This is a genomic window from Acinetobacter sp. YH01019, from assembly GCF_013420285.1.
Classification (GTDB): domain Bacteria; phylum Pseudomonadota; class Gammaproteobacteria; order Pseudomonadales; family Moraxellaceae; genus Acinetobacter; species Acinetobacter gandensis.
Window position 1 is genome coordinate 1 of sequence record NZ_VOYM01000008.1, and the last position, 57,671, is coordinate 57,671.

58 protein-coding genes, 2 rRNA genes and 1 pseudogene (1 of these 61 running past the window's edge) are annotated in these 57,671 nt (G+C 42.2%); 40 read left to right on the plus strand and 21 right to left on the minus strand.

The features are described 5' to 3' along the window. Together FTT84_RS03405 and rrf are read left to right on the plus strand one after the other, a co-directional pair. Positions 1–98 (plus strand): 23S ribosomal RNA (locus FTT84_RS03405); the annotation flags it as partial. A 213-nt stretch (positions 99–311) separates the two neighbouring features. After that, a 5S ribosomal RNA gene (gene rrf / locus FTT84_RS03410) occupies positions 312–426 on the plus strand. A 109-nt stretch (positions 427–535) separates the two neighbouring features. Here rrf and FTT84_RS03415 read toward each other — a convergent pair. After that, complete coding sequence (locus FTT84_RS03415) at positions 536–1,912, minus strand: dihydrolipoyl dehydrogenase (protein ID WP_180056469.1); 1,377 nt, start codon at positions 1,910–1,912, stop codon at positions 536–538. 141 nt (positions 1,913–2,053) lie between these two features. Here FTT84_RS03415 and FTT84_RS03420 point away from each other — a divergent pair. Then, positions 2,054–4,049: pseudogene (locus FTT84_RS03420) on the plus strand (hypothetical protein). A 53-nt stretch (positions 4,050–4,102) separates the two neighbouring features. Here FTT84_RS03420 and FTT84_RS03425 read toward each other — a convergent pair. Genes FTT84_RS03425 through FTT84_RS03435 form a run of 3 tightly spaced genes read right to left on the minus strand, consistent with a single transcriptional unit; the run spans position 4,103 to position 4,950 of the window. Next, positions 4,103–4,210 (minus strand): colicin release lysis protein, encoded by a 108-nt coding sequence (locus tag FTT84_RS03425; RefSeq protein WP_180056466.1) that lies wholly within the window; start codon positions 4,208–4,210, stop codon positions 4,103–4,105. Continuing rightward, positions 4,203–4,622: a beta-lactamase hydrolase domain-containing protein gene (locus FTT84_RS03430; protein ID WP_180056464.1), complete on the minus strand. Its 420-nt coding sequence runs from the start codon at positions 4,620–4,622 to the stop codon at positions 4,203–4,205. The genes FTT84_RS03425 and FTT84_RS03430 overlap by 8 nt, the downstream gene beginning before the upstream one ends. Continuing rightward, on the minus strand, positions 4,615–4,950 hold the full coding sequence (locus tag FTT84_RS03435) for a TIGR01244 family sulfur transferase (RefSeq protein WP_067767963.1): 336 nt from the start codon (positions 4,948–4,950) through the stop codon (positions 4,615–4,617). The genes FTT84_RS03430 and FTT84_RS03435 overlap by 8 nt, the downstream gene beginning before the upstream one ends. 123 nt (positions 4,951–5,073) lie before the next feature. Between FTT84_RS03435 and FTT84_RS03440 the strand changes: the two genes are divergently transcribed. Genes FTT84_RS03440 through FTT84_RS03450 form a run of 3 tightly spaced genes read left to right on the plus strand, consistent with a single transcriptional unit; the run spans position 5,074 to position 6,843 of the window. After that, on the plus strand, positions 5,074–5,970 hold the full coding sequence (locus FTT84_RS03440) for an alpha/beta hydrolase (RefSeq protein ID WP_180080050.1): 897 nt from the start codon (positions 5,074–5,076) through the stop codon (positions 5,968–5,970). Continuing rightward, entirely contained in the window at positions 5,971–6,393 is a 423-nt protein-coding gene (trxC, locus tag FTT84_RS03445) for a thioredoxin TrxC (protein ID WP_180056460.1), read from the plus strand. Between the two features lie 30 nt (positions 6,394–6,423). Next, on the plus strand, positions 6,424–6,843 hold the full coding sequence (locus tag FTT84_RS03450; RefSeq protein ID WP_067767954.1) for an acyl-CoA thioesterase: 420 nt from the start codon (positions 6,424–6,426) through the stop codon (positions 6,841–6,843). Positions 6,844–6,918: 75 nt separating this feature from the next. Here the strand turns inward: FTT84_RS03450 and FTT84_RS03455 are convergent, their stop codons facing one another. The 3 genes from FTT84_RS03455 to FTT84_RS03465 form a co-directional block, all read right to left on the minus strand. Then, on the minus strand, positions 6,919–7,416 hold the full coding sequence (locus FTT84_RS03455) for an ester cyclase (protein ID WP_067767951.1): 498 nt from the start codon (positions 7,414–7,416) through the stop codon (positions 6,919–6,921). Between the two features lie 133 nt (positions 7,417–7,549). Next, positions 7,550–8,053 carry a DUF4442 domain-containing protein gene (locus tag FTT84_RS03460; RefSeq protein ID WP_067767948.1) on the minus strand — a complete coding sequence of 168 codons (504 nt, stop codon included), beginning with the start codon at positions 8,051–8,053 and terminating at the stop codon, positions 7,550–7,552. Positions 8,054–8,079: 26 nt separating this feature from the next. Next, positions 8,080–8,568: a YajQ family cyclic di-GMP-binding protein gene (locus FTT84_RS03465; RefSeq protein ID WP_067767945.1), complete on the minus strand. Its 489-nt coding sequence runs from the start codon at positions 8,566–8,568 to the stop codon at positions 8,080–8,082. Between the two features lie 92 nt (positions 8,569–8,660). Here FTT84_RS03465 and FTT84_RS03470 point away from each other — a divergent pair, with 92 nt between their 5' ends. Next, positions 8,661–8,975, plus strand: a complete 315-nt coding sequence (locus FTT84_RS03470) for a rhodanese-like domain-containing protein (protein ID WP_067767942.1) — start codon at positions 8,661–8,663, stop codon at positions 8,973–8,975. 56 nt (positions 8,976–9,031) lie between these two features. Here FTT84_RS03470 and mnmC read toward each other — a convergent pair whose 3' ends face one another. The 4 genes from mnmC to FTT84_RS03490 are packed head-to-tail and all read right to left on the minus strand — an operon-like array spanning position 9,032 to position 12,467. Then, a complete protein-coding gene (mnmC, locus tag FTT84_RS03475; protein ID WP_180056458.1) occupies positions 9,032–10,960 on the minus strand; it encodes an FAD-dependent 5-carboxymethylaminomethyl-2-thiouridine(34) oxidoreductase MnmC in 1,929 nt (642 codons plus the stop codon). A 49-nt stretch (positions 10,961–11,009) separates the two neighbouring features. After that, positions 11,010–11,519: a hypothetical protein gene (locus FTT84_RS03480; RefSeq protein ID WP_067767936.1), complete on the minus strand. Its 510-nt coding sequence runs from the start codon at positions 11,517–11,519 to the stop codon at positions 11,010–11,012. A 5-nt stretch (positions 11,520–11,524) separates the two neighbouring features. Further along, on the minus strand, positions 11,525–11,827 hold the full coding sequence (locus FTT84_RS03485) for a YciI family protein (RefSeq protein WP_067767933.1): 303 nt from the start codon (positions 11,825–11,827) through the stop codon (positions 11,525–11,527). 28 nt (positions 11,828–11,855) lie between these two features. Further along, positions 11,856–12,467 (minus strand): septation protein IspZ, encoded by a 612-nt coding sequence (locus FTT84_RS03490; RefSeq protein WP_067767930.1) that lies wholly within the window; start codon positions 12,465–12,467, stop codon positions 11,856–11,858. 44 nt (positions 12,468–12,511) lie between these two features. Between FTT84_RS03490 and FTT84_RS03495 the strand changes: the two genes are divergently transcribed. Then, a complete protein-coding gene (locus FTT84_RS03495; protein WP_180056455.1) occupies positions 12,512–13,363 on the plus strand; it encodes a PHP domain-containing protein in 852 nt (283 codons plus the stop codon). Between the two features lie 93 nt (positions 13,364–13,456). Here the strand turns inward: FTT84_RS03495 and FTT84_RS03500 are convergent, their stop codons facing one another. Together FTT84_RS03500 and radC are read right to left on the minus strand one after the other, a co-directional pair. Next, positions 13,457–14,368 (minus strand): bestrophin family protein, encoded by a 912-nt coding sequence (locus FTT84_RS03500; protein WP_067767924.1) that lies wholly within the window; start codon positions 14,366–14,368, stop codon positions 13,457–13,459. A gap of 75 nt (positions 14,369–14,443) precedes the next feature. Further along, on the minus strand, positions 14,444–15,145 hold the full coding sequence (gene radC, locus FTT84_RS03505; RefSeq protein ID WP_180056453.1) for a DNA repair protein RadC: 702 nt from the start codon (positions 15,143–15,145) through the stop codon (positions 14,444–14,446). Positions 15,146–15,257: 112 nt separating this feature from the next. Here radC and coaBC point away from each other — a divergent pair, with 112 nt between their 5' ends. Continuing rightward, positions 15,258–16,529: a bifunctional phosphopantothenoylcysteine decarboxylase/phosphopantothenate--cysteine ligase CoaBC gene (gene coaBC, locus FTT84_RS03510; RefSeq protein ID WP_067767901.1), complete on the plus strand. Its 1,272-nt coding sequence runs from the start codon at positions 15,258–15,260 to the stop codon at positions 16,527–16,529. Between the two features lie 360 nt (positions 16,530–16,889). Then, positions 16,890–17,408, plus strand: coding sequence for a hypothetical protein (locus FTT84_RS03515; protein ID WP_180056452.1), 519 nt, complete (start codon positions 16,890–16,892; stop codon positions 17,406–17,408). A gap of 71 nt (positions 17,409–17,479) precedes the next feature. Here FTT84_RS03515 and dusA read toward each other — a convergent pair whose 3' ends face one another. Then, on the minus strand, positions 17,480–18,511 hold the full coding sequence (gene dusA, locus FTT84_RS03520) for a tRNA dihydrouridine(20/20a) synthase DusA (protein WP_067767884.1): 1,032 nt from the start codon (positions 18,509–18,511) through the stop codon (positions 17,480–17,482). Between the two features lie 363 nt (positions 18,512–18,874). Here dusA and FTT84_RS03525 point away from each other — a divergent pair, with 363 nt between their 5' ends. Then, entirely contained in the window at positions 18,875–20,284 is a 1,410-nt protein-coding gene (locus tag FTT84_RS03525; protein WP_180080047.1) for a methylenetetrahydrofolate reductase C-terminal domain-containing protein, read from the plus strand. Between the two features lie 234 nt (positions 20,285–20,518). Here the strand turns inward: FTT84_RS03525 and FTT84_RS03530 are convergent, their stop codons facing one another. Together FTT84_RS03530 and FTT84_RS03535 are read right to left on the minus strand one after the other, a co-directional pair. Continuing rightward, the gene (locus FTT84_RS03530) at positions 20,519–21,721 is read right to left on the minus strand and encodes an MFS transporter (protein WP_180080044.1); all 1,203 of its coding nucleotides are present in this window, start codon (positions 21,719–21,721) and stop codon (positions 20,519–20,521) included. A 140-nt stretch (positions 21,722–21,861) separates the two neighbouring features. Then, entirely contained in the window at positions 21,862–22,779 is a 918-nt protein-coding gene (locus FTT84_RS03535; RefSeq protein ID WP_373684990.1) for a DMT family transporter, read from the minus strand. A gap of 945 nt (positions 22,780–23,724) precedes the next feature. On the opposite strand from FTT84_RS03535, the gene FTT84_RS03540 reads away from it, so the two are divergent. From FTT84_RS03540 to FTT84_RS03560, 5 genes are all read left to right on the plus strand, one after another. Beyond that, a complete protein-coding gene (locus FTT84_RS03540) occupies positions 23,725–24,852 on the plus strand; it encodes an NAD(P) transhydrogenase subunit alpha (RefSeq protein ID WP_067767868.1) in 1,128 nt (375 codons plus the stop codon). Between the two features lie 11 nt (positions 24,853–24,863). After that, complete coding sequence (locus FTT84_RS03545) at positions 24,864–25,184, plus strand: proton-translocating transhydrogenase family protein (RefSeq protein WP_067767865.1); 321 nt, start codon at positions 24,864–24,866, stop codon at positions 25,182–25,184. 3 nt (positions 25,185–25,187) lie between these two features. Next, complete coding sequence (locus FTT84_RS03550) at positions 25,188–26,642, plus strand: NAD(P)(+) transhydrogenase (Re/Si-specific) subunit beta (RefSeq protein WP_180080038.1); 1,455 nt, start codon at positions 25,188–25,190, stop codon at positions 26,640–26,642. A gap of 416 nt (positions 26,643–27,058) precedes the next feature. Further along, complete coding sequence (locus tag FTT84_RS03555; RefSeq protein WP_373684989.1) at positions 27,059–28,363, plus strand: ammonium transporter; 1,305 nt, start codon at positions 27,059–27,061, stop codon at positions 28,361–28,363. A 15-nt stretch (positions 28,364–28,378) separates the two neighbouring features. Beyond that, positions 28,379–28,996, plus strand: a complete 618-nt coding sequence (locus tag FTT84_RS03560) for a hypothetical protein (RefSeq protein WP_180080034.1) — start codon at positions 28,379–28,381, stop codon at positions 28,994–28,996. A gap of 88 nt (positions 28,997–29,084) precedes the next feature. On the opposite strand, the gene rsfS is transcribed toward FTT84_RS03560, so the two are convergent. The 5 genes from rsfS to FTT84_RS03585 form a co-directional block, all read right to left on the minus strand. Beyond that, positions 29,085–29,483 carry a ribosome silencing factor gene (gene rsfS / locus FTT84_RS03565; RefSeq protein WP_067767854.1) on the minus strand — a complete coding sequence of 133 codons (399 nt, stop codon included), beginning with the start codon at positions 29,481–29,483 and terminating at the stop codon, positions 29,085–29,087. 88 nt (positions 29,484–29,571) lie between these two features. Beyond that, on the minus strand, positions 29,572–30,354 hold the full coding sequence (locus FTT84_RS03570) for a hydroxypyruvate isomerase family protein (RefSeq protein ID WP_180080032.1): 783 nt from the start codon (positions 30,352–30,354) through the stop codon (positions 29,572–29,574). A gap of 37 nt (positions 30,355–30,391) precedes the next feature. Further along, on the minus strand, positions 30,392–31,267 hold the full coding sequence (locus tag FTT84_RS03575) for an NAD(P)-dependent oxidoreductase (protein WP_180056436.1): 876 nt from the start codon (positions 31,265–31,267) through the stop codon (positions 30,392–30,394). Positions 31,268–31,299: 32 nt separating this feature from the next. Further along, on the minus strand, positions 31,300–32,088 hold the full coding sequence (locus FTT84_RS03580; protein WP_180080030.1) for a crotonase/enoyl-CoA hydratase family protein: 789 nt from the start codon (positions 32,086–32,088) through the stop codon (positions 31,300–31,302). Positions 32,089–32,198: 110 nt separating this feature from the next. Then, positions 32,199–35,006 carry an ATP-binding protein gene (locus tag FTT84_RS03585; protein ID WP_180080028.1) on the minus strand — a complete coding sequence of 936 codons (2,808 nt, stop codon included), beginning with the start codon at positions 35,004–35,006 and terminating at the stop codon, positions 32,199–32,201. A 153-nt stretch (positions 35,007–35,159) separates the two neighbouring features. Between FTT84_RS03585 and cysM the strand changes: the two genes are divergently transcribed. The 24 genes from cysM to FTT84_RS03705 all read left to right on the plus strand — a co-directional run. After that, the gene (gene cysM, locus FTT84_RS03590) at positions 35,160–36,080 is read left to right on the plus strand and encodes a cysteine synthase CysM (protein WP_067767837.1); all 921 of its coding nucleotides are present in this window, start codon (positions 35,160–35,162) and stop codon (positions 36,078–36,080) included. Between the two features lie 30 nt (positions 36,081–36,110). Then, the gene (locus FTT84_RS03595; protein WP_180056430.1) at positions 36,111–36,929 is read left to right on the plus strand and encodes a 3'-5' exonuclease; all 819 of its coding nucleotides are present in this window, start codon (positions 36,111–36,113) and stop codon (positions 36,927–36,929) included. Positions 36,930–36,935: 6 nt separating this feature from the next. Then, the gene (gene rlmD / locus FTT84_RS03600; RefSeq protein WP_180056429.1) at positions 36,936–38,324 is read left to right on the plus strand and encodes a 23S rRNA (uracil(1939)-C(5))-methyltransferase RlmD; all 1,389 of its coding nucleotides are present in this window, start codon (positions 36,936–36,938) and stop codon (positions 38,322–38,324) included. A 32-nt stretch (positions 38,325–38,356) separates the two neighbouring features. Continuing rightward, on the plus strand, positions 38,357–40,663 hold the full coding sequence (locus FTT84_RS03605) for a bifunctional (p)ppGpp synthetase/guanosine-3',5'-bis(diphosphate) 3'-pyrophosphohydrolase (protein WP_067767831.1): 2,307 nt from the start codon (positions 38,357–38,359) through the stop codon (positions 40,661–40,663). A 205-nt stretch (positions 40,664–40,868) separates the two neighbouring features. Continuing rightward, positions 40,869–41,492: a beta-ketoacyl synthase chain length factor gene (locus tag FTT84_RS03610; RefSeq protein ID WP_180056420.1), complete on the plus strand. Its 624-nt coding sequence runs from the start codon at positions 40,869–40,871 to the stop codon at positions 41,490–41,492. Beyond that, positions 41,477–42,298, plus strand: coding sequence for a 1-acyl-sn-glycerol-3-phosphate acyltransferase (locus tag FTT84_RS03615; protein WP_171263606.1), 822 nt, complete (start codon positions 41,477–41,479; stop codon positions 42,296–42,298). Before FTT84_RS03610 ends, FTT84_RS03615 begins: the two co-directional genes overlap by 16 nt. Further along, on the plus strand, positions 42,282–42,542 hold the full coding sequence (locus FTT84_RS03620) for a phosphopantetheine-binding protein (RefSeq protein WP_086178413.1): 261 nt from the start codon (positions 42,282–42,284) through the stop codon (positions 42,540–42,542). The genes FTT84_RS03615 and FTT84_RS03620 overlap by 17 nt, the downstream gene beginning before the upstream one ends. Positions 42,543–42,551: 9 nt before the next feature. Next, entirely contained in the window at positions 42,552–42,800 is a 249-nt protein-coding gene (locus tag FTT84_RS03625; RefSeq protein ID WP_086178412.1) for an acyl carrier protein, read from the plus strand. Beyond that, on the plus strand, positions 42,797–43,351 hold the full coding sequence (locus FTT84_RS03630; RefSeq protein ID WP_180056418.1) for a septation protein IspZ: 555 nt from the start codon (positions 42,797–42,799) through the stop codon (positions 43,349–43,351). The genes FTT84_RS03625 and FTT84_RS03630 overlap by 4 nt, the downstream gene beginning before the upstream one ends. 54 nt (positions 43,352–43,405) lie before the next feature. After that, positions 43,406–45,073: an AMP-binding protein gene (locus tag FTT84_RS03635; RefSeq protein WP_180080026.1), complete on the plus strand. Its 1,668-nt coding sequence runs from the start codon at positions 43,406–43,408 to the stop codon at positions 45,071–45,073. 15 nt (positions 45,074–45,088) lie between these two features. Continuing rightward, positions 45,089–45,823 (plus strand): glycosyltransferase family 2 protein, encoded by a 735-nt coding sequence (locus FTT84_RS03640; RefSeq protein ID WP_180056414.1) that lies wholly within the window; start codon positions 45,089–45,091, stop codon positions 45,821–45,823. Positions 45,824–45,891: 68 nt separating this feature from the next. Further along, a complete protein-coding gene (locus FTT84_RS03645) occupies positions 45,892–46,770 on the plus strand; it encodes an acyltransferase (protein ID WP_180056475.1) in 879 nt (292 codons plus the stop codon). A 5-nt stretch (positions 46,771–46,775) separates the two neighbouring features. Continuing rightward, on the plus strand, positions 46,776–48,299 hold the full coding sequence (gene hutH, locus FTT84_RS03650; protein ID WP_180056412.1) for an aromatic amino acid ammonia-lyase: 1,524 nt from the start codon (positions 46,776–46,778) through the stop codon (positions 48,297–48,299). A gap of 15 nt (positions 48,300–48,314) precedes the next feature. Beyond that, positions 48,315–48,734 (plus strand): thioesterase family protein, encoded by a 420-nt coding sequence (locus FTT84_RS03655; RefSeq protein WP_086178407.1) that lies wholly within the window; start codon positions 48,315–48,317, stop codon positions 48,732–48,734. Between the two features lie 70 nt (positions 48,735–48,804). Further along, positions 48,805–49,383, plus strand: coding sequence for an outer membrane lipoprotein carrier protein LolA (locus FTT84_RS03660; RefSeq protein WP_257222756.1), 579 nt, complete (start codon positions 48,805–48,807; stop codon positions 49,381–49,383). Further along, complete coding sequence (locus FTT84_RS03665; RefSeq protein ID WP_180080024.1) at positions 49,358–51,682, plus strand: MMPL family transporter; 2,325 nt, start codon at positions 49,358–49,360, stop codon at positions 51,680–51,682. The genes FTT84_RS03660 and FTT84_RS03665 overlap by 26 nt, the downstream gene beginning before the upstream one ends. Positions 51,683–51,701: 19 nt before the next feature. Next, positions 51,702–53,000 (plus strand): NAD(P)/FAD-dependent oxidoreductase, encoded by a 1,299-nt coding sequence (locus FTT84_RS03670; RefSeq protein WP_180080022.1) that lies wholly within the window; start codon positions 51,702–51,704, stop codon positions 52,998–53,000. After that, on the plus strand, positions 52,990–53,559 hold the full coding sequence (locus FTT84_RS03675; RefSeq protein WP_180080021.1) for a DUF3261 domain-containing protein: 570 nt from the start codon (positions 52,990–52,992) through the stop codon (positions 53,557–53,559). Before FTT84_RS03670 ends, FTT84_RS03675 begins: the two co-directional genes overlap by 11 nt. Positions 53,560–53,566: 7 nt before the next feature. Beyond that, on the plus strand, positions 53,567–54,748 hold the full coding sequence (locus tag FTT84_RS03680) for a beta-ketoacyl-[acyl-carrier-protein] synthase family protein (protein ID WP_373684988.1): 1,182 nt from the start codon (positions 53,567–53,569) through the stop codon (positions 54,746–54,748). After that, complete coding sequence (locus FTT84_RS03685; protein ID WP_180056399.1) at positions 54,745–55,176, plus strand: 3-hydroxylacyl-ACP dehydratase; 432 nt, start codon at positions 54,745–54,747, stop codon at positions 55,174–55,176. Before FTT84_RS03680 ends, FTT84_RS03685 begins: the two co-directional genes overlap by 4 nt. A gap of 2 nt (positions 55,177–55,178) precedes the next feature. Next, on the plus strand, positions 55,179–55,904 hold the full coding sequence (locus FTT84_RS03690) for a 3-ketoacyl-ACP reductase FabG2 (RefSeq protein ID WP_086178483.1): 726 nt from the start codon (positions 55,179–55,181) through the stop codon (positions 55,902–55,904). Further along, on the plus strand, positions 55,904–57,136 hold the full coding sequence (locus tag FTT84_RS03695; RefSeq protein WP_180056397.1) for a beta-ketoacyl-ACP synthase: 1,233 nt from the start codon (positions 55,904–55,906) through the stop codon (positions 57,134–57,136). The genes FTT84_RS03690 and FTT84_RS03695 overlap by 1 nt, the downstream gene beginning before the upstream one ends. A gap of 15 nt (positions 57,137–57,151) precedes the next feature. Then, the gene (locus tag FTT84_RS03700) at positions 57,152–57,556 is read left to right on the plus strand and encodes a hypothetical protein (RefSeq protein ID WP_180056395.1); all 405 of its coding nucleotides are present in this window, start codon (positions 57,152–57,154) and stop codon (positions 57,554–57,556) included. 17 nt (positions 57,557–57,573) lie between these two features. Continuing rightward, positions 57,574–57,671 carry the 5' portion of an excinuclease gene (locus FTT84_RS03705; protein WP_180056393.1) on the plus strand. 337 nt of this gene lie beyond the right edge of the window, so 98 of the gene's 435 nt are visible here — the first part of the coding sequence; its start codon is at positions 57,574–57,576; its stop codon lies off the right edge, out of view.

Sequence of the window (57,671 nt, forward strand, 5' to 3'; positions counted from 1 at the left end):
TAAAGAGCCGTTGAAGACTACGACGTTGATAGGTTGGATGTGGAAGTGCGGTGACGCATGAAGCTGACCAATACTAATTGCTCGTGAGGCTTGACTATACAACACCCAAACAGTTGTTGTACGAACTGCGTAAGCAGTGAGCAGAGATTGATTCATTAAAGACCAAACGGTCTTGAAATACTTGATTCAGAATACGCTAGAACATAAAATGCAACTCAAATAATCTGTTAATGTACTCTATTTGGTTGAAAGCTAAGGCACGAAGAGCACTGCTCTGAGAGAAGACCTCAGTAAGTATCCATAACAGTTGTGCTGGCGACAATAGCAAGAGTGAACCACCTGATCCCTTCCCGAACTCAGAAGTGAAACCTCTTAGCGCTGATGGTAGTGTGGGGTTACCCATGTGAGAGTAAGTCATCGCCAGCTCATTATTCAAAATCCCCCTAACTCTTATGAGATAGGGGGATTTTTTTATGCAATAAAAATGATAAAAATCAAAAGGAAAAACCAAAAAAAGCCTTATTTCACCTAGGAATCAGGAACTCAGCTGCCTTCTTGCATGTTTCAAAGCCGTTCTTAAACCTTCTTCGAGTGTAGGGTGATAAAAAGGTTTCTCTAAAATTTGGTGTATTGTTATATCTTCATTAAGGATCCAAGCGAGTAAATGGGCCAAATGTTCTGCTTCAGGACAGAATAGTTCAGCACCTAATAGTTTATGCGTATGAACATCAATATAAACTTCAGCCGCGCCTTGATTTTTAGCAGCGACAATTGCCCGTCCTTGTTTTTCATATGAAACGAAACCCGTTACAAATTCTATATTTAGATCTTTAAGTTGTTTATAACTTTTACCTATTGTAGCCATTTGTGGTGATGAAAAAAGGATACCAAGCGGACCGAGTGTTTTAATCGGCTTAATAATCGGATAGTTGAGACAATTATTTACAGACTGTTTTCCTTCATGTGCTGCCTCATGTTGAATAGGTGTGCTTGTGTGCGCATCACCTACAACAAAAATTGGATATTCCCCTAATTGCTTGCTGATAGGATCGATGGGTAGCTTTTTAAAGTCATTAAATAATTCATCGATATTTTCTAAATTTAATGAATTAAGTAAGGTACTACGCCCCGTTGCAGCCAAAACATAATCTACATTCATTTTTTGTTGTTTATTTGAGTCTGTAAAACTTAAGTGAACCTGATCATTTTGAACTTCATAAGATTCGGGTAATACTTCGAATTTAATATCTAATTCATTGCTGAGTACTTCTTGTGCCAAATTTTGAAGTGTTGGACTTGTTAATGAGCCAATTCTACGGCTTCGTGCAAAAATAGTGGTTTTAACCCCGCAACGATGTAAGGCTTGTGCGAGTTCTAATGCTATTACACCACTGCCAATCACAGCAATAGATTCGGGTAGGTGATTAAGTTCAAAAATTTGATCAGAGGTAAGTAGTTTGGAACCTAGAATATGTTTTTGAGTAGTGTCAATAGTGGGAGTTGTTCCTACAGCAAGAATAAATGATTTTGCTTGATAGCTTTGGTTATTTACTTGGACTGTATTTGCATTAATAAATTCAGCTTTTCCAGTAATCTTATGAGACTCTGGCCAGCTTTCAACATCTTTTAACGTAGCTCGTGTAAATCGATCTCTGAGTTGTTGTACATGTTGCATGACATGCTCTGTATTAATTGTTGCTTTTACATCGAGACCTAGAGCGCTCACATGTGAAATATCATGGATTCTATTTGCTGTAGAGATAAGAATTTTACTCGGCATACATCCTACGCGAGCACAGGTTGTGTCCCAAGGCCCATCATTTATTATGAGAATATTTTGTGTTTTTTTTATCGCTTCTTTATAAGCTGATATACCTGCAGTTCCAGCGCCAATAATGATGATGTCGTACATATAGACTCCTTATTTATAGAGAATTTACCACAACAAACATTTATCTTCCTTTTATTTACATAAAGCTATAACTATGGTTACATAGCAGCCAATAAATATTTATAACAACTCTATATATATTGAGGGTTCTAGGGGAATTTCATGTTTAATAAACAAGCACCTTTAAAGTTGTCTGCTATTGCTATTTCTATTTTACTTGCAAGCTGTGGTGGCGGTGGTAGTGACGGGTATTTTAACCAAAATGAAAATACTACTGGTGGAGGTTCGGGTACTGATAACGGTATTGAAAACACCAGTAGTTGCTAAATTAAATATCACTAATGTTGAAGTTTTTGACAACAATAATCAAAAAACTACAGCTTTAACAATTCTTGGTGCAAGTGTAAAAGTAACTGACCAAAATGGTCAGCCAGTAAGTGGTGCATTAGTAACATTCACGGGCGAAAATATTAGTTTTGAAACTTCAAATGCTACAGTGCTCTCAAATGCTGATGGAATTGCAAAAATTGGAATTAAGCCTGTAGATGAAACTAAAACTGGTATTTTTAAAATTGCAGCAAATGCAGAAATTGGTGGTAATACTGCCAATACAAGCGATACCTTTGTATCTGTTGAAGCTCTGAAAACTAAGTTTGATAATCTTGTATTTGATAATTCAACTATTGATGCAGGTGGTTCTGTTAAAATTAGTCTAAAAACTGTCGATAGCTCGACAGGTATTGCACAAAATAATGTGCAAGTAACTTTTAGTTCAGATTGTGGAACGTTTACGAATAACACAGTAAACTCAAATCAAGGTTTAGTTGAAACAACTTATACTGCAATATCTAACGGAGGCCAATTATGTACTGGCACTCAAGTTATTAGTATTAGTGCAAATAATGGTGCAACGACGACAACCAAGAACATTACAATTAATCCGATTAAAGCCAATTCACTTGTATATAGTTCAGGTGAAGTTAAGTTAGGTGCTGCTAATAGTGGTTCTAGTGCATCTGGTAAAGTTGAATTTACAGTATATTCAAATAATCTGCCTGCTAAGAACCAAGATGTATTGGTTGAGCTGATTTATGCGCCAAGTGATCTTAGTTTTATTACATTGCATAACAAAACACAAAAAACAATTAAATCTAATGATGATGGTAAGATTGTCGTAGATATCTTCCCTGGTAGCCTACCAGGACCTGTGGAGCTTAAAGCCACTCTTGCTAGTGATACAAGTGTTACAGCATTGACAAAAGATGTCTCTGTTGCAACAGGGCGCGTTACACAAAATGGTTTGAGTCTATCCGTAACTAAGAATGCATTACAATGGGATATTGATGGCGACAAAGCTACGATTGTTGCGCGTTTACGAGATCGTGTTGGTAATAAAGTTCCTGATGGTACAGTTGTAAGTTTTGTTACAGAGGGCGGAAGTATTACACCGAATTGTTCAACAACTGATGGCGAATGTAGTGTTGTTTTACAGACTCAGAACCCACGTCCAGCTGATAATCGCGTAACCGTTTTAGCTTATGTTGAAGGCGATAAATCTTATATTGATAAGAACTCTGATAATTTATATACCGCGGGTACTGATGAGCTCACGAGCAATATTGGTGACTTCTTCCGAGATGATAATGAGAACACGATTTTTGAAGCAGCTTTAGGTGAGTTTTTATATAAACGTGGGGCAGTGGGGAATAACTGTGCAGTCAGTACTTTTGCTCAACCAAATATCTCAGGAACATGTAGTTCAGAACTTTCTGCAGTAATACGTCAACAGTTAGTCTTCTCATTTAGTAATGATGTGCCAACAATTAAAGATGTAGCTGTGACTACAACCAAAACAAACTTTACGTTCAAGCTGTTTGGTAATAGCGCGCAATCTGTTCCAATGCCGACTGGAACAACAGTAGCCGTACAAGCAGAAGATAATACTAAAGATAATGAAAAATCATGTTCAGCAGAGTTATGGAGTGGTAATGCAACCGTTCCATCTGTGTTTAATTTACTAACGCCATCAACATTTGCGTCGAGTACACAAGTAAATTATTCATACCGCTTAAAAGAATGTGATTCGGGGGATAGTTTAATCTTGACAGTTACAGCTCCGACAGGACAAATTACAAAACAAGAATACACGATTCGTTAAAATAAAAAAAACAGCGCTTCGGCGCTGTTTTTTTTATTAGAGGGACTGCAAAATTAAAGTGCAGTCCCGACACTTACACCAACAGTTGGACGTACATTCATCGAATTACATCCTGTTAGCAACATTGTTGTAAATAAAATTGCAAACACGAATTTAGTCATTGAGCAAACCTTGAGCCTGAGCTTGATTGAAAAGAGATGTCGAACGAGAGCCGCTGCGACAAATCATCAAAATGGGTTTTGGAAGCTCATTATAATATTTTGCAAATTCTTTCACGTCTGTTTGAGAAATTTTACCGCTGACAACAGGTTGGTAAACGACACTAACCTGAGATTTTTCAGCAATACTTCTAAGTTGCAGCACAGAAACTTCATTGCCTTGCTCTTGGTCAGGACGGTTCACAATGACAGATTTAAATTTTTGCTGTTTGATTAAACTTGAAAATTTATCTGTGGTCATTTGTCCCGATACACTGACTTTCTCATTGAGCACTTGGCTGTCTTGAGCAAAGGAAGCTGTTGTGCAACTCACGCAAAGTACCAATAATGCACGCTGAATGAATGCATTAATCATCCAAAAGATCCATCTGTTTAGCTAGTTGGTAAAGGTTATTTGAACGATTACCTGTACGGCAGAACATCAGCACTGGTTTTGGCAGTTCATTGAAATGGTTGGCAAATGTGCGTACATCCAGTTCAGTGATTTGACCTGCAACAACAGGTTGATGTACATAGTCTAAACCCGCTGTACGTGCAGCTTCTTCAATTTGAGCACTCGCTGGTTGATCAGGGCCACCTTCCATATCTGGGCGGTTATTTATAATTGATTTAAAGCCTTTTTCAACGACTTGCTCTACATGTTCAGGACCAATTTGACCTGCAAAACCAACATTTTCGCTCATTGAGTCACTCCATAATTTGATTCATAGATATATGCTTTATGATAGCATTAAGCTCATTGTAGAGCTGAAAGTTCTTAAAATTTATAAGCGATTACAACCATAAAATAACGCAATGGAGCGCTTATGCACGCCTATACAGTAGAACCACTGTATGTCAAAAGCGGCCAAGAAGTGATTGCCGCAGATTTTTATCGTCCGAAAGATGTAGAAAAACCAGCTGTCATTTTAATGGCGCATGGCTTAGCTGCTTTACGCCAATTTAAATTGATTCAATATGCTCAGCGTTTTGCGAAAGCCGGTTATGCAGTTGTACTTTTTGACTATCGTTACTGGGGAGGGAGTACCGGACGCCCACGTGAACTTGTTAATATTAAGGCGCAGTTAGAAGACTGGCAGACCATGATTAGTCATTTGCAGCAACGTAAATCGATTGATGCTCGACGCATGGTGCTATGGGGAACTTCTTTAAGTGGTGGTTACGTCTTGTCATTGGCAGCTCAGTTAAACAATATTAAAGCCATAATGGTTCAAGTTCCGTTTGTTGATGGAGCGGAAAGCGCCAAACGTTATCCCTTACAACAATTACCAAAAGCTTTAAAATTATCGAGCCAAGATTACATGGGCTCTAAAGTTGGGATGACGCCGACGACTTTGCCTGTGGTCGATCCAACCCGCTTATGCTTTTTACAATCGCCTGATAGTTATGAGGGTTATTTATCTATAGTTAATCCAGATTATTATTGGAGCGGTGAAATTCCTGCACGTGCATTATTTAAATTAATTCGATTCAGACCGATTCAGGATGTTCGGAAAATAAATGTGCCAGTACTCTTCATTGCTGCAAAAGCAGATAGCTTGATTCCAATTGAATCTAGTCGTGAAGCTGCGACCAATATTGCACCATTTGTGCAATATCATGAGTGGGATATGAAGCATTTTGAAATTTATCATGGGCAATGGTTTGAAAAAGCCATCACAACCCAATTAGAATTTTTACATCAACATGTTGGAGTTAGCTAAATGATCGTTGTGTGTCCTGAATGTGGTGCAAAAAATCGTGTACCTGAAGAAAAACTAGAAATTGGTCCTGCATGTGGTCAATGCCATCAAGGGCTTATTCCACTTGCACCAATTGAATTGAATGAACAGAATTTTAGTAATTTCATTAGCAATAGTGATTTGCCTGTATTGATTGACCTGTGGGCGGAGTGGTGTGGTCCATGTAAAATGATGGCTCCGCATTTTGCGCAAGTGGCAAAGTCAAATGCTGGCGTGGTTTTTGCTAAAATTGATACCGAAGCAAATCCACGTTTAAGCAGCGCTTTTAATGTGCGAAGCATTCCAACATTAGTTTTAATGAATAAAACCAACGAAATTGCTAGAATAAGCGGAGCAATGCGTGCAGGTGAGTTACAGCAGTGGCTCGACCAGCAATTAAATTAAACTCAATAAACGTCAGCGCCAGGAGCTAAAGTGTCAGAAACTCATGTAAAACCTGAAGGAACGCTTTCCCTACAAACCATCGCGATGCCAGCAGATACCAACTGGAGCGGGGATGTATTTGGTGGTTGGATTGTGTCACAAATGGACTTGGCCGGTGCTATTCACGCAGAACGTTTCAGTCAGGGGCGTTGTGCAACGATTTCGATCAATCAAATGACCTTCTTAGTCCCTGTGAAAGTGGGTGACGTGATTAGTGTCTATACCAAAATTTTGAAAGTGGGGAATACCTCAATTCAAATGCAAATTGAAGTTTGGGATAGCCATGACAGTTCACGTAATCCAATCCGTGTGACAGAAGGTGTATTTACCTTTGTCGCAGTGGATGTAAAAGGTTCTAAACGTCAAATTCCCGCCGACGCAAAAGCAAAGTTTTCTGCTGATCAAGCATAATAAGCAGTTAATCATGCTAAAAAGCCACAATCATTGTGGCTTTTTTTGTGCGTGTATCATTTCTAATTTATAAGCTTAAAACATGGTGTTTTGATTAGCACTTTGTTCTGGAATACTCTGTTGCACATCCCAATGTTCGACAATTTTTCCATCTTCAACTCGGAAAATGTCGATGATGGCTTCACCTCGATCTTGTTTATTCTGAGTGGAGTGTACGTGTAAAAATACCAGATCACCCTCAGCAACAGCGCGTTTAATAACATTGCTGGCTTGAGGATTTTCTTTAAAATATTGGGTGAAATAATTGACAAATGGTGCTTTGCCATCAGGAACATGCGGATTGTGTTGAATATATTGGTGCCCAATATACCGATCAGAATATTCTTGGACTTGATGTTTTAAGAACACACCTTCATAAAAATCGATGACAATTTTTTTATTTTCAGCAGCACGCTCCGCTTGTTTTGCATTCGAGATTTTGGATGTAGCTGTTGATTCTGTTTGTTGTGGTGCTTGGCAAGCGGTCAAAATAAACGGCAAAGCCATCGCCATAGCAATCATGATTTTTTTCATAAGGTGCTCAATATTTGCATGAAAGTCACATCATATTGAGCTGATTGAGACAGATTAAATAGTGAAGATCCGTCTCAACTTATGAGCATTATGGTAAAACTTATACTTACTTAAAAGTAAGTTTTATTTACATTTATTTATTTTTCAGAGTGGCTTTTGATACCCACGCCCATAACATTTCACACTGGATCGGTGCTTCACCCGATTCATCGGTGACTTGAACTTGAACCAAAGTTTCACCTTTGTCGGAAGTACGCATCTGTTCTTGTTGTTCTGCCGTTAAAGTTGCAATTGCGAGCATGGCGCCTTTACTTGGTCGTTTGAAATCAACTTTTAGGGTTTTGACTAGCACAATAGCACTATCAGGAACATTCATCGCTGTGACAAAGCCTGTTGCTGTCTCTGCAATGAGTGCCATTGCACATGCATGAAGCTGTCCGATATGGTTTTGCATTGCCTTGTGATTGGCAATGCTCACCTCAACACGCTCAGAGCTAACATGTTGATATCGAATTTTAGCAGTACCTACCATCGGCACGACGCGACCAAATGCTTGGCTTAGTAAACGACTTTGAATCCCTTTCGGTAATTTTGACGTTGCATTTACCAGTTTGTGAAGTTTATTTGGTCGTGTCATGAGAATCCTTTGGGGGCAATTCTGCCTTAATCTTTAAAGTTATTGAATTGTAGCGGTACACCAAATTGTTGTTCTTTTAAGAACGCCATAATTTGCTGTAAGGTATCGCGTTTTTTATCTGTTACACGAATTTTGTCGCCTTGAATTGAAGATTGCGCCTTAATGCCGCTTTCTTTAATGGCTTTATTAATTTTTTTTGCGGTATCAGAGTCAAGGCCATCTTTAAGCTTGATGACTTGAACTACATTTTTGCCAGAAGCTGTCATTTTTTGTGGATCTAAAGCTTGAATATCCACCTTACGTTTAAAGAAATGGTTTTCTAACATGCTATAAACTTGTTCACATTGGAAATCACTTTCAGTCGAAATTTTAATTTCCTTATTTTTTTCATTTAGTTCAATAGAAACGTCCTGACCACGGAAGTCAAAACGTGTTGCAATTTCTTTTTGCGTGTTTTGAACTGCATGATTTACTTCAAAAACTTCTAATTCAGAAACAATATCGAAAGAAGGCATAGATTAGACCTTTACAAAGGGAAAGAATATCTGAGATGCTAGGGATGTTTTCTTCATTTGCCAAGTGTTGTTTACATCAAAAGGAGTGCGCAATGATCCGTAAACAAGAAATTACAACATTTGAGTTCCCAGAAGACTCGATTATCTGGGATGTTCGTGATGCCGGTGCTTATGCTGAGGCGCATGTGAAAGGAGCTGTGAACCAGCCAATCACAGCTTTGTCTTCGGAAGCATTGACTCAAGTGTCAACGGATCAACCCATTTACATTTTATGTGGTGGCGGAAGTAAAGCTCCACGTGCAGCTGAATTATTAGAGGGTTTTGACAGCTCACGTGAATACGTGGTCTTAATGGGCGGCACACGTGCAGCTCGTGATGCAGGGTTGCCCTTAGTTCAAGGGCAATAAGACCTGATCAAAAAAAGCGCCGGAAGGCGCTTTTTTTATGCTTATTCTTTGAAAAGTTACTCAGCTTGAGACTGTGATTGAGCTTGAAAATAAGGCTTCTTGGGTTTTAATTTTGCTTTTGCACGTCGAACGAAACGCGCAGCGTGTATTTTATCGAGCAAGGTTGTTGGTATTGGACAAGCTTGCTTCAATACCTGCGCAGCAATGACTTCAGCGCATAGCGGTGCATATAGAAAACCTTTTGAGCCTAAGCCACTACAGCTGTAAATTTCTTTATCTTCATGCACAGCACCGATAACAGGAAAGAAGTCTTTTGTTTGTGCACGAAGGGCGGCACGACCTTGCCATTCAGTGATTGGTGGCAGTGTTTTTGCAAAGTCAGGAAAAATACTGTGGATAAGTTCATAGTTATGCACATGATCTTCAGTTAAGACCTCAGTATCTTCACGACCTGGGTAAAAAGATGCACCCATAATTATTTGATGATCATCAAGCTGCATGCAATAGCCGCCATAGCTATAGGCTTGATCCATTGTTAATTTTTGTGCTGGATTATATAACCAACTCACTTGGCCTCGAATGGCACGTAACTCAGGATAATCGCTTTGCAAATGCATACTTTCACGTGCAGCACAAATTACCACATGATCGGCATGGAGGTGTTGGTCATTTGAATCAATCAGTTCTACTTGACTATGCTGTTGCTTAATTTGAGTAATATCAGCACAGACCAGCTGAATATTGGGGTGTTGTAAAATCTCAACTTTGAGTTCGTGTGGTCGAACAGCACCAGCTTGCTTTAGATTTAAGCTCGGATATATAGATTTGACAGACTGATTTTTAAGATCAGCAGCTTCAATGATTTGTTCAGGATACTCTTTTGCCAAGTTTAGCTGTTCATCTGTATTCTTTAAGATGGATTGATGAATATGCAAAGGGCGAAATGCAGAAAACTGCGGATAATGCTGTAAAGCATATAACCAGCTCAGAGTCATTAAATGCGCGGAAGTCTGTTCAATCGGACTGAGTTTTGGATTGAGTAAAGCAAGTGGATTACCAGACCCCCCACAGAGTGGCTCAGATTTCTCGTAAATACGCACGATGTGTCCACGTTGGGCAAATGCCCAAGCGCAGCTTAACCCTGCGATTCCTGCGCCAATAATCGCGATTTGGCGTTGTTTAAAACTGCTTAAAGCAGTTGTGCTGGGTACTGCTGACTCAAGAGGAGTTTTTTCTTGCGTATTGATTGTTTCAGGTGCTAACCAAAATGCTTTGAGCATTTCTCGTTTGTGCTTATAACCCCGAGGGCGTGTCACGCGAATTCCATGTTGACGCAAGCCACGTTTGAGTACACCTGCAACGCTAAACGAGGCAAAGGTTGTGCCGATGTCAGAAAGACGCACGATATGATTGAGAACTTGTTCTTTCCACATGTCAGGGTTACAGGCTGGGGTAAAGCCATCAAGAAACCATGCATTGACTGTGGTGGTTTTTGCCATGACAGAAAAAACGTCATGTACATCGCCAAGCCATAAATCTATAGAAAAACGTTCGTCTGGAAAATCTAGACGGTGACAGCCTGCGATCGGTTCAGGATATTTTGCAATCAGTTGTTCTGTGAAAGATTTCAATTCTGGCCATGCATTTAAGGCACGAATTAAATCAGCCTTTGTCAGTGGAAATTTTTCCACAGAAATCGCATGTAAATGGCTGTGATTATCAGGGCGAACCTGTTGCCAAAGTTGCCAAAGTGCAAGGATGTTAAGACCTGTGCCAAAACCTGTCTCACCGACACAGAAATACTCATAATCTGTGATTTCAGCCAAACGGCTCTCAAGATCATTTCCGTTTAAATAGACATGACGCGTTTCATTTAAGCCATTGTCTCTTGAGAAATAAACATCACCAAACTGTTTGGATGCAGGAATATCTACACCATCAATCATGTGCCAATCGAGATCGGCAGTTTGAATTGCACTCGACAAAACTAAAGCAACCTTAAATTTTGTTTAGAAAGAAAAATAGGGAGGTGTACTACCACTGGCGACGACGTTTGGTATAGACATAGCTGGCCAATAAAAAGCCAAGTAATACGCCTACACCTAGCGTACTTGCACCATACAAAAACATTTGTGCACTGCGTTCACTTTGGAGGACTTGAACTTGAACACCCAAACTATCATTTTTTAATTGCAGCTCTTGGTTCTGTGCTAAAGCTTCCAAATTGGCTTTTTCCAATTGCTGTAGACGTACAGATTGGTCTTTCACCATTGCCTTGACTTTCGCATCTTGTAAGGCTTTATTTTTTGCTAACTGTTCAATGGTCAGTGGATTGGCTTCCTGAGGTTGACCGTTGGCTTTAATGCTTGCCGAAACAGGCAAAATCCCTGGTTTGTTGGCAGGAATTGTTTGTGGAACGGGTGGTGGTGTTGCAGTCGTTGCTTGAGCAGCAGGGGCTACAGCGGGAGCAGGAGCTGTTTCGACAGCCCATGCAGTTGAACAAATTAAAGATAAGCCCAGTAAACTAGAAACAACGACGTGCATGAACCTTATCCTTTAGGAAATGCTTTGTTAAATGGTTTTACGTCAATATGACCGTAAACACCTTCTTTTAAAAATGGCTCATCAGCTAACCAAGCATCCAATGCTTCACGGTTATCAAAATCAACAATAATCGTACTACCATAAAAGCCCGCTTGTGGATTGGTTGGGTCTTTTGGCATCGCTCCAGCAACAACTAAACGACCTTCGTCATCTAATTTTTGTAGACGTTCTAAATGTTGAGGACGAACTGCAAGGCGCTTTTCCACTGTACCTTCATTATCTGTACAGCTTACGACGAATAATGGCATGACTTTTCCTGATTTTTGACCGAATGGATTATTCAGAGGTCTTAAAGTATTTACGCAATACAATAAACTGAATAATGATAAAGGAAAACATCACGATCATGTCACCAAATGCAGTGAATTCACCCCAATATTTTCCATCGGCAAATAAATAAGCAAAGAAGGTGTGTAAACAAGACATCACCACAAACATTGCGGCCCATGCATAGTTCAGTTTTTTCCAACCTGCAACTGTTAAATTTAACACGGGGCCAAATAAACGTTCGATAAGCGGCTTCTTATCTTTGCTAAAGAACGGTGAAAGAAGGAATGCACCTGCAAAGACCAAATTCAGTAAGACTGCTTTCAGGCGAATATAAAAATCATCACTGAGAATTAGTGTAATGCCACCAAAAATAACCGTCATAAACAACACAATCCATTGTTGTTTATCTAAACGGAATTTTTGCATGACAAACAATGCGCCATATACCACTAACATGGAAAGCATGAGACCGGTGGTGGCTACAAGGATATTATTATTGTCCACGCCGCCTGCAGAACCAACTAATTGCAATAACGGGTGCTGTGTATCTTTTGGATCTACAGTTTTATATAAATAAAAGAAAATAATGAGTGGCACAAAGTCTAAAAGTGCTTTCATGTTAGAGTATCTAAATCTGATCAAATAAATGACATAGTATAGAGATGCAAGGCGTAGATTTACATACACACAGTAATATTTCTGATGGTACTTTGTCACCTGCAGAATTGGTGCGTGCGGCCAGCCAAATTGGCATACATACCCTTGCGCTTACGGATCACGATACAATGGACGGCTTAATTTTAGCTGAACAGGCGGCAACCGAATGTCAGATACAAATTATTTCAGGTGTAGAAATCTCCAGCCAATGGTCACGACCTGCAACTAAAAAAAGTTATGGCGTGCATATCGTGGCCTTGAATATGCAAAATCCTGAGCCGCTACAAGACCTGTTGAGACAGCAAAAGTTAATACGTGCAGAACGAGCGCGACAAATCTGTGATTTGTTGATTCCGCTAATTGGTCAGGATATTTATCAAGATGTGATTGCCAAAGTGGATAATGAGCCTGACCGAGTGACACGAACCCACATTGCCAAAACATTGGTTGAAAAAGGCTGTGTGTCACGTCCACAACAGGCCTTTGATAAATATATTAAAGAAGGCAAAAAAGCCTATGTAAAATTTGAAGGCCCAAGTCTTGCCGATACCATTGCCGTGATTCATCAAAGTGGTGGGTATGCGGTACTTGCTCATCCAACTCGTTATGATTTATCTGCAACCAATATTCGCTATTTGATTGAAATTTTTGCTCTAGCAGGTGGTGATGCCGTTGAGTTGCCACCGGCGATTGAGCCGCTATCTACTCGCCAAATGGTTGACCGAATGATTGCTGAGCACCAACTCAAAGTTTCGGTGGGCAGTGATTTTCATGGCGACAATATGCCATGGATTAAATTAGGCAATATTCCTCGTGTCAAAGAAGGCCAAGTTGGGATTTGGGAAAGTTTTGTTTAAATATTTCTTTCATCTCCTTGCGGAATATATTCCTTATAGGAGTGAGACGATGTTCTCTCTCCTATAAGGAGAGGGCTAGGGAGAGATAATAAATTAAAGTAAGTTATGGTCTTTGGCTTGAATGGGGGGCGGCGTTGGTTTACCAAGCGTTCCTAACAATTCAATTTCAATGGTGCGGACCATCGAGTCGAGAGGTAAGTCATTGCTTTGCGTTCCGAAAGGCTCTTCAATTTCAGAACTTAACGCATCTAAACCTAAGAATGTATAAGCAAGAATACCGACCAAGAGCGGTGTTGCCAAACCGAGAGTTGAACCTAAACTAAACGGCAGCACAAAACAGAAAAAGTACACGGTACGATTCAGTAAAACAGAATAAGCAAAAGGTAAAGGCGTCGTCGCAATACGATCGCAGCCAGTTTGCACTGTACTCAGTTCCATCACGTGTTGATTCATTTGTGCATAAATTATGTCAGAAATTTCACCTTCTTTCAGCGCTTGCATCAACTCCCATTGAATCAAACTTAAAGTGTATTGTGGAGCATTGGCTTGTTGGTATAACTGGGTAATGGCATTGGCGCTCATCCCACTGGTTTCGACCAATTCAGTAGGATTCGCTGTTTGATGACGTAGTCGATCGCGTAGGACGTTGGCAAAGACGATGACGTGCTGAATCACACGTTCACGACGACCTTGACTGAGTAAACGACAGTCGCGGTCAAAATGGCGTGCATTGGCAATCAAAATACCCCATAAACGGCGAGCTTCCCACCAGCGGTCATAACACGCAGAGTTTTTGAACCCTAGAAAAATCGAAAGTACAACGCCAATTAAGGTAAAGCCCACCAGTGGAAATTCTGGAAAATGAAAGATGTCGACATAAGATAGTCCACCAATCACGGCAGATAAGAGCATCACCACACCGAGCGGTGGTAAAACCTTGGGTAAAATCGTTCCACGCCAAGAAAATAGCACCTTAAAAATACTGGGTTGGTCACGAACGATCATGTTGGAATAATAAATTTATATTTAAAAAAATTATGATGATCTTCATGGTTGAAGGATGCATTGTCAATAGATCTTTCATGCTGTTTTCATTGTGCTGATTAAGCCATGTTCAGCAAAAGAAAAACTGTCTTCTGCGGCAATAATACAATGATCGATTAAACGGATTTCGACCAAGGCACAGGCCTGGTGAATTTGTTCAGTAAGTTGTAAATCAGCAGCGGAGGGTTGAGCATGACCAAAGGGATGATTATGGGCAATGACAATATTGGTGGCATATTCCGATATTGCATAGCGCAAGAGTTGATTGATGGAGATTTCACAGGAATTTAAGCTGCCATAGAACAGTTTTTTAAAGTTTATTTTTCTTAAATGCGCATCCAAACACAGCACACCAAAAATCTCTTGTCGTTCTGATAAAAACTCATATCTTAAATAATTTTTCAGTTGTTCAGAGTGCTGTAAAGCGATAGCTGCATTTTGAACGTGTTGTCCAATATATCGTTTTCCAAGTTCTTTCACTGCCATGAGTTGAGCAAATTTACTGTTTCCAATACCGTGAAACTGGCGTAAATCCTCAAGTGATGCATCCATTAAAAGATTCAGTTGCCCATAATGCTGAATCAGCAGGCGAGCCAACTCGACCGCTGAATGTTGCTGTGAACCTGAACGTAGAAAGATTGCTAGCAGTTCAGCATCGGATAAACTTTCAGCACCTTGATGGATGAGGCGTTCACGTGGCCGTTCGAGTTCAGGCCAATTTTTTATAGAATTATTCATTGTTGTTAGACTTTTTTATTATCAGTGATCCAGCTTTTTAAAGTTGGATTGTTGGGTCAGCCAATATTTAATGCTATTGTGAGCGCCACTGCAACAGATAGGTAGCCTGTTCGTGAGCTTTGATTTAAGTGTAATGCCCACTAAAAATATTCTTTTAGCTGTAACTGGCGGTATCGCAGCATATAAAAGTGCCATTCTTGTGCGTCGACTAAAAGACGCAGGGTTTGATGTACGTGTTGTAATGACTCAAGGTGCACAAGCTTTTGTCACACCTTTGACCTTTCAAGCCTTGTCGGGCAATCCGGTACATACCGAATTGTTAAACCCTGAAGCTGAAGCAGGTATGGGGCATATTGAATTGGCACGTTGGGCTGATTTAGTGCTCGTTGCACCTGCAAGCTGTGACACCTTGGCAAAATTTGCCGCAGGTCTAGCGGACGATTTGCTCTCAACTTTATACCTTGCGACCAAAGCTCCAGTATGGGTTGCACCTGCAATGAATCAACAGATGTGGGCGGCGAAAGCGACCCAACGCAATCTCAATACATTAGTTGAAGATGGCGTGCACGTGATTATGCCAAATGCAGGTTCGCAAGCCTGTGGTGATGTAGGGCTAGGGCGTATGCCAGAGCCTGAAGATCTAGCAGATCAAGTGACGGCTTATTTCCATCAAGCTCAGCGTGCAATCGCGGAAAAATTTGGCATGTTGGCAGGCAAGCATGTTGCAATTACGGCCGGCCCTACACGTGAGTCGATTGATCCAGTACGTTATATTTCCAATCACAGTACCGGAAAAATGGGCTTTGCTTTGGCAGCCGCATGTTATGCCGCAGGTGCTAAAGTTACGTTAATTGCTGGGCCGGTTAGCCTTGATACGCCAAATGGTGTACGCCGAATTAATGTGCAATCTGCCATTAAAATGCTGAATACCAGCTTGGATATGCTAGAAGAAGGTTGCGATATCTTTATTGCAACGGCTGCGGTGGCGGATTATCGCGTGGCTGAAGTTGCAGAGCATAAGATTAAAAAAGCCGGCGATGAGCTTAATGTTGCACTCATTAAAAATCCGGATATTGTTGCGACCATTGCGCAGCAAGATAAACGTCCATTTATGGTCGGTTTTGCTGCCGAAACCCGTAATGTGGAAGAATATGCCGCAGGCAAGTTGATTGCAAAAAAACTGGATATGATTGCGTGCAATGATGTGTCGCGTTCTGATATTGGTTTTGCTTCGGATGAAAATGCGATGACAGTGTTTTTTGCTGAGCAATATCAGATGGAAAAGCGTGATTTAGAGAAAGCATCTAAACAAGAAATTGCACAACAATTGGTTGAGGCGATTCATGATGCCTTACATTATGAGCCTGAAGTTGACGAAGACTGATTCAGATGAGTTGATAATTCAGTCGTTCAAATTATAAAAAGCTCCTGATAAGGGGCTTTTTATCAGAATAAAAATAAAGATGCCTAGATTTTTATTGCTGTACCAGGCGGCCAAAAATGTCAATTTGATACTTAAAATGTCAGTTTTTACCCGCCCATGTTAGGGCTTTAAAAGGTGAGATATCTATTTTAAGTATTTGATATTAAAATTAAAAAATAAATACCTTTAGAGTGTTATTTTACTTGTGCTCTTTGTCGATTTCGATACTATGATAAGTAGAGTGAGATCATTAAAACGAATTTTCCTGAAAATGTGATCTTCTTGGTTAAAGAATAAAACGTGCATCATGGGGGATGTAGCATGTTGCGAATTCTATTTATCGCAGTTGCCTTGAGCTTTGTGGGATGCAGCTATTTTGTTTCGACCGACGAATTGTCAGATCGTATTGAATTACAAATGCAACGAGAGTTTGATCAAAATGCTGCGTATCAACAGTATCATTTGAAAATACAAGATTTTAAAATTTTAGAGCGTCAGGGAACCAGTTTTAAAGGGCAAGCCACACTGAAATATGATGGGCAGTCCTATCAAATACCCGTGCAAATTTATAAAGATGTGCAGGGGTATTCATGGAAAATTGAGGAAAGTGCTTTTGCATTCATTGATGAGGCTGAAGTGGCCAAATATCAGACGCAATTAGACGAAGAATTTAAAAATATCAGCGCTGAATTGGATCATGACAATACCCAAGAATCTGTTGATGCACCTCAGCAAAGTTATGTCGGATTGCGTGAAGAACAAGATGCTTCAGATTATAAATGGACTGAATATGACGATGAACCCTTTCCAAACGGTAATATTACAGTCAATAGCCACTAGTTAATTTTGAAATAGAATATTCAAATAGATCATAAAAAAAAGCCCTAAAATATTAGGGCTTTTTATTGCGTTTATTCAACGATGATGGGCTTAGGATGATCTCGCAAATAATCTTCAGTGCGTTGCATGGCTTCTTTAATGTTGGCAATTGCATTTTCAACATCCGCAAATGTTTTAGCATTGCCGCCACTTAAGGCCTGACGCCACTTGCGTGCACCTGGTAAGTTTTGGAACAGACCCAAAATATGACGGGTAATAATTGAAAGTGGCGCACCTTCTTCCATGCGTTTCGCTATATAAGGCATCATTTGATCCATAATGTCGAAGCGATTTGGCATGTCTAAATCCCACAACTGACCTAATTCAGCCAATAAGTAGGGATTATGATAAGCCTCACGACCGATCATCACGCCATCGACATGTTTCAAATGTTCTAATGTTTCAGCGTAAGTTTTTACCCCACCGTTAATCTCAATCAGTAGATTTGGACGTTCCTGTTTTAGGCGATAGACATCTTCATAACGTAGTGGCGGCACATCACGGTTTTCTTTTGGTGATAGACCTTGCAGTAGGGCAATACGGGCATGCACAATAAAATTGTCGCAACCTGTTTTTGCAACAGTATCGACAAAATGCAGCATTTCTTCATAAGACTGCATATCATCAATACCAATACGGTGTTTTACCGTTACAGGAATATCGACAGCATTACGCATTTCGCCAATACATTCTGCAACTAAATTAGGCTCAGCCATTAAGCATGCGCCAATTTTATTATTTTGGACGCGATCACTCGGACAGCCGACATTCAGGTTAACTTCGTCATAGCCCCAGTCTTGGGCCATCTTGGTACAGGTGGCTAAATCTTTTGGATTCGATCCGCCCAATTGCAGTACGATCGGATGCTCTTCATGGTTATAGTCAAGGTGACGATTAGCACCACCAAATAAAATGGCGCCTGTTGTCACCATTTCGGTATACAGAATCACATTGGGATTAAACAGACGTGCGAAGAAACGATAATCTTTGGTGGTCCAATCCATCATCGGCGCAACACTGATTCGTGGTTGAAGTTTATTTTCAATGGTAGTGAGATCAGTCATTAAAAAATCACGCCTTAAATGAACAGAGAACAGGAGAAAAGCTTAACGGGATGCCGTTAAAAAAGAATGCGAAATGCGCTGAAAAAATCCGCATTTTTGGAACGGGCGCAATATTAGCATAAAAAAAGAATACGGACATTCTATCCCACTCGCTACTTCGTATTTACCGAGCGTATCTTTAGATTCCTCGGGTGTAAGCACTGATCCTACGATCTTAAATCTTTCAAACATTTTAGCTTTAAGCAGCCGAATGAGAGGCAGGATTTCATCTTTTGTAGTGGATAATCTATAATTTAATGAATTATGTTGGATACGCACATTTCAGCATTTTGCTCTCCATTTTTTTAATCTCCCTTATTGGTTATGTCACTATTTTCTGAACATTTAACACGTGGTCAATTTTGTATTTCTTTTGAGTACTTAACCACAGCCAAGCCACAGCATGTGGTGAATCATTTTGCTGGATTTCCAGCATTTATGACCTTGGCTGATCGTGTGCAAACGGATACTGATCCTACACCTTTGGAAGTGGCCAATGACTATCCTCAACAAGTGGAAAAAATACTGCACTTCTCTGGTAAAGGGCGAGACATTTCCGACTTTGAAGTGTTCTTAGATGAAGCTCAGGAACAGTCGATTGAAAATCTATTGTTACTGACTGGAGATAAGCTCAAACAGCACAATGACGGTGTTCACAATCCCGCTTTGCGGAGCCGTTATCTAGAGTCTGTCAATCAAGTCATGGCGGCAAAACAGCGGGGAGGGTTTTATTTGGGCGTGGCATTTAATCCCTTTAAATATGCTCAAGCTGAACGAGATGCCCAATATTTTAAACTTGAGAAAAAAATTAAAGCTGGTGCAGATTATGTGATCACTCAATTGGGTTTTGACACGCAAGTTCTGGCTGATTATCAACAATATATGCAGCAGCATTTTGCTCAGATACCGGTACTTGCTTGTATTATGCCACTGACTTTTGCGCGTGCAAGATTTATGGCGAAACAGAAAGTTGCAGGCATCGTATTAACGCCTTACATGCTGAGTTTTTTACAGCAAGAACAACTGGCGGACGCACAACAAGCAGAAAAAAATGTTTATGCACGCTGCGCATTACAGATACTGATGTGCCAAAAAATGGGCTATGCCGGGGTACATCTGTCAGCTTGCCATAAAGCTCAAGAACAAAAGAAATTAGCTTTAGCACTGGCTGAATATGCGAAATTGAGTTTGCAAGAATGTCAAAACTTGTGGACTACTTTATGGCAGTCAAATTCAGTAGAAGATTTTCAACCCATCTCCGCACACGATCATGCTGCACCGCTTGAGCAAGTGTTGAAATATAAAAGTATGCATCTGATGCATGAAGTCTTTTTTAGCTCCAAAATGGCGAAAGGCGTCGGTGGTTTGATTTTTGCTGCCAAACTATGGAATAAACCTAAAGCGGATGATGCTTTACTGAAGACTGAGTTTATAAGTAAGCATGGTATTGTCGGCTGTGAAAGCTGTGGTCAATGCAGACTTGGTGAAACCTTATATATTTGCCCAGAGACTTGCCCGAAAGGTTTAGCCAATGGCCCGTGTGGTGGAACCACTTTAGACCGCTGCGAGTTTGAAGACCGTGAATGTATTCATTCAGTCAAAGCGCGTTTAGCACAAAGCGTTGGACAAACAGAGGTGTTAAAACAAAGCTTAATTCCAACAGTTGCTATTGAAGCCCGACAAACCAGTTCATGGAAAAACTGGTTCTATCCTCAGAAAAGTGAGCTGAGTTAAGGTGAATATACGAGTTGAACTTCATTCATGTTGAGGTTCTTCTTTAAGTGGGAATGGCTTAAAGATCAAGGCAAACGTGATCAATTATTAAATAAAGATAAACCACATTAAGATTTAATAATTGTCTAAACGAGTGTCTGGACTTAAGCAGGGACTGCATCAATATTTATAACTTGCGTATTCCTTAATACTTAAAAGCCTCATATTTGAGGCAATTGAGTATTCATGGCGTACTTAAATGCTTTCAGCGTTGGCTTTAGGTTGAGGACGGTGAAACTGATCAAATAAAATAAAAATTGCCGCTGCGAAGACTAAGCTTAAACCTGTTAAGCACGTCATCGGCCAACCTCCGTGATGCCATGCAAATACGCCGAGTGCTGAGCCACACGCGCCACCAATAAAATAACTGGTCATATAAATCGAATTTATTCGTGAACGAGCAATTGGGTTTAATTGGAAAATAATGTTTTGATTACAACTATGCACCATAGCTAAACCTAAACTAATTAAACCGTAGCCAATGGTATAGAAGCCCAGTGAATTTCCACCTATATATAGAAGTCCCCAACTGATTGCTAAAATTGTGCAACCGACCCAAGTTAATATGGTGTTATAGCCTTGATCGGCTAAGCGACCAACCCATTGTGTTGAAAGTGCACCAAACACACCGACTAATGTGACAATTCCCACCCACACGTCTGCCAGATTAAAAGGTGGCTGGGTTAAGAGCATTGCAATTGTGGAAAACAGCATACTCATCGCCGCAAATACACAGCCACCAATCAAAGAGCGGTAAACTAAACGTCGCTCTTGTTTCAGCAAACGACCCATCGATTGAAAAATTTTTAGATAGGTCATTTGAATAATACTCACACGTGGCAGCCGCGTTTTAAGCAGCAGTGCAATGATCAACATTAAAACGGCACTGAGGACATAAATAGCTTTCCAATGAATTAAATTGGACAGCAATCCAGATAAACTGGTTGAGAGTAAAATGCCAACGAGAAGCCCACTCATCAAGAAACCAACCACAGCCCCAGTTTTTTCTGGACGGACGGCCAGCGTGACTAAAGGTATCAGTACCTGCGCTGCGACGGAGAATAGACCTGTAATAATCGTGCCGATCCACAACATATATAAGTTAGTGGATAGGGCACATAGCCCTAAACCTATCGCTGCACCTAACATTAACAACGGAATGAACTTGGCTTTATTGACAATATCACCTAATGGCACAATGAACAGTAAACCCAATGCATAGGATATTTGTGCAAAGGTTACCGTCAAAGCAACTTGCGACTGCGGTATTTGAAAGCTGTGCTGAATGGATGCAATCAATGGTTGGCAATAATAATTAGCACCGGCACATAAACCACAGGCCATGGCCATAAGCCATAACAGCGTTTTATCGTGGCTAATGTCAAGAGAGGCATTCATAAAATTGTCCAGATGTTGCGGCGTGAACAATACGCTCAATATTGTTCTACTTGCGAAGTGAGCCCACTATAAGGAAAAAAGAACGGTGCTTAAAGTATTTCTCTGTGAAAAGGTACGCAGAAAATTTTGATGAATAAAGTTTATTTATTCTTATTCAAGGTAATCATGCAGACCCCGAGCATGTTGAGTATGCAGCCTAACCATTGCCATGTATTTAAATGTTCATTCAGTAAGGCGACAGCCAAAAGAATGGTTAGGATCGGGCCAACTGACGCAATCATTGCAGATTGGCCTGGGCCAAGTCGGACGATACTTTGCATCAATAGGATCGTTGGTAATACGGTCACCAGTAAGCCGAGAGCTAGTCCATACCCCCAAATACCCAAAGGTAATTGAGTTAATAACTGGAATGGCTCCGGGGTTGCAATCCAAAAATGTAGCATCATGCCAATACAAGCAATGCTCAGTGCCAAACCAGTAAAATGCAGAGAGCCAAATTTTTGCATCAGGCGTGGGGTAAGGAGTAAATAGATTGAGAACAAGATTGCACTGGCAAAAACCAAGCTAGCGCCCAACCAAAAATTAGCATCATGCGGCGTATGACTTTGCTCTTGCAGCATGACTAAAACGGTACCGCCATAACTCAGAATAATGGCCAAAATGGCTTTTAAGCCTAATGGTTTTTTATAAATCGCTGCAGATGCGATGACCGTCAAGGTGGGATAAAGAAATAAGATAATGCGCTCTAAAGATGCACTGATGTACATCAGCCCACGAAAGTCTAACCAGCTGGAAAAATAATAGCCCATTAATCCCGATAATATGAGTAATGCCCAATCTTTCGCTGTAATACTGTGATAACGCTGGCGACTGTACCATGCAATGATAAGAAAAAATGGCAATGCGCTCGCCATACGTAACGCCATTAATAAGGTGGCATCGACTAAAGGAGATAAGGCATATGCTTGTTTGATGAAAATCGCTTTTGTACTAAATAAAAACGCTGCCGCGATCGCACAACTTGCACCGATGGAGTGCGGACGAAGCGTTTTCGATATCATCTTTAAACTTCCTGAAGGCTTTAAAAGTCAAAAAACATCTTAATTTTTAAATGAGTGGGATGCGTTTTTTCTCATTATAAAAAATGCCAGTACAGATGATAAATGCAAAAAAAGAATAGGTTCTATTCCTTGTTTTAGCCTACATTTCGTGCATTGCACGTGTATTTAATTTGAATTGTCGAGAGAAATGACAATGTTTTATGTTTTAGAAAAATGAACGTAGAAGTCATGTCGAACAGATATCTTGAATAGTATTTTGTGATTGCACCTTAATGGTGCATTAACTGGATTTTAGCCGAAAAAAAATACACGCCCATCATGCTATAAAATGTTGATGAAAATTTTTTTTAAGCCAATATTTTAAATTCTTAGACTTAAGACCAATGAACACTGTTTCACCACATTGCATAAATTAGCATCAAAAAATGCGCTATTCATGCTAAACAATTGGAATGACTATTCTGACACATAACCCATTTGAGTCGGTCAAAAATAGATGAGGCTATGCGGGTCTAAAATGTCAGAAAGGTCAACGCCTCGTTAAATTTTAAACGAAGTGGTTGTTTATCAGTGCTTGAATTGAATTTTAAAGATGAATTATCGGTCGTTTTAGAAGTGAGAATTGTCAAAAAGATCAACCATTGTTAAATGGCAAGATCCTAGTTAGTAGAAATAGTGATGTTTAAATCATCAAAACAGTTCTAAAAGTTATAGTTAGTATAAAAAATACGCATAAATGAACCAATAAATCTGAATAATTGAGATATCGCATCATTATTTTCATGAATCATGAGTTCAAAATATGGTCATTTATTAAATAAATATTGGGTAGTATTTTAGAAAAGTTCAATTAGAATCCAAAAATTGTACAAAAATACATCCTGAGGGGAGACATCGCAGGTAGCGATGTTTACTTAAGAAAAATTAGCTTGAGGAACGCTCATGCAGATCGGAATTCCAGCCGAAACTGTTGTCGGTGAAAATCGCGTCGCTGCGACGCCTGAAACAGTAAAAAAATTGATCAGCGCTGGCCATAGCGTGGTTATTGAACGTAATGCTGGTGTTAAAGCCGCTTATATCGATAGTGCCTATGAACAAGTCGGTGCCAAAATTACGGATGATGCCTATACCGGTAGTCAAATTATTTTGAAAGTACGTGCACCGAAGGGTGACGAAATTCAAAAACTTGCAGCAAACACAACTGTGGTTGCAATGTTTGACCCTTACCGCAACACCGAACTTGACCAATTTGCGGCACAAAACGTGTCTGCATTTGCATTGGAACTTTTGCCACGTACTTTATCTCGTGCACAAAACATGGACGTATTGTCTTCTCAAGCCAACTTGTCAGGTTATAAATCTGTGTTGCTTGCAGGTGCTGAATATCAACGTATGTTCCCAATGTTAATGACTGCAGCGGGTACAGTGAAACCTGCACGTGTCGTGATTATGGGCGTGGGTGTTGCGGGCTTACAGGCAATTGCAACGGCGAAACGTTTAGGTGCAGTGGTTGAAGCAACTGATTTACGTCCTACAGCACGTGATCAAGTGGAATCACTTGGCGGTAAATGGTTAGACGTACCAATGTCTGCTGAAGAACAGCAAAAAGCAGCTGATGCAGCAAAAAATGGTTATGGCTGGATGCCGGGTGAAGAATATATCCGCGATCAAGCAATCATTGTGGATAAAGCAGTTTCAAATGCCGATATCGTGATTACCACTGCGTTGTTGCCAGGCCGTGATGCGCCTCGTCTGATTAAAGCTGAAACTGTTGCCAAAATGAAACCGGGTTCAATCATTCTTGATATGGCGGTGGAAACCGGCGGTAACGTTGAAGGTTCAGTCTGTGGCGAAAATGTCATGACAGCCAATGGCGTGAAAATTCTTGGTATTCCAAATATTCCTTCTACAGTGGCGACAGAAGCATCGGCACTGTATGCACGTAACGTTTTGAATTTTGTAGATACCATGTTTGATAGCGAGAAAAACTTTGCCATCAATCCAGAGGAAGAAATTCAAAAAGCACTACTTGTCACTCATGGCGGCCAAGTGCTGCTGAAACGTGGTTAAGGAGAATCATCATGGTTGAAACGATTACTATTTTTGTCCTTGCAATCTTTGTCGGTTACTACGTGGTTTGGGGTGTTACGCCTGCACTGCACACGCCTTTAATGGCGGTAACGAACGCACTGTCTTCAATTATTGTTGTGGGTGCGATGATTCAAACTGTCGGCATACCTGGCATTGTGGATGCAAGCGTTCAATTTCAAAGCATTAATGCTGTGAGTATCTTGGGTGCGATTGCCGTATTCCTTGCAAGTATCAACATTTTTGGTGGTTTCGCAGTTACTGCGCGCATGCTTGAAATGTTCAAACCTAAGCAAAAGAAAAAAGAGGGTTAATTGATGGAATTTATTCGAGAGTATGCGGATTGGTTCTACCTGATTGGTGCCGTTCTTTTTATCTTAACGCTTCGTGGTTTGTCAGGTCCTAAAACTGCGATTCAGGGTAACCGATACGGTATGATCGCAATGGCGATTGCGGTTTTGACAACATTCTTTGTGGCGGATCATCCTGTCATTTGGATGATTGTTGGCGCAATGGTATTGGGCGCTGTGGTTGGTATTGCACGTGCACGTACGGTTCCAATGACTCAAATGCCTGAAACTGTGGCTCTGATGCACTCGTTGGTCGGTCTGGCTGCTGTACTGATTGCGATTGCTGCAATTCTACATAACAACCAACTTACTGCGTTATTTGCTGAAAACGAAGCGGCTTTAACGGCTGCTGATGTTGAACATGCACACATGAGCAAAATTCATTTATTTGAATTGTTTGTGGGTTGCTTCGTTGGTGCCATTACATTTACAGCATCTGTTTTTGCTTACGGTAAATTGGCTGCCAAGAAATGGGCAAAAACTATTTCAGGTGGTTGGGTTAAACCAGTTCAAGCACTGATTTTCCTTGCAATGTTGGCATGTGGTATCTATTTTTTCACCACAGGTAACATGAATGCATTCTGGGCAATGACTGTACTTGCACTTGCTTTTGGTTGGGTGTGGATTGCGCCAGTGGGTGGTGGTGATATGCCAGTAGTGGTATCACTTCTAAACTCATTCTCAGGTTGGGCGGCAGCAGGCATTGGTTTCACGCTTGAAAACAATATGTTGATCGTTGCAGGTTCGCTGGTTGGTTCATCAGGTGCGATTCTGTCTTACATCATGTGTAAAGCAATGAACCGTTCAATCATCAACGTATTGTTTGGTGGTGCAATGGGTGGTACAGCCGTTGCAGCGTCTGATAATGGTGAAAAAGTTCAACGTAATCATCGTTCTGGTTCTGCTGATGATGCTGGCTTCCTCATGTCAAATGCGGACAGCGTTGTGATTGTACCAGGTTATGGTATGGCGCAAGGTCGTGCACAAAATGCGGTTAAAGAACTGTGTGAAATCTTAAAAGAACAAGGTGTAAAAGTACGTTTTGCCATTCACCCAGTCGCTGGTCGTATGCCAGGTCATATGAACGTGTTACTTGCTGAAGCAGACGTTGCGTATGAAGACATTTTGGAAATGGACGAGATTAACTCTGACTTTCCAGCAACAGATGTTGTGCTGGTGATTGGTGCAAACGACGTTGTCAACCCAGCAGCAAAAGATGACCCAAGTTCTCCAATTTATGGCATGCCAATTTTGGAAGCACATAAAGCACGTACCATCATGGTGATCAAACGTTCTATGGCAACAGGTTATGCGGGTCTAGACAATGACTTGTTCTATAACGATAAGACCATGATGATTTTTGGTGATGCCAAGAAAGTTGTGGAAGATATGACCAAAGCGATTAATGGCGGCGGACACTAATACAAACCTCGTAAATCCCCCTTTTATAAAGGGGGATTTGATTTCTTCCCTTACATAAAGAGGGATTGAGAGAGATTAAACCACCTTCGGGTGGTTTTTTTATATCTACTAAATGGCTGTGAGATTCGAAAAATTATGTTGAGCATATGCACGTGATTGATCACTAAAAAGGCGCATTAAATTGCACCATAAAAAGTTGATGTTTCAAATGAATGCAAAAGATTAAATACCACCCAATTATTATGCGCTGTTCTGACCCATGGTGCGAAAAAGTGCTGTTTGTTAGCCCCTTAGCAGCTTATGTTTTGCGGCAACTGATTGAAATATATTTATTTGTCTGAAATTTGGCATCTGTTTTGCAAAGTAGGATTATTCTTGGGGGAATAATCATGAAAAAAGCATACTTGCTTGCATTGATGTTGAGTTTAACTGCATCACAAACTTGGTCAGCAGATCCACAAATGGCCAGTAATATTCAAGAAATTCGCATTTCACTCGATAGTATTTGGGTGGTGCTAGGAGGTATTTTGGTGTTCTTCATGCAAGCGGGTTTTGCCATGATTGAAAGCGGCTCTGTCCGCAGTAAAAATACCGTGAATGTGCTCATGAAGAATTATATGGATGCATGCTTGGGGGGCTTGGTGTTCTGGTTAGTCGGTTTTGGTTTGATGTTTGGTGTAAACAGTACAGGGTGGTTTGGTTTGAGTCATTTCGCACCTGACCAAATGGATGACTGGCACTGGAATCTACTGTTCTTCCAAATGATGTTTGCAGCAACAGCAACCACCATTGCTAGTGGTGCAATGGCGGAGCGTATTCACTTCGTGGCCTATGTGGTCAGTGCGGCAGTGGTTTCTGGTGTGATATATCCAATTTTTGGCAGTTGGGCTTGGGGCGGACTTTTTGGTGGTGATGGTTGGTTAAAGGCTTTGGGGTTTATTGACTTTGCCGGTTCAACCGTTGTGCACTCTATGGGTGGTTGGGTTGCACTAGCTGGAATTATTGTATTGGGGCCGCGATTAGGACGTTTTGGTCGCAATGGTCAAAGCCATTACTTGCCAGGCCATAATTTACCATTAGTCGCTTTAGGTGGTTTTATTTTGTGGTTGGCTTGGTTCGGTTTTAATGCTGGCTCGACAATCAATGCCGGTGTAAGTGTGGGTCGTATCGCCTTAAATACACATCTTGCTGCATGTGCCGCTGCGGTTACTTATATGTTGCTGAGCCTAATTCGTTCGAAAGCGATTTTGATTCGTAGCACGATTAATTCTTCACTGGGTGGTTTGGTCGCAATTACCGCAGGCTGTGCCACTATGTCGCCAATTTATGCGGTAGTCACAGGTTTATGCGCTGGGGTGCTAGTGACCTTTTTACCTATGCTGATGGAGAAACTTAAACTGGATGATGTGGTTGATGCTGTGACTGTCCATGGATTTTGCGGGGCATGGGGCACATTAGCAGCAGGGCTATTTCTTGAAAATAACATGTTCAATAGCGATGTCATTGCAATACAAGGGCTAGGGGTGTTGGTGGCTTTTGCTTGGGGCTTTGGGGTGGCATTTATTGTATTTAAAGTCTTGGATAAATTGATGGGTGGGCTGCGTGTCAGTAAGCAACATGAGCAACGTGGTTTGGACTATACCGAACATGCTGAATTGTCTTATCCAGAGTTTCAAAAAGATGTCACTTTCGAAACTGATGATATGACTAGACGTCACTGATTAGGAGTGAAGTAAATGAGTACTGAACTGTTAAATTTGGCACAGCGCCGTGAAGCACTGGAAAAAGGCTTACAACAATATTTACAGGGCAATATGTTGCAAGGTGCATTACTGCATTGGGAGCAGCAGTACAGCATGAAACCATCCTTTGTATTGAATCGCTTTTTAAATGATATCTGTACGACGGAAGAATTACGCTTTTATCGAAAAGACATGCTTAAGCAAGTTTTGTATGAGTTATCTACTCTAGAGAAGCAAGCACTATTACGGATTGAAAAACCGAAAGAAAATGAACAATTTGAGGCATTGGTTGCCGATACCATCAGTGACGCTTTTTTAGCATTTACAGATGCGGTTTTACAAAGTACCAAGCTGGCAGATGTAAATGACTTTAATCAGGAAGTGATTGAACAAATTGAGCAGATAGGGCTGGCCGTTGCAGCCAATGCACAAATTAATACGGCATCATTTGTGGAGTTTCTGCCACTAACCAGTTATGCAAAAGTATTGACCTGCATTTATGAGGTGTTTTGCGAGTTTTATGGCCCTATGCGTGCAGATCAGGTTTATGCTCAGACCAAGCTGAAAATTAAAGCTAATTTCCCAGAAGTGGATTTACATCAGTTGCTTTAATGTCCTAGTAACTAGGAGAGGCATTCATTACTCAACCCATGAGACATAAAAAAAGCGACCGAATTCGGTCGCTTTTTTTATTGACAACTTAAGCTACAGTTTCTGGAGCTGTACGCCATAAGCTTTCAAGATCGTAGAATTTACGTGCTGTAGGTAACATCACATGTACCACTACAAAACCGAGATCAATCAGGATCCATTCTGCATCACGTTCACCTTCAACGCCAATCGGGCGGAAGCCGGCTTTACGTGCTTCTTCTGCCACGTTGTCTGCAAGAGACTTAATATGACGAGTTGAAGTACCGCTCGCAATAACAATCGCATCTGCTACATTGCTGATTGTGCTGATATCGAGAGAAACAATATCTTTGGCTTTTACATCTTCAAGTGCTTCACGTACAACAGCTAGGCAAGTTTGCACGTCTTTGATTTGCTTGTTTGCGAGATCGTGAGAATTAGAAGCGCTGGGCGATGGTTCTAAATTCATAGAGGGTATGATTTCCTGACAATTTTTCAGGATCTAATATAGCGGTTTTGTTGCTGAATTTCAAATCAACCCTCTTCAAATTTAACGCTCAGTTCTGGAAGTATTTGTCTTTCCATGCAAAAGAGTGCGACGAGTTGGAACGTGGACGATATTCTGCTGCGACATATCCTGCATATTCGCTTTGATTGAGCCATTTAAAAATTTGTGCATAGGCGATTTGCCCAGAGTCTGGTTCATGACGGCCTGGGCAATCCGCAAATTGGATATGTCCAATGTCATCAATATTTTCAGCCAGACTACTTAAAATATCTTCACCCATCATGGCCATGTGGTAGCAGTCATATTGCATCTTTAAAGCAGGATGTTGTACAGCTTCAAGCATTTCTTGTGCTTGAGCAATATTTTGCACCAAGAAACGTGGCATATCTGTGCCATTAATCATTTCAAAGACTGGCTGAATTTGATGTTCGACCAGCATATGACACGCTAATTTTAAATTAGTGGATAAGGTATTTAAACAAGGCAATAGGTCAGCATCTTGTGGTTGCTTCCCCGCCAAAATGTTTACACTTGGGACATTGAGCGCTGTTGCATAACGAATACATAGCTCTAACGCTTGGTAAAATTCATTTTCGCGACCAGGCACACCGGCAAGCCCGTCACCACCTTGCATTAAGTCGCCTGCTGGAACATTGATCAGACATAAACTCAAATCATTTAGGGTTAATTGTGTTTGAATTTTCTCAATGCTCAGTTCATAAGGGAACTGAATTTCGATGTATTTAAAGCCATGTTCACGTGCTAAAACAAAGCGTTCTAATAACGGAACTTCAGTGAAAATCATTGATAAATTCACAGCGAGCTTGGTCATGTTTAGATCCTTTTATCCATGTAGTCGGTCAATTCACTCATGATTTTTTACATTCAACGTGTTCAATCACTGTGGCTAAATCTTTTTCAGCATAGCCATTATTTTGATGTGCTTTGAGCTGTGAAAGAGCCAAAGTCGCGACGGGTATATCTAGATTAAATTGAGCAGCAAGCTGTACCGCATTGTTCAAATCTTTCGACAAAGTCTGCACTTTCCATTGCACCGGTTCAAATTGATGACTGGCCATACGTGGCGTTAATATTTGAAACGGTTTGGAATCTGCAAAGCCACCTGCAAGGGCAGGTGCAAGTAAAGTTGTATCGACACCTGCTTGTGATGCAAGGGCAACGGCTTCAGCAATTAAGGTACTATTTGCAGCAACAATCAATTGATTACAAATCTTGGTGGCTTGTCCTGTACCAGTTTCTCCCATTCGGGTGACGCGTTGAGATAAAACATTGTAGATTAAGCTGAGATCATCAATGGTTTGTGCATCACCACCAGCGAAGATAACCAATGTTCCTTGCTCTGCACCAGCCGTTCCACCTGAAACAGGGGAATCGATCCAAATGACATTTTTAGTTTTTGCTTGTGCGGCCAAATCCAATGTTTGATTGACCGATAGGCTTGAAAAATCCACGATGACTTGGTTCGGACTTAAGTACGGCGCGATTTGTGCATAGACTGCAGCAACAGCATAGTCATCTGCAAGGCAACTGAGGATGACGGGATAGTGGGCGATTTGATCAAGGGATAATGGCGTCGCACCTATCGCAACCAGCTCATCGCAAGCGGCAGCGCTACGATTCCAGACTGCAACTTCAAAACCTGCTTGAATCAAACGTGTTGCCATCCGACTTCCCATGAGACCCATGCCAAGGAATGCAATTTTGGTATTTCGATCAAAAGCCATTTTTATTCTCAATCTATCCAGTCATACATAGTTTACTTATATTGGCGCGGCAAAAACTGAACCTCTGGGTTCTTATCCTTTTTACGGGCTAACTGACTGTTTTTGCCCATCAATAATTTAAATTGCCAAATTTTTTCTAAGCGCAGTGAGCGTTTTGGATTATGTTCCATCGCGTCTAATACTTGTTTGGTTGCGGCCAAAGCATCAGGAGAGCGCTGAGAGAGTTCTTCAGCCAAAATTTGAGCCTGTGCCAAGGGTGTTTCATTTAAATGTGTCACCAATCCAATTTCTTTGGCATATTGACCATCAAATATTCGAGCAGTTAAAGTCAACTCTTTCGCCAAATCCAACCCAATTAGGCCTTTAAGCGAACGGGTTAAGCCCATGTCCGGAACCAAACCCCAACGACTTTCCATAATCGACATTTTAGTATCAGGATGGGCAATACGAATATCTGCTGCTAATGCCAATTGCATGCCAGCTCCGAAGCAAAAGCCTTCAAGTGCCGCAATTACTGGTACAGGGAGTTGTTGCCAAATCAGGAACGCTTTTTGAAATAAGCTTTGGCCTGGTTTAATCAGCTCCCATGCTGCAAACGCACGATTTTTAGGGTCATTCAGATCAGCTAGATCAATACCTGCGCTAAAAACCTGAGCTTCACCTGTTAAAACTACACAGCGTAAGCTGCGATCTTTTTTTAGTTTTTCAGCTGTGCTCACTAATTCCTTTAACAATGCAAAACTCATTGCATTACGTTTGTCTGGACGGTTGAGATAAACCGTTGCAATGCCATTATTTTTTTCGATACGTAATAAAGCCATGGTATTTACTCTTGTTGTTTCTGCGCCGAGCATAGCATGCAGTTTAGTCTGATAGATGACAGTGCAGTCACTTGAGTTTGAAGCCTGCACTGTTTTTTCAGGTTTAAAAATTATTGGTTTTGTTTGGCTAAAATTTGTTGTGCTGCATGTTCAACTTGCAACATCACGGCATTGAGTTCATCAAAACGTTGCAAGGTTTCTTGAATAAAGCTTTCGTCTGCTTTACGACGTTCTTTGCGTAATGTCGAAACGAATTGTTCAAAATTACCCGAAACTTCTTGCAGTGTTGGTGCACCGACATAACGTGTTGCGCCATATAAACGATGTAGTACATGCTCTAATTGAGGAAAATCTTCATCGTCAATGAGCTGTGCCATTTCAGTTTTTTCTTGCTCAAAACTGTCCACCAGCATTTTTAGTAAATCGATCGCAAGATCTTCTTTATTCGCAGCCAATTGTAAGCTTTGTTGCCAATCTAAAATGCTTGGTTCTAACGCTTCGATGACAGAGTTACGTTCTAAACCTTTGGCTTTTTTGAAATTTTCTGTTGTCCACTGCGTCAATATTTGAATAATCTGATCCATCTGAATTGGCTTCGTCACATAGTCATCCATACCACTTTGCAGCAGCTTTTGTTTTTCATCTGACAGGGCATGAGCAGTAAGCGCAATAATTGGCAAGCGTTTATGTTCTTCAAATGTCGACTCTAAAGAGCGAATCGCTCGTGTAGTATCAATACCAGACATGACTGGCATTTGAATATCCATAAAGACCAGATCGAAAGCCGATAAATTTTGTTCATGTCGTGATTGAATAACTTCAATGGCTTCTTGCCCACTGAGCACTTTTGTGGTTTTGACATTTAATTCTGAAAGTAAGGCTTCAAGTACAATTAAGTTGGGTAGATGATCATCCACCGCCAAAATGTGTAAACCTTGCCCATTGAATTCTTCATGTTGTTCTTGATCGAACCATGGTTCATTACTCAAAAGTTGAACTAACGCAGTACGACTGAGCGGTTGGTGCAATGGACGAGCTCGGTACTCATTCAACATGTTTGGATCAAGCATCATTTGATAACCGTACATGGCTAAATTGCCGGTATAACGGTTACGAATTTCTTTCAATAAGGCTTCAGAGTCACCACTATGATCGACAATCAGCCAAGTGTTTTCATTGCTTTGCAGTTGATTGAGTCGGCTAAACAAATCTAAAATTGACTGCGTTTCAATGTGCTGCACATCATAATCTTCTAAATAATGACGAAGTACATTCGCTGTGGCAGGGTGTGCTAAATAGGACACTACTTGCAAATGGCTAAACTGTGGATGAACAATTTCAATATCATCATCGACACTAAAGCGGGCAGTGAACCAGAAGGTTGAACCTTTTTCGGTCGGTGCACGTTCTTGGTTGTCTTCAAAGCCAATTTGCCCATGCATAAGGCTTACCAATTGTTTTGAAATTGCCAGTCCGAGTCCTGTTCCACCAAATTGACGAGTGACCGAGGCATCACCTTGCGAGAAGGATTCAAACAGTTTTTTACGATCCGTACCGCTTAAGCCAATGCCGCTGTCTTGAACGCTAAAGTGCAGTAAGCATTGACCGATGTCATCATGCTCCATACGCACACGGACAATAATTTCACCATCTGGAGTGAATTTGATGGCATTTGAGGTTAAGTTGGTCAAAATCTGCTTAAAGCGTAGGGCATCGCCGACCACATATTTCGGGACGTTGTCTGCATAGTAGAAGGTCATATCAATATGTTTCTGTGCAGCCAACGGCGACAACATATCCATGACATCAAAGACCGCTTCTTCTAAGTCAAACTGTGCTGTTTCGAGTTCTAATTTTCCAGCATCAATTTTTGAGAAATCTAATACATCATTAATTAAAGCGAGTAGATGCGCTGACGATTTACGAATCGTTTGTAGATAGAGATTTTGTTCATTACTGAGGTTGCCTTGACGTAATAACAGATGAATAAAACCATCAATACTGTTGAGTGGTGTGCGTAGTTCATGTGAAATATTGGCTAAGAAAACCGATTTGGATTGATTCGCATGAATTGCTTGGTCACGTGCTTGGCGATAAGTAATGTTTTGAACTTCTAAGGTATCGAGGGTACGACGTAGATCATCCTCAGTTTGTTCAGTATGCTCACGTAATTCTAAAAAGCTAAAATGCAGGCGTTTTACGACGTTAGCAATGTCACGCTGAAGTAAGCGTAATTCACCGGTACTGTTAATTACCATGTGCTGATTGAGGGTGTCTGCATTCAGGCGTTGTAATTGCATGCGGATTTCATACATCGGGGCAATCCAGCGACGTGAATAGAAATTCAGGCACAGCAATAACAACAATAAGGTCAGTAAACCTGTAGCGATTAAGACAATCAAAACACGGTAGTGTGCAATTTGAAGTGGTTGATTATCTAATTCAATAGATAACCAAGCAGGCGTTTCGTTGGCATCTGTAATTTTGAGCGCATAAACATGATTGTCGTTATGGGCTATTGGACCGACAAAAGAACTTTTATTATCAAATTTAGGCCAAAGGTCTTGGTCTTGAAAGCCAATGCTCAGGCGGTTATGACCTTGTACATCTAAAATAGCAGCGCGAATCAGATGCTTTTCATTCAGCATGTTTTGCATGGCATTACGAGCTTGGTCAAATTGCCAAGGGTAATGGTTAAGGAGGTCGACGGTAGATTCAGAGGTTTGCTGATAACGCGTCAAAATTGCAATTGCCATTTGACGTTGCTGCGCTTTTGCTGCATTAGACGTTTCAGTAATTACCAACATGGCACCTACACATGCCAATATCGTGATCGGCACGAAAATCAGTGCAATCAGCTGTCCATAAGCATGATTTAAGTGCAGGCGTTTAAAAAGCTTTTTGTTGATATTTGACATGATTTAAGCAGTTTATTCCTTATGCACCGAATATTAGCATGGATTATTTAAAACTGATTGCGCTTTAATCACTTTGACGAAAAAGCCAGTCAAATGGGTGCAGGCTCAGGTATTTTTTCATACAATAGGCGCACCTCGATATAGGTACACATAATGAGTAACACAACCCCTGATTTTCAAGCAGATGATTTTTTATTAGACCATTACGTCGGAAATACTCCGTTAGTGCGTTTACAGCGTCTGGCAAGTCACACTCAAGCAACAGTATTAGCCAAGTTAGAAGGCAATAACCCAGCAGGTTCGGTCAAAGACCGTCCCGCGTATAACATGATTATGCAAGCTGAAAAGCGTGGCCAAATCAAACCGGGTGATACATTAATTGAGGCGACGAGCGGAAATACAGGTATTGCTTTGGCAATGGTTGCTGCAATGCGTGGCTATAAAATGACATTAATTATGCCAGCAAGCTCAAGTCAGGAACGTAAAGATGCAATGCGCGCTTACGGTGCTGAGCTGATTGAATCTGAAAACATGGAAGAGGCACGTGATCTTGCGCTTCAAATGGAAAAAGATGGTCAAGGTTTGGTACTCAACCAGTTTGGTAATCCGGATAATGTGGAAGCGCATTATTTAACTACTGGCCCAGAAATTTGGAAACAAACTGGCGGTAAAATTACGCACTTTGTCAGCTCAATGGGTACAACGGGTACCATCATGGGGATTTCAAAGTATTTAAAAGAACAAAACCCAGAGATTCAAATTGTTGGTTTACAACCTTCTGAAGGCTCAAACATTGCAGGTATCCGCCGTTGGCCGCAAGAATATTTGCCAACAATTTTTGATCCATCACGCGTTGACCGTATTATGGATATTCCACAAATTGAGGCAGAAAAAACTGCACGTCGTCTTGCACGTAAAGAAGGTGTCAGTGCAGGAACATCGTCTGGTGGTGCAGTGTGGGCATCGATTAAACTGGCTGAAGAAAACCCAGATGCAGTAATTGTTTGTATCGTTTGTGACCGTGGCGATCGTTATTTGTCGACTGGTTTGTTCTCTGTTGTAGATCCTGAATAATTGCGATTGCAATTCCACTGGTGAGTACTCATGCGTTTACCTGTTTTAATTTTTGATATCGAAACACTCACCGATTTAAAATCTGGGGCGCATTTGTACGGGCTAGATTTGCCTGAGGCAGATCTTGACGCTGCGTTGACGAAATTACGCCGTCAAGAAGCGGGTACTGATTTTCAACGTTTGGCGCTGCATGAAATTGTTTGTATTTCAGGTCTGTGGATTGATGAAAAAGGCATGAAGTTGTTTTCATTTAGCCGAGAAGACAACAGCGAAGCTGAAATTTTAAAAAAATTCGTTTCGATTTTTGAAAAGCGTCACCCAACGCTGGTCAGTTGGAATGGTTCGCAATTTGATTTACCGGTCATTTTATTTCGTGCCATGTATCACGGCTTATCTGCACCAAGTTTGTTCGATCAGGGCGAGATTGATACGCAAAAGCGGTATAATAACTACCAGAATCGTTATCATCATCGTCATATTGATTTAATGGATGTCATGGCAATGTTCCATGGCCGTCATTTTCAAAAGCTCGATGATACAGCACATTTACTTGGCTTCCCTGGGAAGCGTGGTGACGGTGGCTATCATGTTCCTGCATATGTTCAAAATGAACACTGGATGGAGCTGACCAGCTATTGTGAAGGTGATGTGTTGAATACATGGCTGATATATTTGCGCTGGCTATTGTTGAAAGGACAGTTACTGCTGAATGATCATCAGCACATGATTCAAAGCACGATTCAATATTTAAATACTCAGCCGCAACACGCTGACTTTTTATCGGTATGGCAGCAAACTTCGCAACGTACCGAATTTACTCAATCAGATTTCCCATCTCACACACATTAGGTACGCATGAAACATAGAGCCAAGCCCCAAAAAGCCCAACAGCCCATTTATACATTTCAGGTTGAGTCGCTTTCACATGAGGGGCGTGGCATTGCGCACTTTGGAACACATCCTGAGCATCCTATAGAAAAACACGGTAAAAAAGTGTTTATTCGTTATGCTTTACCGGGTGAAACCGTACGCGCGCGTATTACCAATGTCGTAAAACGTCTTGAAGAAGCCGACAGTCTCGAATTATTAAGCGACGCCTCTGAGATGCGTGTTGAGCCAGCCTGTCCGCATTATGGAGTGTGTGGTGGCTGTAGCATGCAGCATATTCATCCAGATGAACAAATTCGTTTAAAACAAGAAGTACTGAAATCACATCTTGAACATTTTGCTGGTATTCAACCTGAAGAATGGTTAGCGCCACTACGTTCACAGCGTGAAGATTACCGTCGTAAAGCACGTATCGGCGTGCGATACCTACCTGCGAAAGATAAATTGGTGGTGGGCTTCCGTGAAAGCCAATCCAATAAACTGACTTCGATTGATCGTTGTATGGTGCTTGATCGTGAATTTGGTTCATTGACGACACTTAAACAGTTATTACAACGTTTAGCTGGTAAGGCTGACATTGGGCATATTGAATTGGCCATGGGCGATCAAGAGATTGCGCTATTGGTTCGACATACGGCTGAACTTTGTGCAGAAGATGTCAACCAATTTAAGAAATTTGCGTTACAGAAGGGATGGCAGCTTTACTTACAACCTGAAGGCCCTGATAGCCTACACCGTGTTGATGATCCATCGGCAGCGATGCGTCTGCACTATGGTCTAAGTGACTTTAATGTAGAATTTGGCTTTAATCCTCAAGACTTCACGCAAGTGAATTCAACGATTAATCCACAAATGGTGAAACTGGCATGTGATTTGCTTCAGTTACAACAGGGTGAACGCGTTCTTGATCTGTTCTGTGGTTTAGGGAATTTTTCTTTACCACTGGCAAAATCTGTGGGAGAGGCTGGTTCAGTTGTTGCCGTTGAGGGTAGTGAGGAAATGGTGCAACGTGGTGCAGAAAATGCACAAAACAATGGCCTTTCTCAAGTAAAATTTTATTCACAAGATTTAACAAAAGATTTTTCGCATCATTCTTGGGCAAAACAGGGATTTGATGCATTATTGATTGACCCGCCGCGCTCCGGTGCGGAGGAAGTTATGCAATATGTGCCCAAATTTGGTGCAAATAGAATCGTTTATGTGTCATGTAATCCAGCAACCCTTGCGCGTGATGCCGGGATGTTGGTACAACAAGGCTACCGTTTGAAAAAAGCGGGTGTCATGGACATGTTTACCCATACAGGGCATGTCGAATCGATTGCTTTGTTCGAAAAAGAAAATCAGATAAACGATTAGAGATATGAAGCGTAGAAAAGTAGGAGTAGGGTATGGTCACAGTACGTGAACAGCTGCCTGGACGTCTCAATGAGTTGTCACAGGAAGCGACTGTAGAACATGCCGAGCAAGCACAGCATGATCTAGCCGAATGGTTGGAGCGTGTCAGTGGTATGTTTGACGGAGCTCCATTGAAGCAACTCAGAGAAGTTGCGAATCTGACCTTGCAAAAAGAACTCGAAACCACGGTGAGTCATCGTTCCAACACCTTTTATACCGGTATTGAAATGGCGGATATTTTGGCGCATCTGTATGTAGATGAAGATACTTTATCCGCAGCGATGTTATATCGTTCGGTGCGTGAAGGTGTAACCAGTTTGGAAGAAGTACGTACCCAGTTTGGTGAGCAAGTTCATGCTTTGGTGAAAGGCACGCTTGCAATGGGTAAACTTTCTGAATTGATTGAGCAGAATAAGCGCCTCGAAGATCATTTTAATAATAACCAGCGTGAACATTTAACCGGCATTTATAAAATGTTGATTTCGGTGACGGAAGATGTTCGTGTTGTATTAATCAAACTTTCTGAACGTACTTATGCCTTACGTGAATTGGCGCATTCGTCAAAAGAGCGTCAAGAACGTGTAGCACGAGAAATTTTAACCATTTACTCACCACTGGCACATCGACTTGGCATTGCACAGTTAAAGTGGGAACTGGAAGATTTAGCGTTCCGCTATTTAGCGCCTGAACGTTATAAGGAAATTGCATCTTTATTAAATGAAAAACGTCTAGAGCGTGAGCAATATATTCAGTTTGTAACCGATAAATTACGCAAAGAATTGCTTGATCATGACATCGTGGCCGAAATTAATGGTCGGGTGAAACACATTTATTCGATTTATCGAAAAATGAAAAGTAAGAACCTGAGTTTTGATCAGCTTTACGATATTCGTGCAGTTCGTGTATTAGTGGATAGCGTACCTGAGTGTTATCACACATTGGGTATTGTGCATCAAATTTGGCGTCACATCCCGCATCAGTTTGACGACTATATTACTAACCCTAAAGCTAATGGCTATCGTTCGCTTCATACCGCAGTCATTGCAGAAAATAAATCGCTAGAAGTGCAGATTCGTACCAAAAACATGCATGAAGAAGCTGAGCTTGGGGTATGTTCGCACTTTAACTATAAAGAAGGTTCGAAGACGACCGATTATTCATTTAATCATCGTCTACACTCGCTTCGTGCGGTACTTGAACATTATCAAGAACGTAATGATGCTAGTGCGCATAAGGATGAAGAAGACTCGGAAAACTTTGAACAAATACAAGAGTTCGAAGATTTTGAGAAAATCTATGTGTTCAGTCGTGATGGTGATATTAAAGAACTACCACGTGGCTCGACAGTTCTAGATTTTGCATATCATGTACATACCGAAGTGGGTAACAAGTGCTATGCGGCACGTGTAAACCAACGCTATGTTCCTTTGACTTATACGCTAAAAACTGGCGAGCAAGTTGAGATTTTAACCAAGAAAGACCGTGAGCCGAACCGTGATTGGTTGGTGAATTCACTGGGTTATATCAAGACAGCACGTGCTCGTGACAAGTTACGCCATTGGTTCCGTCAGCAAGACCGTAGCAAGAATTTGGAAGTGGGGCGTGAAATTCTAAATAAAGAATTATCACGTCTTGCGATTCATCCAAAAAGCATTGATTTGAATGATTACTGCAACCATTTCAATGTGAAATTAGGCGAGGATATCTTAATTGGTTTAGTGAATGGTGATATTAGCCTGCATGCCTTAATCAATCAGGTAAACCGTCATATGCATCTGGATCAGGATGAACCTGAGCTGGTGCTTAAACCAACATTGAATCCGCGTGCGAGTCATACCTTATCTGCGCATGGTATTTTGATTGATGGACTGGATAACGTGGAATTACACGTTGCACAGTGCTGTCAGCCCGTACATGGGGAGTCGATTGCGGGATACATTACTTTGAATCGTGGTGTGAGTATTCATAAAGTCGCTTGTCCTGACTATGTGCGTATGATTGGTCAAGAACCCGAACGTGCTGTCGAAGCCGATTGGGAAATGCAGCCAACCCGTGGTCAAAGTGTACAAATTGTGGTTGAAGCTTATGACCGCCGTGGTTTGTTAAAAGACTTAACCCAAGTGATTTTCTCTGATCAAATCAATATTCGTCAGGTGAATACAATCTCTGAAAGTGATGGTATTGCTAATATGAAGCTGTTGATTGAAGTAAAAGGTTTGGCACAGTTGTCTAAGTTGTTAGCACGTCTTGAACAGCAACCAGGCATTATCAGTGCACGCCGTTTGGTGCAAGGAAGTTAATGACTTCCAGTTTGATAAATTGAAAAAAAACCTGCGTGATGCAGGTTTTTTTTATGTCTAAAAATTGCTGTCATAAAGCTGTAATATATGTACAAGTATATGATAATAGGAATGTTTATTATATTTTATGCAAAAAAAATAATGTCAATGCTATAATCCGCAACATTCTGAAATATAAGTTTTAAAGGGTAAGGAAATACAGCGCATGGTGCTTATGAATGTGTCTCGGCTAGTGATGAGCCGGGCAGATGAGGTATTTCCTGCCTTAGAAAAAATTCCCGCGATGCAGCGGCGCCGGCTGTCGCCAATTGCAAAGTTGGCGCTGAATACTGCAATACAGGCGCTGTCAGAACAGCAAGCTGATTATATCGTTTGGGTATCGCAGTATGGTGATGAACATAAAACACTGAAAATATTAGAAGATGTGTTAAACGACCAAACACCCTCACCAACTCAGTTTTCGACTTCGGTGCATAATGCCGTGTCTGGGCTGTATTCAATTTTATGTAAAGAATCAACGCCAGCTACCAGTTTGGCGGGTTCATGGAATGATGGATTAACAGAAGCATATGCATGGCTAAAAACTGCACAGTTTAGTGGTCGCGTGTTGGTGGTGTATTATGATGAACCGCTACCAGATATTTATGCTGAGCATCAGCCTTTTGTTGCTTTCGCGATGGCGGCAATGGTGACATTAAAGCCTGAAAATTTATGTTTAAAGCTTGAGCACATGACACAAGATGCTTTTTATTTTCAGCAAGCATTACAATTTTATCATTTCTGGCAAGATGAGCGCCAAACTGAAAGCGCTGCGTGGACCAAATGCTAAATTTAAAAAGTATTAAGCAAAAAGCCAATTATGTTTGGCGTGTAGGCGCAACGGGCTTCAGTTTTGCCAGTTTTGGCGCAGGCGGCGCTGCCATAGGCGGTCTGGTTGCACCTTTGGTGAAGCTCAGTACGCAAGATGAGGCGCTGCGTATACAGCGCACGCAAAAAGTCATTAAGCACAGCTTTAAAGGCTTTACCGAAATGATGGTTAAGCTGGGCATTATGACCTATGAAGTTGAAGGGCTGGAAAAGCTGCAGCACAGCCAGCAGGAGCTGGTGATTGCCAACCATCCGACACTGATTGACGTTGTGGTTTTAATTGGTTTAATGGAACAGGCAAATTGCGTGGTCAAACAGGCGCTGTGGTCTAACCCATTTACCAAAGGTCCTGTGCAGAGTGCGGGGTATATTCTAAATGCAGGTTCAGAACAATTTATTCAGGATTGCGTGAACAAACTGCAGCAGGATAAAGCGGCATCGTTACTGATTTTTCCAGAAGGGACACGGACTGAAAAAGACACGCTGCTGAATGACTTTCAGCGCGGCGCTGCCAATATTGCCTTGCGCGCAGGTGTACCAATTCGGCCAGTACTGATTACATGTACACCTTCGACCCTGACCAAAAATGAAAAGTGGTATCACATCCCAGAACAGCCTTTTCATATTCACGTGAAAGTTTTGGATGCGATCCAAGTGGAAGACGTATTGGATGATGTTAGTGTCAATCCCAAAAATGTACGTCAATTAAATCAACAATTACAGCGGTTTTTTAACCAAGAGTTATCCTTAAATGAACAATCTTGCTGATGAATTGAAGCAAATGATTATTGATGTGCTTGCCCTAGAAGACATCACCATTGCAGACATTGAAACAGAAGCGCCGTTATTTGGCGACGGTCTGGGTTTGGATTCAATTGATGCATTGGAGCTGGGCTTGGCATTGAAAAAGCGTTACGGTATTCATTTAAATGCAGAGTCTGCAGAAACCAAAGAACACTTTAAATCAATTCAAAGCTTGGTGGCTTTGGTTGAAGCTCAGAAAACAGCATAAGAGGTTGCTATGCTTGCACAAGAAACCGTTTTAGAAAAATTGCGCGAATGGATGGACGAATTGTTCGAAATCGCGCCTGAAGATGTACAGCTTGAGTCCAATCTAGCAACAGATTTGGATGTAGACAGTATCGATGCGATTGATTTGGTCGTAAAGATTAAAGAATTAACCGGTAAGCAAGTGAATCCGGAAGATTTTAAAAACGTCCGCACCGTACAGGACGTTGTAGTCGTCATTCAGAATATGTCAGCTGAATGAATGCAGTTTTTAAAGGGATAGCAGTAATCGGATTGATTCTCTATCCTTTTTTTGTCGGCTATGGTTTGGCAAAAGGCCACTATGCATGGGTAAGTGTGCTGTTGATTGCACTGGGCATGATGCGCATGTTCAGCAAGGGCAATGCTTTGCTGTGGCCTTTGACGGGCTTTGCTATACTCTGCGGTGGACTAAGCCTGATACTCAAAGATCATGCTTGGCTAAAACTGTACCCAGTCTGCATGAATGTGGGTGCTTTGATTATTTTCGGTATGACCTTAATCAAACCGCCATCTATGATTGAGCGCTTTGCGCGGTTGGCAGAGCCAGACTTACCGCCAGAAGGTGTGCATTGGACACGTCAAGTCACCAAAGTGTGGTGCGTTTTTTTTGCGGTTAATGCGCTGATTGCATTATGGACGGTGTATTTTGCGCCAATGAAGATTTGGGTGCTGTATAACGGTTTTATTTCCTATGTGTTGATGGGTATTTTATTGCTCGGAGAGTACCTGCTGCGTAAACGTCAGCAGCGATTGCATCAGGCGCAAAAATAGCGTCATTTTCATTTTTTTAATTTAGAAAATAATCACGGTTTAGAAACAACATTTATGTCTTGTCATTTTCAGCACCATCAGCATTCATCCCGAACTTTATGTATTCAGTCCGATCTGCGTGAAATTTCATTTCAGGACTTTTGGCAGGATGTTGCATTGCAGGCAACTCAGATCCGCATGTCATCTGAAGCTGTCTGGGCGCTGTGGGAACAAGATAGCTATGAATTTTTGGTGCTGCTATTTGCAGCCTTGCAGGCAAAAAAACAGGTCTTGCTGCCACCAAACCGTGTCAGTGATTTAGAAAAAGAATTGGCTGCCGAGCAGATCTATTTTCTAAAACGCAGTGAAATCTCAGATAAAAAACATCAAGAAATTTTTCAATTTGATGATGCCTTTTTAAATCACGCGCAGGTGTATTTTTATACCTCAGGCTCTACAGGCCAACCGAAAAAAATTCCTCGTACCTTACAGCAATTGTTTAATGAAGTTTGCGGCCTAGATGCCAGCTTTGCTTTGCCCGAACAGGCCGTCGCAATTGCAACAGTCAGTCATCAGCATATATATGGCTTATTGTTTAAACTGCTGTGGCCTTTGGCGAGCGGGCGAAGTTTTTATCAAAAGCAATTGGCTTTTCCTGAAGATGTGGCTGATATTCAAAAGAAAATCGCGCATTTACAGCTGCCAAACTATGTAATTTCCAGCCCAGCCTTGCTCAAGCGCTGGACCAAGGATGTACTGCTGCAAGACTGTATTACGGTATATTCTTCTGGCGGCAAGCTGGATGCGGGTGTCCGCCCATATCTGAACAGTCCCATTACAGAAGTATTTGGCAGTTCTGAAACAGGCGGAATTGCGCACCGTCAGCAGGATGATGCCTTATGGACTCCCTTTGCTAATGTCGATATTCAGGCTCAGGAACAGCAAGAATTGGCGGTCAAAACCAATCATGCATTTAGCACAGACTGGATTTTGACGGGTGATAAAGTCGAACTGATAGAAATGACGAACTCTAAGAGCCCATTTCGTTTGCTGGGCCGTTTAGACCGAATTGTGAAACTGGAAGAAAAGCGTTTAAGCCTCGATGCAATTGAACTTAAAATTGCGGATTTAGCGGCTGTAGAGCAATGTCACGTTTTGGTGTATGAAAAAGAGCACCGTCAAATTTTAGCCACGGTGGCTGTGCTGACGGATGAAGCGCGTCAGCATGTGCAGGAAATGGGCAAAGCGGCATTCGTAGCGCAGCTGAAAAAACAATTAAGTGAAAAGCTGGAAAGTATTGCCATTCCGCGGCAATGGCGCTTCTTGTCCCTGATGCCGCAAAATGCGCAATCTAAACTCAATAAGCAGTATTTAAAGTCTTTGTTTCAGCCGATGCAGCTGCCTGTGGTTTTGACACAGCAGATACATGATGAGCAGCTTAATTTAGCGCTGGAATTCAGTCCTGAGTTAGAATGTTTTAAGGGACATTTCCCGAATTTTTCAATTTACCCAGGCGTTGGTCAAATTGGCTTCATTCAGCATTTTGCAAAGCAGCATTGGGCAGATTTGCAATGGTGTAATGGTTTTGAGCAGTTAAAATTTCAGGACTTAATTCGTCCTTATCAATGTGTGGATTTATCCTTAGTGCGAAAGGCGCACAAAGTCAGTTTTGAGCTGAAACAACAAGATAAAACATTGGCTTCTGGGCGGCTGCTGTTTGCTGTTTCAGCGGCAGAAGAATAGGCCGAGGATATAAGAATGCAGCATTGCTTTGTAATTCCAGTTTATAACCATCCGCATTATTTGGCGGCCTTAACTGCACATCTAAACGTTTTTCAGCTGCCTATTATTATGGTGAATGATGGCAGTGATGCTGAATGTACAGCGGTGCTGCGGTCATTGGCTGCAGACAACCCTTTACTGGATTTGGTTGAGCATGAAGTCAATCAAGGCAAAGGCGGGGCAGTCATGACGGGGCTGCAGCATGCATATAAGCAGGGTTATAGTCACGCCTTGCAATTAGACTCGGATGGTCAGCACGACTGGAATGATATTCAGCACTTTTTAGATGTCTCGACGCAGCATCCAGAAGCGATGGTCATTGGTCAGCCTGTATTTGATGCGACTGTTCCGAAAAAACGCTTATATGGTCGTTATGCAACACATATTTGGGTTTGGATAAACAGCCTATCTTTTGAAATTAAAGATAGTATGTGCGGTTTTCGAGTTTATCCCTTGGCGCAGACAGTGAAAATATTGAATAGTGCTAAATTTCAGCCGCGTATGGGCTTTGACTCAGAAATTTTGGTGCGCTTGAAATGGGAAAATGTACATTTTGTGAATGTGCCTACTCGGGTCATCTATCCTGAAGACGGTATTTCGCATTTTAATGTCTGGCGAGATAATTTAGGGATGGCTCGCGCGCATAGCCGTTTATTGGGTGGCATGCTGCTGCGCTTACCCAAATTGCTGTATTACAAAGTGAAAGGCTAAGCGTGTCAGAGCAAAAAAAGACAGAAAAAAGCACTCCCAAATGGAGCAGCATCAAAGAGCGTGGCGGCATGTTACCACTGATGCTGATGCTGGGCTTTTACCGCTTGGGCGGACGCTGGCTGTGCAGATTGGTGCTGTATTTTGTGATCTTGTGGTATTGGCTATTTTCAAACACAGCACGCCAAGCTTCTTTACTGTATTTAAAAAAGCTGCATCATTTTGCAGGCAGTCAATCACCTTTTGCATCTGATCCGCATATGGGGCAGACCTATACGCATTTAATGCAGTTTGGCGAATGCATCTTAGACAAAATTGAAGGCTGGTTGGGCAATGTGGCTGAGCAGGAACTGCAATTGCATGGGCATGAACATTTCCGTGCGCATTACCAAAAAGGCGCAGTGATTGTTGTTTCACATTTTGGCAATATTGAGCTGCTGCGTGCGGTGAAGTCTGAACATACGCAAAAAATTAATGTGCTGGTCTATCAAAAGCATGCGACAAAATTTAATGAATTTTTAAAGAAGCTGAATGAGCATGCCGATGTGAATTTGGTTTCGGTAGATGAATTGGGTATAGAAACCGCATTGATTTTACAAGATAAGCTGGATCAAGGCGAGTGGGTGATTGTGGCTGCAGACCGTGTGCCTGTGCAGTCTGGCCGTGTTCAGCCTGTTGAGTTTTTAGGTGAGCAGGCGCTGTGGCCGCAAGGCGCGTGGATTTTGGCAAGTTTATTGAAAGCACCTGTATTGGCGGTGTTTTGCTATCGGGTGCAAGCACATTTTGAAGTGCATATTCATAAAGTAGCAGATCAGCTGAACTGGCCACGTAAAGAGCGCATGCAAGCTATGCAGCAGACCACACGGCAATATGTGCAGCTGCTGGAACAGCATTGCATGCGTGCGCCGTATCAATGGTTTAATTTTTATAATTTTTGGAATAAAGGATAAGTCTTGTGTTAACGATTGGGGAATTCGCTCTCAGCATTGAAGATATTGTAGCTGTTGCGCGTAAAGAACATCAAGTAGCACTGCCTGCTTCAGATGAGTGGAATGCATTGATTCAGCGCGGCGCAGATTTTCTCGATCAGTTATTGCAGGATGAAGGTGTTATTTATGGCGTAACCACAGGCTATGGCGATTCTTGCCTTGTGGAAATTCCACCGCATCAAGTGAATGAACTGCCTTTGCATTTGTCTCGCTTTCATGGATGTGGCATGGGCCAAAATTTGGATTTAATCACGGCACGCGCAGTGGTTGCAGTCCGTTTATGTTCGCTGGCACGTGGCTATTCAGGTGTATCGCACGCCTTGCTGCAGCGTCTGGCGTGGATGCTGAATGAAGATGTGATTCCAGTTATTCCATCTGAAGGCTCTGTCGGCGCAAGCGGTGATTTAACGCCATTGTCTTATATTGCGGGTGCGCTGGTAGGTGAGCGTGATGTGTATTACCAAGGCAAGATTGTACCCATTGCAGAGATCTATGCCGAAAAAGGCATGCAGCCTTTGGTGATGCGTCCCAAAGAAGGTTTGGCCTTGATGAATGGTACAGCTGTGATGACCGCCATTGCTTGCCTGAACTATAAAAAAGCAGAACAGATTGCTTTGGCCAGCACCATGGTGACAGCATTGAATGTCTTGGCGCTGGAAGGTAATCCGAGCCATTTTGATGAAGTACTGTTTGCGCAAAAACCGCATCCTGGTCAGCAGCAGATTGCCGCGCAATTACGTGTATGGCTGAACAGCCAAGTGCAAACCGAGCACCAAAGTTCACGCCTGCAGGACCGCTATTCATTACGCTGTGCGCCTCATATTATTGGTGTGTTTGAAGACTCAAAAGTGTGGCTGCGCCAGTTTATTGAAAATGAGCTGAATTCCAGCAGTGACAATCCATTGATTGATCCGGTGAATTTGCGTGTACTGCATGGTGGACATTTCTATGGCGGTCATATTGCACAGGCTATGGACAGTTTAAAAATCATGATTGCCAATATTGCAGACTTGATGGACCGTCAGCTTGCGCAATTGGTCGATTACAAGATGAATAACGGCCTGCCGCGCAACTTGACGGGTTCAAGCCCAGAACGCCTGCCGCTGAATCATGGTTTTAAAGCCGTGCAAATTGGGGTGTCGGCATGGACAGCAGAAGCGCTGAAACAGACTTTGTCGGCATCCATTTTTTCTCGTTCAACTGAATGTCATAATCAGGACAAAGTCAGCATGGGAACCATTGCAGCGCGTGATGCAAGCCGTGTGATTACGCTGACTGAACAAGTGATGGCGGCATTGAGCTGTGCTGCGGTTCAGGCGGTGAAATTGAAAGGCTTAGATACAGAACTCAGTCCAGTATTAACAGCATTTCAACAGTGGGTGCTTCACAGCTTCAACTATGTAGAGGAAGATCGCCCTTTACAGAACGAGCTGCAGGCGTTGGTCAACCGTTTTGAAGATTTAGAACTTTTGAACAGCATTGCTGTATAAGCCAAGGATAAAGCGATGCATGCAGATGTGATTATTGATGTGCCTTTTCATGATGTAGACACCATGAATGTGGTTTGGCATGGGCATTATTTAAAATATTTTGAAATTGCCCGCTGCAAGCTGCTGGATCAGTTTCATTATAACTATACGCAAATGCGTGATTCAGGCTACGCATGGCCAGTGATTGAAAGCCATGTGCGCTATGTGCAGGGCATCGAATTTGAACAAAAAATCCGTGTACGCGCAATTTTAAAAGAATGGGAAAACCGTCTGAAAATTGAGTATCAGATTTTTGACGCAGTTTCGGGCAGACGACTGACCAAAGGTTATACCACGCAAGTGGCAGTGCAGATTGCAACACGTGAAATGTGTTACCAGTCGCCTCAAATTTTATTGGACTGTTTAAATGCATGGTCTGAATTTAAAGCGGAGTAGTAGGATGAATATTCGATCTCCTATTTTTAAAGCAGCATTGCCGCTGTGTTTGATTACAGCTTCTGCTGTGATGACATCTGCAGGTCATGCGCAGAATACTGAATTGAAGCAGGTATTTTCGCAATTGGCGGCTACACCAATGGTACGCGCCAATTTTGAACAACAGAAAAAATTGGCTTCGCTGAATAAAACCTATGTCTCGAAAGGCGAAGTGCTGTTCAGTAAAAATCAGGGCGTACTTTGGCAAATTCAAAGCCCAGTGAAAGCAGATTTGATCGTGACACCGCGTAAGCTGGTGCAAAAAACACAGCGCACTTCAAGTCAAATTGCAGTTGATAAAACGCCTTATGGTTCTGTTGCGACCATGTTTTTACAGCTGATGTCTGGTAATGAAACTGCACTGGCAAAAAACTTTAATGTGGTTTCAGCCAATTACAGTCCTGCACAGTGGAATGTGGTGCTGACGCCAAAGAGCAGTTTATTTAAAAAACTGTTTGTCCGTGTTGATGCTCAAGGTCAGCGTTATGTGAACCGCATTGTGATTCAGGAACAGGCCAATAACAGTACGGTCATCCGTTTTAGTCAGCAAAGCGCTCAACCTCAAACTTTAACGGCTGCGGAAAATGCGCTTTTCCAATTGGCAAAATAAATTTACCGCCATTTGGCTGGTCATACTCTGTGTCATTGCAGTCGTTTTAGCTACGGCATGGCTGAACAATGGCATTAAAATTCAGACCAATATTTTTGCCTTGCTGCCAGAAACACATCAAGATGCGAATCTGGAGCGTGCGCAGAACTATGTCAGCAATCAGCTGAATGACAAAGTCTTTGTGGTGCTGGATGCTCAAAATGATCAGCAGCTGGATCAAGCCACAACATTACTGAAAACACAGGCTAATCAAAGCCAGCTATTTCAGCCTGTACGCCCTCAGCTAGACTATGACAAATTTGCCAAACTGCTGTATCAGTACAAGGCAGGGCTGTTAACCCAGAGCGACCGTGAACTGCTGCAGCACAAAGATTATGTGGCATTAGCAGAGCAGGGCTTATTGCAATTGATGAGTCCGGGCATGCCGGTCACGGCAGAAATGCTGCAAAGTGATCCGCTGTTGCTGTTTCCACGTTATGCAATGGGGCTCAGCGCGTTACAGAACAATTCGGATATTAGCCTAGAACAAGGCTTTGCCACCAAGCGCGATGAGCAGGGCATTTCTAGATTGGTGGTATTGCAGCTCAAGAACAGTCCTTACAGCATTGCCTATCAAGAGCAGACCGATGCTTTTATTCAGCAGATCAATCAACAGCTGAGTCAATTGCAGGTCACACCGCATTGGACAGGAACACTGCTGTTTGCGCAATTTGGTACAAACTCTGCGAAAGAAGAAATTTCGACGATTGGTGTCGGTTCAACCATCGGTATTCTGCTATTGGTATGGTTTGGCTTCCGTTCTATCCGCCCCATGCTGACCGAAATAGTTGCTGTGGGCACAGGAAGCTTGGTTGCTTTTGCTGTGACTTACAGTATTTTTGGCGAAATTCATTTAATGACTTTGGTCTTTGGCGCCAGTTTGATTGGCGTCTGTGTGGATTTTTCATTTTACTTTATGGCCATGCAGTCGCAGCATCGTAAAATTGATGGCTTTGCCGTTTTAAAGCCATTATTGCCAAGCCTATTTGTAGGTCTGATGACAACGCTGCTGGCTTATGTGGTGCTGAGCTTTACGCCATTTCCGGGCTTTAAGCAGATCGCAGTGTTCTCTATGGTCGGACTGACTGCGGCATGGATTACCAGTATTTTACTGCTGCCATGCTTGCCTGCTTTAAATGCCGAGCCTGCAATTCGCATGCTGAGTTTTATTGGTCATGCGCGCAACTACATTCAAGCGCGCAATCGCTTACGCTATGTCTTGATGGCGCTGATTGTTGCAGTGACTGGCAGCAGCTTACTGTTCTTAAAAAGCAATGATGACATCCGTAATTTGCAAAGTATGGATCAACGCTTAAAACAGGAAGATCAGTACGTACGTGAACGTTTTATGCAGCAGCAGGGCAGTGATTATTTTGTAGTGCGAGGTCAAACACCTGCAGAATTAGAACGCAATGAACAGCACTTATTGGATCAGCTATCTGTATTGCAGCAGGCTGGGAAATTAGATACGGTACAGGCGCTGGGTCAGTGGGTGCCGCCTCTGGTGCAGCAAAAGCAGAATGTGGCTATGCTTCAGGCCATTCCTGAGCAGGCCTTGCGTGATTATGCGCAGGTGCTGCAGCTGAATGAATCTGACGTTCTGAATTGGCAGGCAAACTTGAAGCATCAGCCGCTGCTGAGTGATGCTGTGCTTCAAGATCATCCGCTGCATTTTTTACAGATGAGTTCTACCCAGCGTTTAGTCATGCTGCAAAATGTACAAGATGTGGCCGCTTTGCAAAAATTAAGCAATCACAATGTGCAACTGCTGCGGCCAGTTAATCAGCTGTCTGAGCTATTTCAGCAGCATCGTATACAAGCGCAGTGGCTGCTGCTGAGCGCTTTGGCAATTTTAGCCATTGGCTTAGGCCTGCTATATGGGAAAAAATCCATCTTGCCGCTGGTGCTGCCGGTGACCATGGCGCTGATGACGACCTTTGCCATACAAGCTTGGTTAGGCGTAGAAATTAATCTGTTCAGCATTATGGGTACCTTCCTGATTATCGGCATTGGCGTGGACTATGCGATTTTCTACCGTCATGGGCACGACCATCCGCAAGTGGTCGGCATGGCGCTGTTTCTATGTATGATGTCGACTTTCTTTGGATTTGGACTTTTGTCCTTTAGCCATACCTATGCCATTCACAGCTTTGGCTTGACGGTACTGCTGGGGGTCATTTTTTCATTTATTTATGCAACATTGTTTACATCTTCCGATGCAGAACATGTTGTGGTTCAGCAATATCAGCCAAAGAGCTGAGTAAAAAGGTAATAGTGCAATGAGCACACTACAGCACACAGATGTCTTAATTATTGGCGCGGGGCCTTCGGGCAGTTCGGCAGCAGCCTTGCTGCGTCAAAAAGGCTATCAAGTGACGGTGATCGAAAAACAATATTTTCCGCGCTTTTCAATTGGGGAATCTCTACTGCCGCAGTCTATGGTGTTTCTAGAGGAAGCTGGTTTGCTGGAGACGGTGCGTGAGCATGTCGAAGAATATGCATTTCAATTTAAAAACGGCGCCGCTTTCTTAAAAGGCCCGCAGTGCAGTTTCTACGATTTTACTCAAAAATTTAGTGAAGGCCCGGGCACTACTTGGCAAGTGCGCCGTGCCAATTTTGACCATCTGCTGGCGCAGCAAGCTGGCAAAATGGGTGCAGACATCCGCTTTGGTCATGAAGTGACCGCTGTCGATGTAGACAGCGCTCATCCTATTTTAACGGTTAAAGATGAACAAGGTCAGCCTTATCAAATTCAAGGCAAGTTCCTGCTGGATGCCAGCGGCTTTGGCCGAATTTTGCCTAAATTTTTAGATTTAGAAAGCCCGTCAGATTTCCCTGTACGCCGCGCCGTATTTACGCATATTGAAGACGGTATTTTGGATGATCCAGAATTTGACCGTGAAAAAATCTTGATTGCGGTACATGAAAAAGATCATCGTGCATGGTATTGGCTGATTCCTTTTGCTGATGGACGTTCATCTTTTGGTGTGGTTGCAGAACAAGACTTTTTTGAAAAATACGGTTATGACGGCAGTCCAGATTATGATTTAGAAGCATTGCAAAAACGCATTTTGGCGGATGATGTGAGTTTGTCTAAAGTGCTGCGCAATGCGAAACATGATACGCCTGTACGTACATTGGTCGGTTATTCTGCCAATGTTAAACAGCTAGCTTCACATAATTATGCTTTGCTCGGCAATGCGGGCGAGTTTTTAGATCCTGTGTTCTCATCAGGGGTGACCATTGCGCTGAAATCTTCCAGCTTGGCCATTCCTTTGGTTGATCAAGTATTGCAAGGACAGCCTGTGGATTGGATGGCGCAGTATGAAAAACCACTTCGCAAAGGTATTCAAGTGTTCCGCGCCTATGTGGAGTCTTGGTATACAGGCGAATTTCAAGATGTGGTATTTTCAAAGAACCAAGATGAAAAAATCCGCCGTATGATTGCTTCGCTTTTGGCAGGCTATGCGTGGGATGAAACAAACCCGATTTATCACAATGCCAAGCAGCGTTTGAGTACATTGGCGGAATATTGCCGCGAAGCGAAAATGCGGGAAACTATGACAGATGGCACTTAATGTAAATGCTAAAATCACTGCTTTAGTTTTGGCTGGTGCTGTCTTGTGCAGCGGCTGTCAAAGCTTGGCGCCTAAAATTCTGCCTAAGGCGCAAGGCTTATCTGCGCCGCAATGGACAGCGCAAAGCTATCAGCGCCAAGATCAAATTGAAGTGCAATGGAAAGAACATGGCTTCAGTTTTTTACTGTATCAGCAGCAAAGCGGTCAGCAATTGGACATGCTGGCGCTGAGCTTGACTGGGCAGCAGCTGTTTAAACTGAGTTTTGATGGACAGCAGGTTCGGGTGGAGCAGCGTATTGATGCCATGAAATACTTGCCATTTGACTATGTCGTGCGGGATATTTTGTACGCAACCTATCCACAGTTTATGTCATTACATGCAGGGCAAACCGCTGTGACGCAAAAAGATGGTGTGGTATATATCAATCAGCAGCCCGTGTTAAACATTCAGCCGCTAGAGGGAGCAGTTGAACTGAATAACCTGCAAGTACCGTATCAAATGGTAATCAGCGCGGTGAGCAATACTTTGGAAGATGATCGAGGCGAGAGTGACCAATAACAATATCATGCGCCATTCTGCTGTGGGGATACAGTTCAGCGCGGCTTTGTCTGCTTTGGGGGAAAATGCCAGTGAATTGAAAAATGCACTGTGCACAGCAGACAATACATTAACGCAGCGTCAAGATTTAATCGCAGAGCGCACGGTTTGGGTGGGGGCTTCTGCTGCATCCTTAGTGCAAAACATACCTGAATATTTACAGTCTGCAGATTCGCGTAATTTACGATTTGCTTTAACGGCTTTGCGGCAAATAGAGGCAGATATTCGCACCTATACCGCGCAATTTGCAAAGCAGCGCCTTGCGGTTATTGTCGGGACATCTACGTCAGGTATTGTTGATAATGAGCCAGTATTAAAGGCACATTTCCAGCAGTGTTCTGCGGAGCCGATTAGCCATCAGAAACAGGAAATGGGCTGCATAGCCAAATCATTGCAGCAGTATTTGGGCTGGAATGGCCCTGCATATACCATTTCTACGGCATGCTCTTCGGCAGCCAAAGCTATGGCAGCAGGGCAGCGCCTGCTGAATGCAGATCTGGCAGATGCTGTATTGGTGGGAGGTGTAGATACATTGTGCAAGTTAACTTTAAATGGCTTTGATAGCCTAGAAAGCCTGTCCAGCAGTATTTGTCAGCCTTGCGGTGCACAGCGTGACGGTATCAATATTGGTGAAGCAGCGGCATTATTTTTATTGTCTAAAGACTTGGCTCCAGTGATGTTGCTGTCTAGCGGTGAATCGATGGATGCATGGCATATTTCTGCGCCGCATCCAGAAGGGCAAGGTGCGGCAGAAGCGATGCAAAAAGCCTTGAATAGTGCAGGCCTGAAAGCCAGTGAAATTAGTTATTTAAATTTGCACGGCACATCCACTCCGCAAAATGACGCCATGGAAATTAAAGCGGTGCAGACCGTTTTTAACGATTATCCAGTTGCACTGAGCAGCACCAAACACAAAACGGGTCACTGCTTAGGTGCAGCAGGTGCAATTGAAGCCTTTATCTGTCAGCAGGTTTTGCTGGATCAGTCGTGGCTGCCTTTGCATCATACGGCTGAACTAGACCCTGCTTTGGCCCAGCAGAATTATGTTTTGGATAACCATGCAGTGCAGCCGATGCATTATGTAATGAGCAACTCCTTTGCCTTTGGCGGCAGCAATATCAGTTTAATTTTAGGAACCGTTTTGCCATGATGGATGCCGTACAGTTTATTCCGCATGAACAACCAATGGTTTTTGTTGATCATTTGATTGAAGCCAATGACAGCTATGCCATTGCAGAATTGCAGATTCGACCTGAGTTGATGTTTTGCGAAGCAGAAGGTTTGCCGACATGGAGCGGCATTGAATTAATGGCGCAAACCATCAGTGCCTATGCGGGGCATAAAGGGCAAACGAAAGGCTTGCCGCCTAAAGTCGGCTTTTTATTGGGTACGCGTAAAATGCAGTTGCCATGTCCATATTTCGCTTTGGGCAGCACCGTGCGTATTCGAGTTGAGCAGAGCTATCTGCACGAAGGCCTAGGCCAGTTTAATTGTGAAATTGAATATAAAGAACATCGCTTTAGCGCCATGCTGAGTGTATTTGAACCAGAAAATATGAATGACGCGATTGGGAAATGAACGTGAGCAGAAGAATTTTAGTAACAGGATCCAGCCGCGGTATAGGTAAGGCAATTGCTTTGGAATTGGCAAAAGCAGGTTTTGATATCACAGTGCATGCGCGTTCTCGTCAGCAGGAAGCGGAGCAGGTGGCGCAAGAAATTCAGGCCATGGGACAAAGCAGTCATGTTTTGATGTTTGATGTAAACGACCGTGAAAATATAGCCTCAATTTTAGAACAGGATATGGCCGAGCATGGTGCGTTTTATGGTGCAGTGCTCAATGCGGGCTTAACCCGTGACGGCGCTTTCCCAGCCTTGACTGATGACGATTGGGATGAGGTGGTATCGACCTCACTGAATGGTTTTTACAATGTGCTTAAGCCATTAATGATGCCGATGATTCGCTTAAAACAAGGCGGCCGTATTGTCACTTTATCTTCAGTTTCTGGCGTGATGGGCAACCGTGGGCAAGTCAATTACAGCGCTGCCAAAGCAGGCTTAATTGGTGCAACCAAAGCGCTGGCGCTGGAATTAGCAAAACGGAAAATTACCGTAAACTGCGTAGCGCCCGGTTTAATTGAAACCGAAATGGTTACAGATGAAGTTAAAGAACATGCGCTAAAAATGATCCCAATGCAACGTATGGGGCAAGTGGATGAAGTGGCAAAAACGGTTAAGTTTTTATGCAGTGATGACGCCAGCTATATTACCCGCCAAGTGATTTCGGTAAATGGAGGACTGATTTGATGAAACGTGTAGTCGTTACAGGTATGTCAGGCATCACTTCATTGGGTGAGACCGCAGATCAAATTTTTGAACAATTTACAGCAGGCAAAAGCGGTATCCGTTACATGCAAGATTGGGAAAAACACTCCGATTTGCGTAGCAAGCTGGGTGGTCCTGTAGAAAAGTTTACCGTACCCAAGCACTTTAACCGCAAGGTGACTCGCGGCATGGGCCGTGTGGCATTAATGTCTGTGGTCTGCGCAGAAAAAGCGTTGGAAGATGCAGGCCTACTCAATCATGAAATTCTGCAAAGCGGTGAAGCGGGTGTGGCTTTTGGTTCATCTGCCGGCAGTGTCGATGCGATTCGAGAGTTTGGTGCCATGCTGCTAGATAACAATATGGGTCAATTAAATGCAACGACTTATATTCGTATGATGTCACATACCAGTGCAGTTAATATGACCGTGTATTTTGGTTTGAAAGGGCTGACTTTACCGACATCTAGTGCTTGTACTTCTGGCTCAATGGGAATTGGTCAGGCATACGAAGCGATTAAATACGGGAAGCAAACCGTCATGATTGCGGGTGGTGCAGAAGAACTCAGTGCAGCAGGTTCTGCTGTGTTTGATGTGCTGCTGGCAACCAGTAGTAAAAACGAAAGTCCCGAAAAAACACCGCGTCCTTTTGATGCTGGACGCGATGGCTTGGTCGTGGGCGAGGGCGCAGGCTGTCTGATTTTAGAAGAATATGAACATGCCAAAGCACGCGGCGCGAACATTTATGCAGAAATTATTGGTTATGGAACCAATACCGATGGTCAGCATGTAACACGTCCAGATTCTGAGATGATGGGACGCTGTATGCAACTGGCACTGAAAGATGCACAGCTTACTGCCGCGGATATTGATTATGTCAATGCACATGGCACTTCGACCGATCAGGGTGATATTGCTGAATCACAAGCAACTGCGCGTATATTGGGTAAAAAGCCAATCAGTTCATTAAAAAGCTATTTTGGTCATACTTTAGGTGCATGTGGTGCAATTGAAGCATGGCTCAGTATTGAAATGATGCAACGTAATCAATTCGTGCCAACTTTAAATTTAGATACCATTGACCCTGCGTGTGCGGAATTAGATTATATCTGTGGCAATATTCGCCCGATGTCGGCAAAAATTATTATGACGAATAATTTTGCCTTTGGTGGCATTAATACATCATTAATTTTAAAAAATAATATAGACCATAACTGAAACAGAGGGTAAAAAATGGGGTTTAAACAAACACTATTGATCTTATCAGCAGTGAGTATGCTGGGATTAACAGCTTGTAGTACTGTAAAAATTTCCGATTATCCGCAGCGGCAATTGATGACAGCAAAACATGCGACTGCCGCTGATATTGAGAACAATATTCGACTGGGTGTTGGGCAAAATGCGCGCACTGGTTGGGTGGTTGAACAGGCAGATCAGACAAAGGTAGTTGCGGGTTTAACCCGTCGTAGCCATTATTTGCAAGTGACCTATCTCATCTCAGGCAATCAAGTCAGTTCACAAATTACAGGTAGTCGTAATTTAGATCAACGTGGTAACAAAATTCATAAAAATGCGATGGCATGGAAGGCACGTTTAGATAATTCGGTATTTACACAACTTTCAAAAACGTTAAATTAAATTAGAGAGCAATTACTATGAATATTAAACAATTTGGCTTCACAGCTATTCTGGGGCTAGCTGTATTTACATCAGCACAAGCAGCTGACCAAATGCATGATTTTAATTTTAAACA

Excerpts from the sequence above, each read along its gene's own strand:
- FTT84_RS03415 (WP_180056469.1), bottom strand. The coding sequence starts at position 1,912 with ATGTACGACATCATCATTATTGGCGCTGGAACTGCAGGTATATCAGCT.
- FTT84_RS03425 (WP_180056466.1), bottom strand. The coding sequence starts at position 4,210 with ATGACTAAATTCGTGTTTGCAATTTTATTTACAACAATGTTGCTAACA.
- FTT84_RS03430 (WP_180056464.1), bottom strand. The coding sequence starts at position 4,622 with ATGATTAATGCATTCATTCAGCGTGCATTATTGGTACTTTGCGTGAGT.
- FTT84_RS03435 (WP_067767963.1), bottom strand. The coding sequence starts at position 4,950 with ATGAGCGAAAATGTTGGTTTTGCAGGTCAAATTGGTCCTGAACATGTA.
- FTT84_RS03440 (WP_180080050.1), top strand. The coding sequence starts at position 5,074 with ATGCACGCCTATACAGTAGAACCACTGTATGTCAAAAGCGGCCAAGAA.
- trxC (WP_180056460.1), top strand. The coding sequence starts at position 5,971 with ATGATCGTTGTGTGTCCTGAATGTGGTGCAAAAAATCGTGTACCTGAA.
- FTT84_RS03455 (WP_067767951.1), bottom strand. The coding sequence starts at position 7,416 with ATGAAAAAAATCATGATTGCTATGGCGATGGCTTTGCCGTTTATTTTG.
- FTT84_RS03460 (WP_067767948.1), bottom strand. The coding sequence starts at position 8,053 with ATGACACGACCAAATAAACTTCACAAACTGGTAAATGCAACGTCAAAA.
- FTT84_RS03465 (WP_067767945.1), bottom strand. The coding sequence starts at position 8,568 with ATGCCTTCTTTCGATATTGTTTCTGAATTAGAAGTTTTTGAAGTAAAT.
- FTT84_RS03470 (WP_067767942.1), top strand. The coding sequence starts at position 8,661 with ATGATCCGTAAACAAGAAATTACAACATTTGAGTTCCCAGAAGACTCG.
- FTT84_RS03480 (WP_067767936.1), bottom strand. The coding sequence starts at position 11,519 with ATGCACGTCGTTGTTTCTAGTTTACTGGGCTTATCTTTAATTTGTTCA.
- FTT84_RS03485 (WP_067767933.1), bottom strand. The coding sequence starts at position 11,827 with ATGCCATTATTCGTCGTAAGCTGTACAGATAATGAAGGTACAGTGGAA.
- FTT84_RS03490 (WP_067767930.1), bottom strand. The coding sequence starts at position 12,467 with ATGAAAGCACTTTTAGACTTTGTGCCACTCATTATTTTCTTTTATTTA.
- FTT84_RS03495 (WP_180056455.1), top strand. The coding sequence starts at position 12,512 with ATGCAAGGCGTAGATTTACATACACACAGTAATATTTCTGATGGTACT.
- FTT84_RS03500 (WP_067767924.1), bottom strand. The coding sequence starts at position 14,368 with ATGATCGTTCGTGACCAACCCAGTATTTTTAAGGTGCTATTTTCTTGG.
- radC (WP_180056453.1), bottom strand. The coding sequence starts at position 15,145 with ATGAATAATTCTATAAAAAATTGGCCTGAACTCGAACGGCCACGTGAA.
- FTT84_RS03515 (WP_180056452.1), top strand. The coding sequence starts at position 16,890 with ATGTTGCGAATTCTATTTATCGCAGTTGCCTTGAGCTTTGTGGGATGC.
- dusA (WP_067767884.1), bottom strand. The coding sequence starts at position 18,511 with ATGACTGATCTCACTACCATTGAAAATAAACTTCAACCACGAATCAGT.
- FTT84_RS03525 (WP_180080047.1), top strand. The coding sequence starts at position 18,875 with ATGTCACTATTTTCTGAACATTTAACACGTGGTCAATTTTGTATTTCT.
- FTT84_RS03530 (WP_180080044.1), bottom strand. The coding sequence starts at position 21,721 with ATGAATGCCTCTCTTGACATTAGCCACGATAAAACGCTGTTATGGCTT.
- FTT84_RS03540 (WP_067767868.1), top strand. The coding sequence starts at position 23,725 with ATGCAGATCGGAATTCCAGCCGAAACTGTTGTCGGTGAAAATCGCGTC.
- FTT84_RS03545 (WP_067767865.1), top strand. The coding sequence starts at position 24,864 with ATGGTTGAAACGATTACTATTTTTGTCCTTGCAATCTTTGTCGGTTAC.
- FTT84_RS03550 (WP_180080038.1), top strand. The coding sequence starts at position 25,188 with ATGGAATTTATTCGAGAGTATGCGGATTGGTTCTACCTGATTGGTGCC.
- FTT84_RS03555 (WP_373684989.1), top strand. The coding sequence starts at position 27,059 with ATGTTGAGTTTAACTGCATCACAAACTTGGTCAGCAGATCCACAAATG.
- FTT84_RS03560 (WP_180080034.1), top strand. The coding sequence starts at position 28,379 with ATGAGTACTGAACTGTTAAATTTGGCACAGCGCCGTGAAGCACTGGAA.
- rsfS (WP_067767854.1), bottom strand. The coding sequence starts at position 29,483 with ATGAATTTAGAACCATCGCCCAGCGCTTCTAATTCTCACGATCTCGCA.
- FTT84_RS03570 (WP_180080032.1), bottom strand. The coding sequence starts at position 30,354 with ATGACCAAGCTCGCTGTGAATTTATCAATGATTTTCACTGAAGTTCCG.
- FTT84_RS03575 (WP_180056436.1), bottom strand. The coding sequence starts at position 31,267 with ATGGCTTTTGATCGAAATACCAAAATTGCATTCCTTGGCATGGGTCTC.
- FTT84_RS03580 (WP_180080030.1), bottom strand. The coding sequence starts at position 32,088 with ATGGCTTTATTACGTATCGAAAAAAATAATGGCATTGCAACGGTTTAT.
- FTT84_RS03585 (WP_180080028.1), bottom strand. The coding sequence starts at position 35,006 with ATGTCAAATATCAACAAAAAGCTTTTTAAACGCCTGCACTTAAATCAT.
- cysM (WP_067767837.1), top strand. The coding sequence starts at position 35,160 with ATGAGTAACACAACCCCTGATTTTCAAGCAGATGATTTTTTATTAGAC.
- FTT84_RS03595 (WP_180056430.1), top strand. The coding sequence starts at position 36,111 with ATGCGTTTACCTGTTTTAATTTTTGATATCGAAACACTCACCGATTTA.
- rlmD (WP_180056429.1), top strand. The coding sequence starts at position 36,936 with ATGAAACATAGAGCCAAGCCCCAAAAAGCCCAACAGCCCATTTATACA.
- FTT84_RS03605 (WP_067767831.1), top strand. The coding sequence starts at position 38,357 with ATGGTCACAGTACGTGAACAGCTGCCTGGACGTCTCAATGAGTTGTCA.
- FTT84_RS03610 (WP_180056420.1), top strand. The coding sequence starts at position 40,869 with ATGGTGCTTATGAATGTGTCTCGGCTAGTGATGAGCCGGGCAGATGAG.
- FTT84_RS03620 (WP_086178413.1), top strand. The coding sequence starts at position 42,282 with ATGAACAATCTTGCTGATGAATTGAAGCAAATGATTATTGATGTGCTT.
- FTT84_RS03625 (WP_086178412.1), top strand. The coding sequence starts at position 42,552 with ATGCTTGCACAAGAAACCGTTTTAGAAAAATTGCGCGAATGGATGGAC.
- FTT84_RS03630 (WP_180056418.1), top strand. The coding sequence starts at position 42,797 with ATGAATGCAGTTTTTAAAGGGATAGCAGTAATCGGATTGATTCTCTAT.
- FTT84_RS03635 (WP_180080026.1), top strand. The coding sequence starts at position 43,406 with ATGTCTTGTCATTTTCAGCACCATCAGCATTCATCCCGAACTTTATGT.
- FTT84_RS03640 (WP_180056414.1), top strand. The coding sequence starts at position 45,089 with ATGCAGCATTGCTTTGTAATTCCAGTTTATAACCATCCGCATTATTTG.
- FTT84_RS03645 (WP_180056475.1), top strand. The coding sequence starts at position 45,892 with ATGTTACCACTGATGCTGATGCTGGGCTTTTACCGCTTGGGCGGACGC.
- FTT84_RS03655 (WP_086178407.1), top strand. The coding sequence starts at position 48,315 with ATGCATGCAGATGTGATTATTGATGTGCCTTTTCATGATGTAGACACC.
- FTT84_RS03660 (WP_257222756.1), top strand. The coding sequence starts at position 48,805 with ATGACATCTGCAGGTCATGCGCAGAATACTGAATTGAAGCAGGTATTT.
- FTT84_RS03665 (WP_180080024.1), top strand. The coding sequence starts at position 49,358 with ATGCGCTTTTCCAATTGGCAAAATAAATTTACCGCCATTTGGCTGGTC.
- FTT84_RS03670 (WP_180080022.1), top strand. The coding sequence starts at position 51,702 with ATGAGCACACTACAGCACACAGATGTCTTAATTATTGGCGCGGGGCCT.
- FTT84_RS03675 (WP_180080021.1), top strand. The coding sequence starts at position 52,990 with ATGGCACTTAATGTAAATGCTAAAATCACTGCTTTAGTTTTGGCTGGT.
- FTT84_RS03680 (WP_373684988.1), top strand. The coding sequence starts at position 53,567 with ATGCGCCATTCTGCTGTGGGGATACAGTTCAGCGCGGCTTTGTCTGCT.
- FTT84_RS03685 (WP_180056399.1), top strand. The coding sequence starts at position 54,745 with ATGATGGATGCCGTACAGTTTATTCCGCATGAACAACCAATGGTTTTT.
- FTT84_RS03695 (WP_180056397.1), top strand. The coding sequence starts at position 55,904 with ATGAAACGTGTAGTCGTTACAGGTATGTCAGGCATCACTTCATTGGGT.
- FTT84_RS03700 (WP_180056395.1), top strand. The coding sequence starts at position 57,152 with ATGGGGTTTAAACAAACACTATTGATCTTATCAGCAGTGAGTATGCTG.